This window comes from Legionella gratiana (assembly GCF_001467695.1).
Taxonomy (GTDB): Bacteria; Pseudomonadota; Gammaproteobacteria; order Legionellales; family Legionellaceae; genus Legionella; species Legionella gratiana.
Genome location: NZ_LNYE01000022.1, coordinates 115,344 through 173,014 on the forward strand (window position 1 = coordinate 115,344; position 57,671 = coordinate 173,014).

Below are 57,671 nucleotides of genomic sequence, written 5' to 3' on the forward strand. Positions count from 1 at the left end.
TGATCCCGAAAATTTCACTTTCTTGGATAAATAAATTAATGTCACGCAGGACAGGTTTACCAGAAAAGGATTTGGATAATCCAATTAATTCAATCATTATTATAACCTGAGCTTGTGCGTGCGGACGTAAGTAATAGATCACCCCCCAAACTCGAAACGGCCTTATTTGGCGCAAACATGAGCTTTGGGATCCTGAGCTATTACGGACGGAAGACTAGAGGAATGAAATTATATCCGCTTTAGCCGTATTTTCAAAAAAGAAAATCTTTTTTTGAGCGTCCGCAAGCTGAATTTCAAATCGACGCTAATGCAATATTATACACATATTGTTTATATAAACAAAGTAATCCTTTTAAATTTAGCATAGTTTGTTAGTGCTCCTATACGTATATGAATTAGTGTTGCAATTCCTCACGATCTTTAAAATAATCCAGGGCTTGTGGATTTGCTAAAGATTGCAAGTTATTTACTGGTAAACCATGGACTACTTGTCTGACTGCTACTTCTACAATTTTGCCGCTAATCGTGCGTGGAATATCAGCAACTTGCAGGATTTTTGCAGGCACATGTCTTGGAGAGGCATTCTGACGAATGGTTAAACGTATTTTGTTGCTTATTTCTTCAGTAAGTTTCATGTTATCGCGTAATTTGACAAACAAAATGATACGAACGTCATCTTGCCAATCTTGGCCAATCACAATGCTATCCACTACTTCATCAATTTTTTCTACTTGTCTATAAATTTCAGCAGTACCAATGCGTACTCCTCCTGGATTTAATACAGCATCGGATCGACCATAGATAATCAATCCATGATGTTTTGTGATTTCAGCAAAATCACCATGTGCCCATACTCCGGAAAAACGTTCAAAATAAGCATGTTGATATGCTTTTCTCTCTGGATCATTCCAAAAGCCAACAGGCATGGAAGGGAAGGGGGATGTACACACTAACTCTCCTCGCTCACCTCGAATGGGTTCGCCTTGCTCATCAAAAACATCTACTGCCATACCTAAACCAAAACATTGTAATTCACCTCTGTAGATTGGAAGTATTGGGTTACCTAATGCAAAACACGAAATGATATCAGTACCACCTGATATGGAGCAAAGTTGTATGTCATTTTTGATTTGTTCATAAACGTAATCATAGTTTTTGGGCAATAGTGGGGAACCTGTAGAAAGGATACATCGTAAATGCGTTAAATTATATTCAGTTTTAGGGAGCACTCCTGCTTTTTCAACAGAAGAAATGAATTTTGCACTGGTTCCAAAGACCGTTACTTGCTCTTCTTCAATTAATTTGAATAAACGACCGTTTTCTGGATAAGTAGGGGAGCCCTCATATAAAGTAAGCGTTACTCCTAAAGCCAAAGCAGAAACAGTCCAGTTCCACATCATCCAACCACAAGTAGTATAAAAACATAGGTTATCAGTGGCGTGTAGATCAGTATGTAATCCTAATTCTTTAAGATGCTGGAGTAAGGTACCACCAGCACCATGAACAATACATTTAGGTTTTCCTGTCGTTCCTGATGAAAACATAATATAAACGGGATGTTCAAAAGGTAAGGAAACGAATTCACACTGGGTTGCAGGACTAAGAAAATCATTCCAATACTGTGCTTTGGGCAGTAAAGAAATATCTACGGATTCGTTGATATTTGGACAAACTACAATTTTTATGAGTGAAGAAATAGCATCATTAAGTTGTTTGATTTTTTCTCCGCCACTGTGTTTCTTGCCCTGATATTGATGACCATCACATATGAATAAGACTTTAGGCGCGATTTGCCCTAATCGATCAATCGCAGCTTGGGCACCAAAGTCAGGAGAGCATGAAGACCAGATTGCTCCTAACGAGGTTGTCGCTAGCATTGCAATTATTGTATAAGATGTATTGGGCATCAAAGCGGCTACTCGGTCGCCTACAGTGACTCCAATCGCTTTTAGGCCAGCAGCACATTGGGCAACTTGCCTATACAGTTGCTCATAGCTCATCGTTTGTCGGTGATTATCTTCATCAAGGCTAATTAATGCGAGATGTTGATCTCTACGCGATAAAAGTTTTTCGGCAAAATTAAATTGGGCACCTGTAAACCAACGTGCCTCGATCATCTCTTTATAATAGTTAAGAATTTGGTGGGGTGGTTTATCAAATTTTAAATGAAAAAATTCACAAAGTGTTGACCAAAATGCATCCGGATGTTTGATAGACCAAGTATGCATATCTTGATAATTTTCAAAGATCTGGCAGTGTTTTTGAGCAGCAAACTCCATAAATTGCCACATTCTACTTTTTTGTGGATTTTGAGGTTTCCATACAATGTCACTCATAAATTAGTTCTCTCTGTAATTATTAGGGTCTGTTTACAATTCTACTTTCTTGGTCAAAATGCCTTAATTTTCTGCGCTATGAGGCTCACATACTTTGTGTATGCTGCGCTTCGTTGCTCGAAAATCTAGGCATTTTGACTCAAGCTAGCGAATTGTAAACAGACCCTACTAAATTTCCGTTTGAGGAAATTAGGATCTATTTACAATTCTACTATTTTAGTGTGTGCTAGTGAATTGTAAATGGATTCTAGTTGCAGGGAGTAGGAAGCATTGCATTTGCAACTTTTGATTGATTCTTACGCCCTAAAATCTTACAAATCATGTCACCAGCTGCTACCACTTTAAAAATATCTACGCCTGTTTCTATTCCTAAACCGTGCATTAAGTATAGAACGTCTTCAGTAGCAACATTACCGCTAGCCCCAAGAGCATAAGGACATCCCCCAAGACCGGCTACTGAGCTATCAAAACGATGCACTCCATGTTGTAGCGATGCATAAATATTCGCTATCGCTTGACCATAAGTATCATGAAAATGCATCGCTAATTGATTTAGAGGTAATAGTTTAAGCACTTGATCTAATACTAAACCTGTTTGACGCGGTGTTCCAACACCTATAGTATCGCCTAATGATATTTCATCGATACCTAAATCCAATAGTTTTTGTGTTACAAGAGCTACTTGTTCAGGTGAAATGCTTCCTTGATAAGGACAACCAAGGACACAGGAAACGTAGCCTCGAACCCTAATATTATTTTCTTTCGCGAGGTTAAGGACGGGTTTAAAACGTGCGATACTTTCATCAATAGAACAATTAATATTTCTTTGGTTAAACTGTTCACTCGCAGCTGTAAACACCGCGATTTCCCGAACACCAGCTTCCAAAGCTTTAAGCATACCATGCTCATTAGGAACTAAGGCTGAATAATGTATGGAGGGTATTTTATCTATAGCTCGAAAGACTTCATTATGATCCGCGAGTTGTGGTATTGCTTTTGCAGAAACGAAACTGGTTACTTCAATATAGTGTAAGCCGGATTGACTGAGTAAATTAATTAATTCAATTTTGTGTTTACTTGACACAAAAGAAGTTTCATTTTGCAAGCCATCACGAGGACCTACTTCTATAATAGTTATATGTTGCGGATAGTCCATAATTATCTCTTTCTTATGTCTCAGGTAAAATTTGTGTCGATTAAGATTCAGTTTCACTTAATGTGAGTAATTCTTCTCCTTCATTAACCTGAGCGCCTACAGCATAAAAAACCTCCATCAAAATACCGTCATTAGGAGCATGAATAGTATGCTCCATTTTCATTGCTTCAAGAACAATTAAGCGTTCACCAGCTTTGACTTTTTCTCCAATGTTTTTTAGGATTGCCACAACGGTTGCTGGCATTGGAGCAGTTAGTTGTCCTTTATGAGATGTTGTTTGTGTCCCTAGTGTACTCCAATTAAACCGCTCAATGGTTATTGAACCTTGAGAAGTATATAAGGTCAAGGATTGGTTTTTATTCTCAACTGTAGCTTGATAATTTTGATTTTCTGTTTCAATATGAAGTTGATTGCCTATCAAATTCGCATGAATTAAAGATTCTTTTTGATTAAATCGCACTTTGAAATCATTTTTACTAATCGCCATAATTAATGTTTCAATCGATATATCTTTATCTTGATAACGCCAAATCCAATGACTTGATGCTTGAGATTGCCAAGCAAATGTGTCTGCAAGTAAAGGGTCTTGGATGGAATTAACACGGGTCAAATAATCAAAACTTACGGCCATAAGTAAAGCAGTTTCATAATCTGGGGTTGCTATTTTAATATCTTCTTTACTTAAAAAATCAGTACTTAGCGTTACATTTTTGAAGTTAGGATGTTGGCAAATGGCTTGTAAAAACGGAATATTTGTTTTTACTCCACCTATAAAATAACGTGACAGCGCTTGTTCTATTCTCGATAATGCTTCATCGCGATTGGTACCCCAAGCAATGAGCTTTGCAATCATGGGGTCATAGTACATGGTAATTTGAGATGCAAGCTGTACACCTGTATCAATACGAATGCCGTCACCTGACGGTTCTTGCAAAAAATGGATTTTACCAATCGATGGAATAAAATCTTGATGAGGATCTTCGGCATAAATACGACATTCTATGGCATGACCAGAGGATTGAATTTTATCTTGTGTTAATGGCAAAGGTTCATTAGCTGCAATTTTTAATTGCCATGCCACTAAATCAAGACCGGTAATTTGCTCAGTGACTGGATGCTCGACTTGTAAGCGGGTATTCATTTCCATAAAATAGAATTGTTCTTCCCCATCTACCAAGAATTCAACGGTACCTGCACCTCTGTATTTAATAGAACGAGCTACTTCACAAGCTGCCTCAGCAAGTCTATGTCGTAAAGAGGCAGATAAATTGGGAGCAGGTGCTTCTTCAATAATTTTTTGGTGTCGGCGTTGAATAGAACAATCGCGCTCAAATAAATGAACCACGTTACCATGATTGTCCGCCATTATTTGTAATTCGACATGACGGGGATGCAGTACTAGTTTTTCTATAATCATGGTGTCATCAGCAAAGCTGGCCATTGCTTCACGTTTAGCTCCAGCTAAGGATGCACTGAATTCTGATTCATGATAAACGGTGCGCATCCCTTTACCGCCGCCGCCGTTGGCGGCTTTGATTAAAACAGGGAATCCTATTTTTTGGGCTTGCGTGAGTAATTCTTCTTCTGCTTGCTCGCTACCGTGGTAGCCTGGCGTTAGAGGAACTTTCGTTTTTTCTAACAATTGTTTCGCTAATTGCTTCGACGCCATAGCTTCCATCGCTTCGATTGAAGGACCAATAAAAATAATATTGGCTTCATGACAAGCTCTGGCAAATTCAGGGTTTTCAGAGAGAAAACCATAACCCGGGTGTATGGCTTGCGCACCACAATTTTTTGCAATATGAATAATATTAGCAATGTTTAGATAACTGTCTTTAGCAGGGGCTTCGCCAACATAGTAGGCGCTGTCAGCGCTGCGTACATGTAAACTTTCTTTATCAACCGAGGAATAGATGGCTACTGTATGTATACCCATAGATCGCGCAGTTTTAATAATTCTGCACGCTATTTCACCGCGATTGGCAATAAGAATTTTATTAAACATGAGTGCCTCTTTAATTTTTACTCCAATTAGGTGTTTCTTTTTTTAAAAATGCATTAAGCCCTTGTTGTCCTTCAGCGGATACTCTTTTTTGGGCAATTAAGGAAGCAGTATAATAGACTAATTCTTCATCAATTTTTTTATTTGCTACATCAGTTACCAGCTGTTTTGATAGTCGTACTGCTTCGGGTGCATTGTTACAGATTTGTTGCGCATAATTAAGTGTGAATTCTAATAAATTTTCTTCAGGAACACAGTGTTGTACTAAATTTAACGATAACGCTTTAGTTGCATCAAAAATTTCTGCACTCATGAATAGGGCTTTAGCATTACGTTCACCTATGGCTTGAACAACATAAGGGCTAATCACCGCAGGTATCAAGCCTAATCTTACTTCAGAAAAACAAAATCGTGCCGATTGAGATGCTATAGTAAAATCACAAGCTGCAGCAAGCCCTACTCCTCCACCAAAAGCGGAACCATGTACCATAGCCACAGTAGGTTTGGGGCTTGTATGTAAAGTGTGCATTAGAGTACCGAGTACCATAGCGTCTTTTAAATTTTCTTCTTCACTAAAACGAACCATGTCTTGCATCCAATCCAAATCAGCGCCAGCAGAAAAATGTTTTCCATTGGCTTTAAGCACAATGACACGAACATTAGAATCAGCTATGGCAGAGTTGAGTTTATCGTGTAGTTCGGTTAAAAGATGATTATCAAAAGCATTATGTTTTTTTACTCGATTAAGAGTGAGGATGCATAAGTGCCCTTGAATTTCAGATAATAAGTCGCTCACGTGTACTCCTTCCTTACATGCGAAATACGCCAAAATGTGTTGAATCAATAGGGGTATTTAGTGCTGCTGATAAACCCAAACCTAATATTTTACGTGTATCTTGTGGTGCAATAACACCATCATCCCATAAACGAGCACTGGCATAGAATGGATGTCCTTGAGTTTCATATTGGGCTCGCAATCGAGCTTTAAAATGTTCTTCCTCTACTGCAGGCCATTCAGTTCCTTGCTTTGCGAGTTTATCTCGATTAATTTGAGCTAAAACATTGGCTGCCTGCTCACCTCCCATTACTGAAATTCGAGAGTTTGGCCAAGACCACAGGAACCGTGGGTTATAAGCCCGGCCGCACATTGCATAATTGCCTGCTCCAAAACTGCCGCCTACGATTACAGTAAATTTGGGTACACTGGCATTGGCTACAGCATTTACCATTTTAGCGCCATGCTTGGCAATACCTGAAGCTTCGTATTTTGACCCTACCATAAAACCAGTAATATTTTGTAGGAATATTAATGGAATTTTACGTTGACAACAAAGTTCTATAAAGTGCGTTCCTTTCAAGGCACTGTCACTAAAGAGAATGCCATTATTGGCGATAATGCCAACGGGATAGCCGTATAAATGTGCAAAGCCGCAAACTAAGGTGGTACCAAAGAGTGCTTTAAATTCATCAAATTCTGAACCGTCAACAATCCGTGCAATAATTTCACGTATATCAAAGGGTTTTCTTGGATCTGCAGGTACTATACCGTTAAGTTCCGTGCTGTCATAAAGTGGTTCTATGGTTTCTATTCGTTTTAGTTGTTGTGGTTTTTTGCGGTTTAAATTGCTGATAGCAATTCGTGCCAGATGAAGTGCATGGGCATCATTTTCAGCATAATAATCGGCTACCCCAGAATGTCGGCAATGGATCTCAGCACCACCTAACTCTTCAGCACTAATGATTTCACCTGTTGCTGCTTTAACAAGGGGGGGGCCGCCAAGGAAAATTGTGGCTTGATTTTTCACCATAATCGATTCATCTGCTATAGCTGGAACATAAGCGCCTCCGGCAGTACAAGAACCCATCACAACTGCAATTTGCGGAATATTTTGTGCCGACAATCGAGCTTGATTATAGAAAACGCGACCAAAATCATCATGATCAGGAAATACTTCATCCTGAAGAGGCAAATAAGCTCCTCCTGAGTCGACTAAATAGATGCAGGGTAAATGATTCATCAGCGCAATTTCTTGCGCTCTTAAGTGCTTTTTGACAGTTAAAGGATAGTAGGTGCCTCCTTTTACAGTGGCATCGTTGACAACGATGACACATTCGATGCCACAAACCCAACCAACCCCAGTAATAATTCCCGCAGCAGGAACTACATCGTCATAGACTTGATAAGCTGCAAGCTGAGAGAGTTCAAGAAAAGGACTACCAGGATCTAATAATTGTTGGAGTCGCTCTCTTGGTAATAGTTTGCCATGTTTCAGATGGCGAGTACGTGCTTTTTCATCACCACCTAAGGCAATACGTTGAATTTGGTTTTTTAATTCATCTACTAAGGCGAGCATTGTTGCTTGATTCGCCTTGAATTCCTGGCTCCCGATATTGATTTGACTAGTTAATTGTGCCATGTCTTAATCCTTAGCGAACCAAAATGTCACTTAAAACAATGATTATCCAAATAATCCAGGTGATTGCAATAAAGTGAGGCATATCACCGCCTTTAAAAATTCTATATACAAGAGCGGGAACAGCAGTAATCGCTACTGGTAATAGGACAAGAACAAGTATTTTACGAACCACAAGTCCCCAGCCGGTTTGGCTGAAAATGGGTGTTAATTTTAGATTAACGTAGGTAAAAAACAGATCGATATAAACAATGACTAACTGAGCATATTTTGCGAATATTACCACTAAGATGCTAAGTAATAAGTAGATAAGACTGTGTCGTAGCATGAATGTCCTTTTTATGGATACAGCCTTTCTCCACATGCTATAAGAAGAGTCATTCATCAAAGAACTATCTTATTACGCTTCAGAGAGAGCAACAAAGTTCTAAAATTTTGTTGCTCTCTCTGAGTATGCTTATTAGGGCAGAGATGTTGAGTTAATGACAGCAACCCTAAGCCTCTTCTCAAGAGAAAGGACGTTTATTTTAAATTAATTCAATAGCCATAGCAGTCGCTTCACCACCACCAATACATAACGAAGCAACACCACGTTTTTTTCCTTGATGTTTTAAAGCGTGTATTAAGGTAACTAAAATACGCGCACCTGAAGCACCAATGGGGTGGCCTAATGCGCACGCACCGCCATGAATGTTAACGTGTTCTGGATTTAATTCAAGCTCTTTTATAGCAGCCATAGTAACTACGGCAAATGCTTCATTGATTTCATAAAGATCGACATGGTTTTGTTTCCATGAGGCTTTATTCATAACTTTGCGCATCGCTTCGACTGGAGCCGTGGTAAACCATTCTGGTGCTTGTGAGTGGCTTGCATGAGCAATAATGCGTGCTATAGGTCTAATGCCTCGTTTTTCTGCTTGCCCTGCGCTCATTAGGATCACACTTGCTGCACCATCAGAGATAGAGCTTGAATTAGCAGCGGTAACTGTTCCGTCAGCTTTAAAAGCGGGTTTTAACTGAGGAATTTTAGCAAGTTTTGCTGCATCAGGGCCTTCATCAATACTTACAGTAATATCTCCTTTGCGTGTATTTATTGTTATTGGAGCAATCTCATCTTTGAATGCTCCATTTTCTATAGCTTTTAGCGCTCGGTTCATAGAATGAGTAGCGAACTCATCCTGTTGTGCTCTACTAAAATGAAAATGGCTGGCTGTAGCTTCTGCAAAAACACCCATTAATTTTCCTCTATCGTAGGCATCTTCTAAGCCATCAAGGAACATATGATCTTTTAATTCACCATGTCCAAGACGGTATCCAGAACGTGCCTTACTCAATAGATAAGGCGCATTACTCATGCTTTCCATACCGCTGGCAAGAATAATATTTGCCGTACCTGCGCGAATTAAATCATGGGCTAACATAATTGCTTTCATTCCGGAACCACACATTTTATTTACTGTAGTGGCTCCTGCGGCATTGGGTATTCCTGCTTTAATTGCTGCTTGCCGAGCTGGAGCTTGACCAATTCCGGCTTGTAACACACAACCACTAATTACTTCATCTATTTCTGTAGGATTAATCCCTGCTTGAGATAGTGCAGCCTGATGCGCGATTGCGCCTAGTTCTGGAGCTGAAAGTGTTGATAGGTTCCCTAGCATTGCTCCCATAGGAGTCCTTTTTGCTGCAACGATTACAATGTCATTCTGTTCCATTTTTACCCTTCCTTATGCTGTTTCTCTAAAAAGTTCTCGTCCAATAAGCATTCTTCTGATTTCGGAGGTACCAGCCCCTATTTCGTATAATTTTGCATCACGTAGTAAACGACCTGTTGGATATTCATTAATGTATCCATTTCCACCAAGAATTTGAATTGCTTGTAATGCCATTTGTGTTGCTCTTTCAGCTGTATATAAAATTACACTTGCGGCATCTTTGCGACTAACCCTACCTTGATCACACGCTTTAGCAATAGCATATAAGTACGCTCTTGATGCACTTAAATCAGTATACATATCGGCCAATTTACCTTGGATGAATTGAAACTCGCCTATAGGGTGTTCAAACTGTTTTCGCTCATGAACATAGGGTAAAACAACATCCATACACGCTTGCATTATGCCTACTGGTCCTGCTGCAAGAATGGTACGTTCATAATCAAGACCGCTCATTAATACTTTAACGCCTTGATTGACTTCACCTAAAATCTGTTCTTCTGATACTTCACATTGTTCAAAAACAAGCTCACAAGTATTCGAACCTCGCATTCCCAGTTTGTCTAATTTTTGGGCTGTTTTAAAACCAGGCATTCCTTTTTCGATGAGAAAAGCGGTGATTCCTTTACTTGCAGCTTGTTTGTCTGTCTTGGCATAAACTACTAAGACATCCGCATCAGGTCCATTAGTTATCCACATTTTTGTGCCGTTGAGAATATATTTGCTACCTGCTGGACGAGCATGTAATTGCATACTGACTACGTCTGATCCTGAATTGGATTCACTCATAGCCAAAGCACCAATGTATTCCCCACTTATAAGTTTAGACAAATATTTTTGTTTTTGAGAATGATTTCCATTTAAATAAATTTGATTGACACATAAATTCGAATGAGCACCATAACTTAAGCCTACAGAAGCAGATGCACGGGAAATTTCCTCCATAGCAATAACATGGGCGAGATACCCCATATTGGCACCGCCATATTCTTCGCTAACCGTAATTCCTAACAAACCCATTTCACCCAATTTTCGCCATAAGTGATGAGGAAAGGTATTTGTTTCGTCAATTTGAGCAGCAAGTGGTGCAATTTCAGCACGGGCAAATTGATAGACGCTATCGCGTAACATATCGTAAGTGTCACCGAGTTGATAGTTCGGTCCTGTATACATGATAGATGGCTTCCTGTTGTTTTTAACAAATTTGTTAGACTATACCCAATCGAATTGAAGTTGCAAATAAAATTTCAATATCAAGAAGAAAGATTTGAGAATCTCCTTTACCTGATTTAAAAAATCGCCTAATCTTAAGCCGAAAGTGACAGCGTGTTCCTTTCAATGTAGGCTGCGTAGAAGCAATTAGAGTTAATTTTGTAAGAGTTCAGGTTTATCTATTTAGGAGAGTCGTTCATGCGCAAGTTAGTACTCTGGGGGCATAATGTTGATGAGTATCGCGAGATGTTTGATTTGTCTCAAGAGGACATGAATTCCCGGATTTTAGAATATGGATGTGGCCCAAGTGCCGTAAACGCACAGCAATTTCAGGAATCGCATCAAGCAGTTAGTTGTGATCCTTTATTTGTGTTAGATAAAGATACTTTATCTTCTAAAGCAATAATGATTTTTGCCCAAATGGCTGATGAAGTGCGTAAAGAACAAGAGCGATTTGATTTTAGCCGTAATGGTAGTTTAGAGCAATTGCTTGAATATCGACAAGCAGGAATGAAAACATTCTTTGCAGATTATGAAAAAGGTAAGGTAGACGGGCGTTATTTTGGAGCAGCCGATTATCATTTGCCCTATTCTGATTTTTCTTTTGACTTTGCTTTAAGCGCACATTATTTATTTGCAGATTTAGAGGATCAAACGGTTGATTTTCATTTAAATGTAATTCGTGAATTAGCAAGAGTCGCTAAAGAAGTCCGAATTTTTCCTTTAAATGATATGGAAGGAAAGACTTCTGAATTTTTAGGTCCTGTGCTATTGCAACTGCAAAAACAGGGGTATGGCGTGGAAATTAGGGAAGTGGATTACCATTTACACAAATCAGAAAATGCGATGCTTCGAGTTTGGGCCCAGAAATGTGATATTTAATTAACGTGAGTTCGATACAAAAGGCATGGAAATATCCTTTGATATCGCTAAACGAACATAATCCAGTTTAATAAAATCAGTTCGACCTAAAAAATAAATGTTTATTTTTATGTCGAACCCCCCAGGCTACAGGATTTTCTATGTATTCAATTTTACGTCCTTTACTTTTTAGTATGGATGCAGAAAAAGTTCATGCTTTGAGTTTGTCCGCTTTACACTACCTACCTAAATTTTGTTTTAAGCAAGCAGGGCATCATCCTGTACGGGCTTTAGGGCTTCAGTTTCCTAATATTGTCGGTTTAGCTGCAGGACTGGATAAGAATGGCGAGCATTTAGATGCATTAGCTAAGCTTGGTTTTGCCTTTATTGAACTAGGAACCGTAACACCAAAACCACAAGTAGGTAATCCTAAACCACGTCTATTTCGTTTACCAGAAGCTCAAGCAATTATTAATCGTATGGGCTTTAACAATCAAGGAGTTGATGCTTTAGTTGCTCATGTAAAAAAAGCACGTTATAAAGGAATCTTAGGTATTAATATTGGCAAGAATAAAGATACATCATTGGACTGTGCTGCGGATGATTACATTTATTGTTTTAATAAAGTTTATGAACATGCTTCCTATGTAACTATTAACATTTCCTCCCCGAATACCCCAGATTTACGCCAATTGCAGCAAAAGGAATATTTTGCTCATTTATTGTCAAAAATTCGAACTGAACAAATTAAGTTAGCTGATCAATTTCAACGCCATGTTCCTCTTGTTGTTAAAATATCACCAGACGAAAATGCAGAAACGCTAAAACAAATGACTGAAGTGATTTTGAATTTTGGTATAGAAGGGATTATTGCGACAAATACAACATGTTCGCGTAAGGGTGTTGAGCATTTGCTTTTAGCAAAGGAGTCAGGAGGGCTAAGCGGCAAACCTCTTTGGAATTTATCAACTCAGTGTCTGCAGTTGCTGAAACAATATGTAGGTGATGATGTGACTTTGATTGGAGTAGGGGGCATCGATAGTTGTGCTAGCGCTCGATCAAAATTGAATGCAGGGGCTTCATTAATACAAGTATATAGCGGTCTGATTTATAAAGGACCAAGGTTAGTCCATGAGTTAGCAAACGGATTATCTACAAAGGATGAACTGTAAAGCATGACAGAATCCGAATTTATTTTGAATTTCAAGTTCCTATGTTTACTCAGGTCACAGGGGCGCGGCTAATGAAATGTATTACTAAAAATCTGGCGGCACAAATGGAGTCTTGTATCAAGCAAACTCACATTGAGGTTACTAAGCAGTATCCACAAGGAAAAATATTGGAAATTAACGGAGGTGCTGCTTGTTTTTCTGGCTTTGATTCTTATTTATCACAAGTAGTTGGATGGGGCTTTAATACTTCATTAAAACAATTTAAAACTGAAATTGAATGCATTGAGCATTTTTATAGAAACCTAAATCATTCACGGGTAGATATTGAGTTATGCCCTTTTGTAGGAAATGAACTTGCTGTTTTTTTAAGTCAACGTGGTTATTGTATTAGTGAATTAAATAATGTGTCTGCCTTGGATTTAAAAACATATCAACCTGCCGATTTTGATAAAAACGCATTGATGATCAAGGAGATAGAATCGGATGAAATCAGTGAATGGGCTGCTCAAGTAGCATTAGGTTTTGGTGCTCCTGAAGCTCAAGATCAATTTATTCATTATGCTCAATCTACAGGAGTCAGCGTTTTTGCGGCTTATGATAATGAAGTAATTGTAGCCGGAGCTACAATTGCTATACATGGTGATTTTTGTGATTTAGGAGTTACAAGTACTTTACCTGGATATCGGGGTAAAGGACTACAAAAAAAATTATTGCTGGCGCGTTTAAATTTTGCGAAACAACATCATTTAGCTTGGGCCACAGTAACTACTGAGCCAGGAAGTATTTCTGATGAGAATGTGCAAAAAATAGGTTTTCATTGTGCTTACACACGAATTAAGATGACTTTAGAATAGGCTTCGTTCCAAACTCTACTGCAGTGGAGAATCGCTTTGTCGATACGGTGCTCGAATCTTGTACTGGCTTGTGTACACTCCGGTTCTGTGCTCTGTTTCTCCTCGTACTTGCCTCACTACAGCGAGTTTGAAAAGAAGTCTAATGAACCAAGCATTAGCACTTCGAAGTAATAACAGTTACAATAGTTCCATTTTTCGGTTGAACTATAATTCATGAAAAAGAAACCCACTGTTAAAACCAGTATTTTATACAAACGTCTACTCACTTATGTAAAACCGTTTTGGCCAATACTGGCATTAGGTGTTTTCGCCAATATGTTGTACTCCCTGATTGATGCTGGGTTTACTTACATGATGCGTCCCTTTTTTGACAAGAGTTTTATTAATGTCGATATGGATTTCATTAAGAAAATCCCTTATATCGTATTGATAGGGATTACTTTGAGAGGTCTAGTTAGCTCTTTAGGTAGTTATTGTATGACCTGGGTTGCTCGATCAGTGGTTAAGGTATTAAGAGAAAAAGTATTTAATCATATTCTTCGTTTACCTGCTGATTTTTATGACCAAGCGACTTCAGGGCAAATGCTTTCCAAAATCCTTTATGATGTGGAACAAGTTGCTCAAGTGAGTGCAGATGCTTTAACCGATATTGTCCAAAATATCTGTTTAATTGTTGGTTTTCTTACCGTAATGTTTGTTATTTGCTGGCAATTATCACTCATGTTTCTCTTAACCATTCCTTTTGTGGGCTTCATTGTTAATTTCACGAATAAACGAGTAAGACGAATTAGTCATAAAGTACAAAAAACAATGGGTGAAGTTACTGAGATTGCTAGTGAAGCTATTGAAGGATATAAAGTGGTGCGAATTTTTGGTGGTATTGCTTATGAATCAGAAAAATTTAGTAGAGCTATAGAACACTCGCGCCAAAATGATATGAAGGTGGCAGCAAGCAAGGCACTTAATGTTTCGGGGGTACAAATTGTCATTGCTATTGGTATTGCTGCAATCATTGCAGCGGCAATTCAATTATCTACGGTAGTTGTTGTTTCCGCAGGTTCTTTTTTAGCAATTATTGCTGCGATGATACAATTGATAAAACCTATGAAAACATTAACAACGCTCAATGCGGTGATCCAAAAAGGTTTGGCAGGCGCCGAAAGTGTTTTCAATATGCTCGATGTATCAATCGAGCAGGAACAAGGCATTATTTTGCCACAACGAGTGCGTGGTGAGTTGGCGTTTCAGCAAGTATCTTATGCATACAGACAAGGTGAGAATGTATTGCACGATGTGAGCTTTAGCGTTGAAGCAGGAAAAACTGTTGCTTTAGTAGGTCATTCTGGAAGTGGTAAGACCACTATAGCCAGTTTAATCCCTCGTTTTTATGAAGTAACCGAAGGTCTAATTACTTTAGATAACATCCCCATCAATCAAATCAGTTTGTCGAGTTTGCGAGAGCAAATGGCCTTGGTGAGTCAAAATGTGACTCTTTTTAATGATACTTTAGCTAATAATATCGCTTATGGTCGTTCAGATATAAGCCGTCAACAAATTATGCATGCTGCTAAGCTCGCTTTTGCCGATGAGTTCATTAACCGATTGCCTGAAGGTTATGATACTCGTGTGGGTGAAAATGGTGTGTTGCTTTCTGGGGGGCAGCGACAAAGAATTGCGATTGCGCGTGCTATTTTGAAGAATGCACCCATTTTAATTCTTGATGAAGCAACATCAGCTTTGGACAGTGAGTCAGAACGATACATACAAATTGCTTTAGAAGAGGTCATGAAAAACCGAACTACTCTCGTTATTGCTCACCGTTTATCGACAATAAAACATGCAGATAAAATCATCGTGATGCAACATGGATGTATTGTAGAGCAAGGAACTCATCAAGAATTGCTTGATAAGCAAGGGCATTACGCTCAGCTTCAGGGAATGCAACATACGAGTCTTGTTCAAGAGGAAGTTATAGCTTGATGCGTTCATTTTTAGATAAGTTATGGTATGGAGAACATCCCTTACGATGGTTATTACGCCCATTGGCTTGGGGGTATCAAGTTGCAGTTTCAGTCAGACGTTATTTTTTGCAGCGTTTTTTTCAAATCAATTATCCCGTTCCTCTTATTATTGTGGGGAATATTACCGTTGGTGGGGTAGGTAAAACTCCTTTAGTGATTGAATTGGCTAAGAGAATACAACAGAAAGGATTAAGGGTTGGTATTGTGAGTCGTGGGTATGGTGCGGCAGTAAAGCAATTTCCTTATGAAGTCCAACTTAATGACTCTCCTTTCAAAGTTGGTGATGAGCCCTTATTATTGGCACAAAAAGCTAAGTGTCCTGTAGTGATTGCGCCAAAACGAACGCAAGCAGTACGTTATCTCTTGAAAAAGTATCAGAGTGACATCATTATTAGTGATGATGGATTACAGCATTATCATATGGGGAGATCTATTGAAATTGCTGTGATTGATGGTACACGCGGCTTGGGAAACGGGCTTTGTTTGCCAGCCGGACCGTTAAGAGAAACAGCCTCCCGTTTAAAGCAAGTTGATTTTATTGTGGTGAATGAAGGTACTTGGGAAAACGCGTATTCTATGACCCTAAAACCTGGGAAAATTAAAAATTTAAATACTGAAGAAGAGATTATCCCCGATACTGTAAATGGAACTTGGGCGGCAGTTGCTGGAATTGGTAATCCGCAACGTTTTTATTCCACTTTGCGGCAATTGGGGATAAAATTCAATACCTGTTCTTATCCTGATCATTATCAGTTTAAGCCAGAAGATTTGGATTATGTAGAATCACTTATTATTATGACGGAAAAAGATGCAGTAAAATGTCGATTATTTAGTTCAGACAGAATGCATTATTTACCGGTAGATGCTGTATTGGATGATGCATTTTGGGACGCATTGTGGTTACATCAACAGTTAAAAGGTTATTGCTGATTATGTTTGCTTGGATTCGCTGTTTTCTATTTTTAATCATATTCCACACTAGTACTGGATTGTTTGCGACTGAAACCGAAAAAACGTTGCAACCACAACAACAATCTATTGATCCCATGATAGGCAGTTGGACTTTTTCCGGAATGGTAAAAAATGAAAGCGGGGATAAATACGGTTATTTTTTTGAAATGCAGCGTCAAGGTATCGATTTTTATGCTAAAGCTGCTTTGATTGATGGACAAACAAATGAGCTTGTATTTTTTTATGAAAGAAAAGAAAAAATAGAGCAACCAACATCTTTGGATTGGCATGTAGGCGATTCGTTTATGCGTTACAATCCTATTAATGACAGTTGGATTTTTGGAGTTATGGAAACAGACAAGAAAGGCTTTAATTTTAAAGTGGATATGTTGAAGCAAGCAAACCATAATGAAACTTTAGCTTTGCGTCCTGGAATTCAATTACAAGCAGTGCAAACGAGTCAACTCAATGGACATTTACGTATCGATGATAAAGAGCAATTTGTTACAGGGAATAAGACTTGGTTTGGCAAATTAATATTAAGCAATGATCAAAAAGACTCACATAAAATAAACACTACATTTTGTCATTTAAATGATGATAATGGTTTTTATTCAGCAAATCTCAAAGAAAAAGATGCAACAAGTGCTGCTGTTGCTGGATGGCTTGATCCTTTGGGTAATAAAGTAAAAATGTCGCAATTTATTTCAATAAAATCATTAGATCATGATCAGTGCATGCTTAGAGTTAATTATCCTAAGTTAAATTTAAAATTAACAAACACCTTGAAAGATAAGAATCAATTAAATTCTATTGCAGGTTTTTCTAAAGAAAGTAAAGGTGCCTTTTGTGTTGTTATGCAACAATCATTCAGTCAAAATAAAAGGGTAGCGCAGAATATTTTAGAGGTTAAGCTCAATGCGTAGTCATTAAGTCACTAATATAAGCACCACCCACTAAGTTTTATACTGCGTTGCAAACTCACTCGGCTTCAGTCATTTATTTTATGTAAACTCCTCCACCTCGTTCATTTGCGCCTTATCTAGAACCTAGTGGGTGGTGCTATGGCTGCTTATCTGGAAGAAATTGTGACAATACGCTCGCCAAAATTAATGCTGCGGGAATAATTAAAAGAGTAAGTTGATAATCATTTAGAGTATGAAGATGGGTGTTTTTCTTGAACTGATCCAACAAATAACCGACCAATGGTTGTAACAAAGGAGCGCTCAACATTGCTAGAGTATTGGTAAAGCCTGTGCATGCTGAGAGTGATTCCGGGGGGGCTAATTCATTTGCAATCGTAAACGCAAGCATATAAGCGCCACAGCAAAGCCCAATAAGAAAGAGTAAGATACCCATTATGACTGCATTGTGTATGGGCAAATACAGCATAAGAAGAAATAAAATAGCGGTTGATAAACATGAAATATGGATTAATGGCTTGCGCTTAGGTAAATACATAGAGAGCCAACCATAAATCGGGCAACTTAAGCCCGCACCAAACAAAACTATAGAAGTCAGAATACTTGCTGTTTCTAGAGTACATTCTAATTTCAATTGCAGAAAAGGAACAGCCCACATCGCAGCAAAAACAGTAATAACCGAAAACTCTAAACCAACGAATAATCCATTCATCCAGACGAGTTTATTTTTTAGCATCAATAAAAGATGTACTTTGTATTGAGCATGATTATTGATAATGGGTTTATTACTAGGAATATAATTCCAGCATAGGGCTGAGATCAACAGTCCTATAACTCCTGCACCAGCAATAAAGTTTTGCCAGCTAATGTGGTTAATGAGGGATCCCATTCCAATCATACCGAATACAGTAACGGTAAAACCTAAAGTTTCAGACAATCCAATCATAAAAGCGTATTGTCTTAATGGATAATGTTGTCGTAAAACGCGGGTTACGCCAACAAATGCAAATGCAGAACCTCCACCAATGATTAAGCGGCCTAAAAATAATGTAATTAAGCTATGCCCTGTAGAGAATAGAAAACATCCTACAGCACAGAGTAGAGCATTTAGTGATAATAGAATACGCGTATTATAACGGTCAAAAAGAAGACCAACAGGGATTTGCATGGTAGTGTATACATAATAAAAAGCACTGCTCAAAAGACCGGCAGTCAATGCTGTGAGTTTTTGCTCATGCATTATTGCGCCAATAACGATTCCTGAAGATAATTGCAAAAAGAATTGGAATAATAAAAAAAATACACCGATCAACCAAATAATGGTTCTGGAGGTACTCGAAGTGGGTGTTGTTAAAGGCAATGAATTCATTGATTTTATTTTATCAGAAATGATGGAAAATATACAGTAAGAAGAGAAAAAGTTAAATGAGTGGCATGGATCTTTGATGCAGCGCAAATCAACAAATCGCTAAATCTCGTGATCATTTCTCCGGAGCATAAAACCATAACTTAATGAGATCCAATGGAAATGAATGATACACGCACCAACGCTGGATGATGCTTTGATCCAGATCTTTGGGTATTTCATGTACGCCATTGACCAGTTTCTCATGAAGCAACATTAATGACGCCAGGTTATGGATATAAAATTCGGGATCTATATATTTCATCGGAGTGGGATCTTCGAGAACAAAATTCACTGGCATTTTATGATTTAATACTTCATCCTCACTAAAATGAGGACCAAATTCGTCATAGACTCCTAAATTGGCTAGGATTTTGCCGCTAAACCACGAATGAGGATAATCATTCAAAATCGCTTTTTTACCTGTTGCAGTAATCACAATATTGGCGTCAATTAATGCACGTTCAAGCTCGTTACCATTTTTAGGGTTGATGGCTTTTATACCCAGATTTTGGGCTAAAACTCTTTGTTTTTCACATACATCTACAACAACAACTGGAATTTTATTTTGGCTGCAAAAATAAGCTACTCCGCGACCAATTTTACCAAAACCAAAAATAATCCATGAGGTTTCACTAGGGATAATTCCTGTCAGTTTCATGAGTGCCATATGACTACTTTCAGCACAACCGAAAACGGTTTCCAGTTGTTTTGTTAAAGTACGATCAATGCTAATAACGGGAAAATCAAGATTTTGGTTTCGGTAGAAGTGATCCCCTGAGCCTGTTAATTCAATCGCCCCTATCTTTGGAGATCCTAAAAACTGATAGAGTTGGGCACCGCAATCGAAATACAGATCAAATTTCTCGCCAATGAGCGAGAGAGGTCTTTCAACATAAGAAATATTGGCTTCTTTTAAAGAAGAGACCGCTTTTGGGTGAGCTTGGCAGAAATCACTGGGATTTGTAACTAGGATATCAGCTCCTGCTTCAAGCAAACAAGCAATTTTTAACAAAGTATTGGGTACGACAGGGACATGATGAAGTATTCGTAATCCTAATAGAGGACGTGTGGCACGCCAGTCGGCAAGTTGCTGATGCATAAAAGGAGCTTCATTTTTGGAATAAGTTTGAAAGAATTTTATTAGGGCATTTTGCATCGTATTCATTAGGAAATGAAAAATTTAATTTTAGCATAACTTACTCATATAAGACTTGGATGATTAATGCTAAAATAAAAAAATTATGTATATTGTGACTTGTTTGAAATTGATCATACTTTTGAAACTAATATTATGAATACTAATGAATTAAAATCATTTTTAATGGTTTATGAATACCGCTCTTACTCTCTGGCAGCAAAACGTTTGTATGTTACTCAATCTGCTATAAGCAAGCGCATTAATAATTTGGAGAATGAATTTAAAACCAAATTATTTGAAATGAGAGGGAACATGATTTTCCCTACTATGGAGGGGCAGCTACTTATTCCATATGCTCGATTACTTTTACATACACTAAGTGATGCTGCTGCTAATTTAAAAAATCCTGAACTTACAGAAATACCCATTATTCTAGGGACATCAACTCTTCCATGTTTTCAGTTTTTACCCTTATTCATCGATTATTTAAATGAAAATTACGGCAGTTTGCCTAATTTTCAGATTAAACAGATGACGAAAAAAGACCTTGTTCCTGCATTACAAAATGGATTGATTGATCTGGCATTAACAACTAAAGATCTAGTGAGTAATAATTCAATTACATGTAATCAACTTTATGAAGAAGAGCTTTACATTGTTGTATCGCCCAAACATGAATTAGCAAATGAAAAAGATATTGATTTAAATAAGCTTGCGCAGTATACCTGTATTTTAACCGAACCAGGCTTTTCTATTCGAGATAATTTAGATCAACTTTTTTCCAAAAAACGGTTACCACTTTTGGTGAAGCATGAGCTGTTTTCTTTGCTTGCAATAAAAAAATTAGTGAAGAGAGGATTAGGCTGGAGTGCATTGCCTAAACAATATTATGATCAGGAACTAATAAAGTTAGAAGTAAACGATTTTTCTGAAAAAATAGTCTTATGTTGGTACTGTCATCAGAATCGTACTGATTCAAGAATATTGCAGTATATAGGACAATTACTGAAAGAGGCGCAGCCTTATATTAATCAGCACGTGGATAATGATCAGTAACAGATGCTTCCAATTCGAGTAGTTAAATGTCCTCATGAAATCTATTAAAGGCGTTTCATGATAACGTAGTGTTTTAATCGACTGAAAATCTGAGATCATCCTCTTTGTTCTCTTCTTTATTATCGGCTTTAATGTTTTTTAATTTCTCTTTACATTGCTCGCATTTATCAATAGCAGTGTGATGTACAGGTTTAAAGAATCCACTTCTAACAAATAGATTATTATGTACTTTTATCTCGATTTTTTTTGTGTCACTATTTAGCTCTTCGATTCTATCTGTATTCAACTGTATTTCTTTTTGTCTTAATTCCACACCTTCCTTTTTATGGTTTATGATGATATCAAGGGTATCGACTTTATACTGCAAGGCATTTTCTGTGCTTTTATATCCCTTTGCTCCTTTCTTTTCTAAGAGGAGAGAGGCTAATGGATTTTGATCTTCTAGAGATTGAAGTCTTCGTTCAATTTTACCATCTAATAGGGCTCTCTCTAGGAGTTTATTATTTACTACACTCTCAATAACGGCTGTTAAATTATTTATACCCATACCGAGAATAGAATTATTTTCCTCAGAGTCAGCGCACTCCTTCAAGAGTTTTAATAGATTTTCATTGAGGTCTTTATTTTTCGTTAACTCATTTATTGAGTTGATTTGACGAACACATTCCTGGGCAAGCAAAATTGCTTTATCGTAGAGATCTTTTGCTTGTGAGTAATTTGCAAGAGCCTGAGCATCAAGATTCTTAACTTCATTCAATTTCTTATTGAAATACTCATAAAGAGTGAATGTTATAATTGCAAGTACAAGCCACTTAGCTAAATTTAGGACGGATTTTGCTTTTTCATCAGGTATTCCATCTTTATCAGCAAATGCGCAATAAAAACCTTCAAATAAATGGGATGAGGATTTTTTCAAAGTCCCTTCAAATACGTTGAATAGAAACAATAATGGCCGATGGTTCTGGATTTGTTCTTTGGATTTCTTGAATACTTCATCTTGCAGCCCCTTTGCTGAAGTAAATCTTCTAGCAGGAGCCTGATCAGTTTTTTGGTTTGTATCACTTACAGGATCTACTTTCACTTCATGGGTTTTCTGATCTAGGCTAAGTGGGGCTGAGTTATTAGCGCTGTACTGCTTCCCCTCTGTTAGCATATCTTCTTTAAATTTCTCAAAATCTCTTTGAAAAGTTCTTTTGCTTTCCTCTCTTTCAATTTCTTTTCTTATATTTGACAATGGAGCTATATCGGATATATCTACAGGTATAAAATTTGGATTCATTTTATCTTGATTTGGTATAAGAATTGGATTCACTGGAGGTATAGACTGCTGTGTCGAATTCTTTATAGGAGCTTCTCTAATCACTTGTGTTTCAGCAATTTGTCCAGCAAGCCGTATAGCAATCTGTAGTATTTTACTTCTCATGGTAACACCTTATGTAATATGTTAACTAATTGTTCGTATTGTTTATTTAAACACATGAAAATTAAAGCCAGGTTATATAAGAATGAGGGTTAAGAATGCCGAATTCCAAAAAGGAAGATTCATGAGCTCAATTGATTAGGATGTGTTTCTTATGAGAAAGATAAAATTTTTCTTTATTCAGAGGAATTTATTGACTAAACCCTCTGAATGTTTTGGCTCTTATTGAGGTCCTTTTGATTTATCAGAGAATGGTAACTGTTCTGTATATTTTTCTAGTTCATTTATATTGGTATCATTTGGATTTTTTAGTGCTTTATCTAAGAGTTGGTTAAAAAAGGTGAGGTTGTTTTCGAGGAATTTCATCTTTTGAATACAGTCATGATAGCGATCTTCTTCCTTTTTATTTTCATCTTGAGTAGAATAAACTTCAGTAGTTTTTTTCATAATTCCTCCAATAGGTTCTACTATTAAACTTATTAAGTTTACCAGTTAATTGGCGAAATAAATTTACATAATAAAAAATTAACATTAAAAAGAGTTAAATGCTCATGAAATAATGGAATGCTTCTTGATTATAATTCATGACGAAAATAAAGATTTTTGTTGTATTCGGAATGGAAATAAGCGGGAGAATGTCATCATGAAAAATAGCTTTTGCAATGATGGAGTTTTTTCATGATGACTTGGTTATTTTTCATCGATTTAAACCTTAAGAGAGTTATTAGGTTTTTCTTCCTGATCAGTTTTGTTTGCTTTTAGCATCTCTTTTATTTCGTTACATTGGGCTAGTATTTTTGGATCCAGGGATTTGGCTTCTTTAAATCCACATTGGATTAATAAGTTCTTCTTCATTTTTTCTTGCTCCTTTTCGGTCTCCGCTATTTTATTGGCTATTCTTGCAAGTTTATTATTAAATTGTTCCTCCAGTCCTTGTGCAATTTTTTCACTTTCTTTTATTTTTTGATCCATTTTTTCGATCTTATTTTCTAATTTAGTTTTTGTATTTTTAAATCCTCTTATTTCTACTATTTCTAATAACTTGGAGGCTAAAGGATTTCCCTGTTTTTCTAGATGTTGAAGTGTTTGTTGAATCTTATTATCCTGTCTAACTCGTTCTAAAGGTTTATTATTCAAAAAGCTTTGCGCCATATTTCTAAGCTCAGACCAAATAACATCGTTGTTCTCATCTTTAGCGCATTTATTTAATAAGGTTAATAATTGTTGACTGAACTCTTTATTTTTTTTAAATTCATTTTGCAATTCAAGTTGTCTAAAAATATCCTTGAGGAGTGGAAGAGCTTCATTATAAATAAATTGAGTTTCTAAAAAATTATTGTAAGCTATATTATCAGAGTCATTAATTTCTTTGGTTATGCTTTTGTAAGTTTCATAAAGAGTGAGTAATATCAATGCAGCGAACATCAAGCCGCAATTTCTTATAATGGGTGCCACTGCTGTTTCAGGAACCCCTTGAGGGCCGGCGCGTAAACTAAATGAGGTTTCAAACACAGACATTGAGCTCTTTCTTATAAAGGGCTCAGCTAAGAGAAAAGGTCTTAATAATTCCCTGGGTAATGTTTTTTTTATCTCTTCGAATACTTTATCCTGTAATGACTTTGGTGTGGCATACATTTTAGTATCGCCATTAAGAAGGTCTGGATACAGCGCCTTATACCTCTCTTCATATTCATTAGCATCTTCATTAGCATCTTTATTAGCATCGCTATTCTCTATAGAAAAATACATGGGGTTCTCTGTTTTTGCGATATCTATTGCCATTCCATTAAGAATATTATTTTTATATTTTTCTGCTATTTCTAAACCTTTATATTCTTTTATATTTTCTTGGTCTGCTTTCCAATTAAATGAAGAAGGAGTGGTTGTAACTTTTGAAGAATTTAAAGTGTCTCCCTGATCGATTAACTTTATATTAGTCTCTTTTAGAATCGCTCCTCTAATATAATTTACTGTAGCGCGCATTAGTTTGGCTCTCATGATAGTCTCCCATGAAGTGTGAAAATTATTGTCTATATGTTTATTAAACCACACGGTACTTAATGGTCAGTTATGTTGGAATGAATTTTAGGAAAGCTGAGTATCACTAGGAGTTATAAGTTCGATTGGTAAATTTGAACTTCTTATGCAATATAAAGATAAATAATTTGTTTGAATGCATCGTAGCGACATAAATGGCACAGAAATGCCTTTTATGTCGAACTCACATTAATTAGACTTTGGTGATTTGCAGAGTGGCAGATGTTCTACATAATTTTGCAGTTCTTTTAAATTTTCATCATTAGGATTTTTAATATTTTTTTCGATAAGGCTACTAAAAAATGTAAGGTTGTTTTTGAGGAGTTTCATATTCGTAATATAGTCTTCATAACGACCTTTTTCCTTTTTGTTTTCAGTATCTTGAGTACCATCAATTTCAGTCGTAATTTCAGTACTTTTAGGAGCAACAACTTTAGTTGGTTTGTTCATATTTTCCTCCATTATTAGAATGACTATTAAATTATGGTAAAAAATTAATATTAAGAAACTATTAAATCACCATGAAGTAATGGAATACCTTCGATTATAATTCAATTCATAGGATTTATAAATGTGGCAAAGTGATTAAAATTTTGTTTTCATACCCATATCTTCTTCCCTATTTTTCTCAGAAAAACTCGTATAACCAAACCAGCTCGCAATCCATTGCCAAAATCCAATGTGCTCTTGTTTTTTAGGTTGGAAAAAAGAGTGCTTTCCAGAAATTTGTTTAAGGGTATTTAATTTTTTTAAATAGGCTAATTCATCATGAAATAAGGTAATGGTAGCTGTTTGATCATTTGCATTAATTTTTTGATTCATGGATTCAATCACTTTATCCAATTGTTTTAATTCATACTTTGAATAAGACTTACGAATGGTGGCTTTGAGTGAAGCTTTTGCGGTGTGTTGATCTTCATAATTTAGCTTTGCAAGTAGGTCTTTTTTTAATTGTGTTCCATTATTATTGACGAAAATGGCGTATTCGATAAGCTGTAATTCTCGTTCGCTTTGCGCTGATTTAATTAAATTTTTGTAATGTTGTGCACGAGTTTTCCCACGATAATAATCAAAAAAGTAAGAAAAGTAACTTAACGTTTGATCACGATGTTTTAGATAATGATTTAAGGATTTAATGCATCTTGCTTTTTGAGTTTTTAAATAAGATGTTGTTGTAGTTTCTTGAGGTGCTGCAAGCCTCTCTTTTTCTTGGACTGGTTTTAGTGGTGTAATTTTGCTTTGATAAATTTTTAAATGTGCTTGGATTTCGGGAATTACAAAACTAATGGGCAATTTTTTCTGCATTAAACATTCATGAAGCGACTTAATTGCTGTATTGAATTCTTCCTGATATGTTTGACTTTGTTCTGAAAAAGATTTTTGAACGTTTTTGAGTACGAAGTAGAGTTTTAATTCTAATTGGCAAACCTCTTTAAATCTAGAATTTCCAATTAATTTCTCTAAGAGATCGGTATGTTCGTCACTCAAGTAGTCAGGTGTTATATCATGGCCTGCCATCATTGTCTTAAGGTGTACTAAAGCATTGACTATGTCTGGATTTTCAATGGGTTGTTCCAGATCGATCTGTTTCTCAATGAGGATTTTTTGGCATTCTTCAAAGACTATAGCTATTTGTTCCAGCGCCATTTTAAAGGGTAAATGGCTAAAAGTATAACGATAGATTTGATTGTTTAAATCAAGTTGATGATGGAGCATATTTAGTTCAATTCGTTCCAAAGTTTTTTGGATGATTTCCTGATAAGGAATTGCCAATCGCGCCAGAGCGTTAGTATTGCTGAAGAGTTTAAACAGTTGGGGGCGTACATCCATTTTATCATAATGAGCTTCGAGATTGTCCAGATAAGCATTTACAATTTCTTTTCCATGTTCTTGAATAAGTTGTTGTAGGCGGATATCCAAATCATCTAATTTTTGCTTTTCAATGAGATGAGCTACTACTGCCCATTCTTTGTGTTTTAATGCCTCGGCTACTAATTTTTCTAAGCCGTATTTTTTTGCAAATAGGGATAAGACACGTGGAAAAAGAAGAGGATCCCTCAAAAATATTAATACCCCATGATCGGGATCAGCAGGTAGTTCACTTTGGGTAAATAAGCTATTAAAAATGGGTTCATTTTTTTCTTTAATCGCACGTTTTAAAGGATTTAAATACAGTTCTGTTTGCTGAAATGCGGGATCTTGTTCTGGATTTTTAATGGAACTTAGCAATGAAGCTCTTGGATGTTGAATATTTGTTTTTAATAATAATTGATATAGTCTGCCATAGCCGTGGGCATAGACTCTTTCAAACAATTCAGAAGCAGGTTGTTCTCCAAATAATTGCTGAACTGCACGTTGTCGTTCAGGCTCAGTCAAGATCAGTTCTCGAGCAAGTAATTGGTTTGCTGTTTTTTCCTTTTTTTGAGTACAACTAAAAAGAAATAATTCTTTATAATCAAGTTCAAAATCAGACTTAGAGTGGATAAAAGGCTCTATAGCGTCGCTGTCTTTTTCTATAGCTTCTTGGAATAGTTTTGTTAGGGGTTGCTTTAGTTTTGTTGTTGGAGTTATCAGTCCTTTGGTCAAAAATTGGGTAACTAGATTTTTATGATTTTGCATTAAAGCAGCTGTGAAAATTTGTTCCATTAATTCAGGATCAATAATGTGGTCATGGGCGAGTAAAAAGGTCAAAGGGTTTAATAAATTATTTCGTACGAGTAAAATCGTAAGTTCTGGGGTTTCTTTTAACTGAGGGTAAATTTCTAGGAGTAAGATAATTCCATTTTCATTTTTATTATGAATGAGCTCATTCATGAATTCATCCAGTTCCTCTTTTTTCCATGCTATTTTTGTACCTAATTTTTTAGCTAAGTGAAATAGCTTTTTTTTGCACCATTCTTTGATTTGATTTTTTTGTGTTTGTTCGTCAAATTTTAATGAAAGTGTGTCAGGTGGAAGCCGGTCAATTGTTCGATTCAGCTTTGCGAGTTTTGCTGGGGTTTGTATTGATTCATTGAGGTACTCATTAAAAAGTTGTGGTTCTTTTTGTATGCATATATTGATAACTGGGGTAATGTGCCACATTAAACTGTATTCTAAAATGAGTTTTCTAATCTTAGGACTTGTTTGTTCAAAACAACGCTCAATAATTGAATAATCGTCATAATCATAGCAAAGCATCAATAAAGCACGAATATCCTGAGTCATACGTAAGACATTGAAATTTAATTGAGTGAGCGTGGATAAAATGGTTAAATTATCTTCTTCTAGCCCTTTTCGATAAAGAAATTCTAAAGTATCCATATCAAGTTGGGTGTTAAGCTTTTCTTGGAGAAATAAGCACATTTCTTGGTTGTCATTTAAAATGGCACTAGTTAATGCACTTTTTATTAGTTCTACTGGAATATCATTACGCCAAGCCTGTTTTATATGCTCGTTTTTACGCAGAAAAATTAGTGCATTAAGCAATGAAGCTGAGCCTAGTGGTGTTCTTAGATCTATTAAAGAGTATTCATGTTTGTCGATTTGCTTCCAAATTTCAGAGTGGTTTGTTTGCTTTGCCCATGCTCGTGCATAAGTCTCAAAAATAGATTTATCTTTGCGTTGCATGCATAAGAAGAGCAAATCGGGCTCTTTGGTATTGACCATAAAACCCATATCAAGAAGTTTTGATAAGGTTGTTGCATCAATCTCTTCAATAACCTTCTTGTTAAAAATAGAAGGAAATGATTTAGGATCAATCTGCGTATTTATTAATTGTGTGAATAATAAATTTAAAACATGATGTTGATTCGCAATAGCTGCATGTTGAATTTGCTTGATGATTTGCTCGGGAGAAAGTTTGTTTAAAAACAAATGAATTATTTTAGAATCTGCTTCTTGATGAATAAATGTTAAAAGCTGCAGATGATTGTAATTGGTTTGATATTCTCGATTTTGGGGTAGATTGAATGGGTCAATAAGTTTCAATAAATTGCTGTAGTTTGCTTTCTTTTTCATTAAAGTCAATAGTGGCTCACTAAGCTGTTTTTGTACTTCATCTTTTAGTTCATTCTGTTCTTCAAGGCTGGTATAGGTCTTGAGATAGTGATGAATTAGTTTTTCTGTTTCTTTGTGCGTTCCTGTAAGAAGAGTAGCGTTGATACCTCGTAGCACAGCATTTTTGATACCGGCAGATTTAGGTCGTTGCAGTAAGAGATCATTAAATTCTGGGCGAAGGTATTCTTTGGCCAACGAATCTAACTCGATTTTGTTTTCTTTAAATAAATAATTTAAAGTATTAATATCCCCAGCTAGGGTAGCAAATGCACTAGAATTGGTATTGATTTGATGAGCAAAGGCGATTTGATGAAGTTCATCATGGGTAGGATAAAATTCCTGAGCTTCATTGGGATGAGCAAATGCACGAATTGCTAAACCGAAAGCATGCTCTGTATATTCAAAACACTCCTTAATCTCTTTAATTAATTCATCGATTGAATCAAATTCTTTTATTTTTTTACTGTAATTGGGATCATAAACGGCATATTTTCCATTTTGGAAGGTTAACGCGATGGCATGATTTTTACTGGCAATAAAATAAGAGCGATTAGTACGACTGATTTTTTTTAATAGTTCTTTCCAGCATGATTCATCAGTAGTTAATCCTAAGTTAAATTCATTACTCAGTGGTTTATTGCGAACATCTAAGATTTTTTCGAGATCACCTTGCTGGACTTCATACCCGCAATATTCAGATGGACGAAATGCTTTTTCTATTTGAATAAGGAAATTGTCAAGAGCATGATTACTACCTAAACGATAATTGCTAGGCAGAGTAGCTAATTGGTCGAGTAAAGAGAAAAATTGCGTGGTTTTATGTTCTAAGGCATATTTAATATATAACGCAGCAAGTCCTGCACAAATCCCTTTGGGGTTCAGTTCAAAATCGATATTTGATTTTTGCTTGAGGCACAAATTTACCGCATTAATGATTTTGCTTTGGCTCGACATGATTTATTTCTATAGAGTGCAAATAATTGCGATTATAAATTCATTTTAATTTATTTCAATTCACTATGTTTTTTATTTGATCTAATGATAAACAATAATGCACGATCAATGTTGATTTACTATACAAGAGGTCATTAAATTATGCTTGCAATTTTATTGTCTCTCCAATAGTCTGTACTGGAAAATAATTATCACAAGGAATTGGTATGGCACGAGATAAAATAAATGTAGATGATGTAGGCAAGACAGTGACCTTAGCTGCTTTAATGAATACGGTTCTTGCTCCTCTTTATTGGGCTGATGCAAAAATAGGGTTATCTGCTGCATTGGTTGCTACGGGTGCTTTTTTATATGGTGCACATGAAATCGGTAAAAAAAGAAGACCTACTGCCAATGGAATAAATAGCTTGAATACTTTTTTTGGTAGTGCCACAGGCGATAAAAGTACAGAAGTTCAAAATGCTGCAGCAAATATTGCTGTTGGAGGAAAAGTTATATTTGATGAACTCTTTCCGCAAGGTCCTAGTAATCGCAGATAACTTAGTATTATCAAGACAAAAAAACGAATAATCATACTTGAAAGAAACAACCCTAGCTCTTGGGCTGGCGTAATTTATACTAACTACATAAATTTTAAATAATTTTTATGAGGGTCCAATACTGGAATGTCATCATGAAATCTAGAAAATCTTCCATGATGACATAGGTAAATTTTGTCAGCTTAAAGTCTGGGGGTTGTCGTCATGGTTTTCTTGTTTTTCTAATTCTTCACTACATTCTAAACATTGATCCTTCCCTAACTGAAATTGAGTTTTATAGAGTCCAAATTTAACTAATGGATTGCTCATTATTTTCGCATCACTTTTTTCTGTCTCTGATATGATTGCTTCAATTTGATCCTTATTGATACCTCATATAGACTTTATTAATATCTATTGATTTTTAATGCGATTTAGTATTTATTAATAGCCATTTATCAAAGGAATTGGTATGCCTCAAGATCAAATAAATCCTGAAAAAGTAGTGAAAACTGGTGCATTAATCAGTTTTGGAAATTTATTTATGTCGCCTTTTTATTCCAGATTAGGTCCATTCGCGTCACTGACTCTAACAGCTGCAGCATTATTTGGATTGCACGAAATAGGACGGCGCCAGCAATCAGGTAATGGTTTTTGGGGGTTCTTTTCCAAAAAACCTGATGCCAATATTTCAGATATGAATACTTCAATGCAACGTATTGTGGAAGGAGGGGCGACTGTGTTTGATCAAGTTTTTCCTCCTGGTAAACGATAAGTATCTTAGATCTTCCGCTCGCGGAAGACGGCGAGGAACTTTAGGATAATTTATGAATTTTAACCAACATACCGATTTGTGCATTGTCCAAATAATAAATCACATCCCCTTTTAAGCGTTGTTTTTGTGACACTGTGAATGATTCTTGCGGATTACTTGGAGGGGATACTTGGAGTTCTGCATCAAAAGAATAATAGTTACTTTGTCTTATATCTAGAGTTCCTTGCATTTGCCAACCATTATGCTCCACCAAGGGTAAGGTAACTTTGCTTTGATTATTTGCCGGTTGTCTCCATGAATAATGCCCGAGTACTTGATAATGGCCCTTGCGAGTTAATAGGTAATATTCATCGCGCAAACTCGAATAAGAGGCGGGTAACAAATGATACGGTTTCCCGGATTTTTCGGTATCTGGGCGTAACGATATTGAGTTTGAACTTGGTGGGAGGAGAGGAGCATCTATAGTTAGCCCACTGATTTGATTGGGATGTGTAAAAACAATTAAATCAATTTGATATGGAGGTTTAGCTAAAGCCGAACACGAATAGAGGATGCTTAAAATTATTATTATTAATCGTTCCATGGTTTATTTTATTTTTATATTGTTATGATCCCAGTTACTTCACTTAGACTCAATTTACGCTCCTATTATACCTTTGAAAGGATCTCACTCAACAACAATTTTAGGGAATTTATCGGCGTAATTAATTGGTTTTTTCGCTAATTCAACAGCACTTCTCATTGCGGTTTTTAAGAATGCATTCGTTAACTCATTTGGATCGTGAGTTGCAGTAGGGCATCCTTCATCGCAGTGTCTTCTGATACGTATGTCTAAAGGAAGTTGACCCAATAAGAGAGAATGATAGTTGGCACAAAGAGACTCTGCGCCACCTGTACCAAAAATTGCTTCCTGATGTCCGCATTGGCTGCAAATATGTGTTGACATATTTTCTACGATACCTAATACATTAATTCCTGTTTTGGAAAACATACTTATTGCTTTTTGCGCGTCTAGTGTTGCTACATTTTGTGGCGTAGTGACTACAATGGCTGTGGTTAGAGGAATTTTTTGTACCAACGTGAGTTGAATATCACCAGTTCCAGGTGGCAAATCAATGAATAAATAATCTAAATCATCCCAAAGCGTACTATCCAACATTTGGATAAGCGATTTAGCAAGCATAGGACCACGCCAAATTAATGCTTGATCATTATTCATTAAATAACCGATAGACATCGTTTGTATTCCATGAGCTATTACAGGAAGATAATGATCCTCTTTGACTTGTACGGGCTCTGTCTTACCAAGCATTAATGGCATACTTGGACCATAGATATCAGCATCTAAAATTCCAACTCGAGCTCCAAGACGAGCTAATGCAGTTGCAAGATTGACAGTTACCGTAGACTTTCCTACTCCTCCTTTTCCTGAGGCGATTGCAATCGTATTTTTCACCCCACGTAAGCTTTTGCCAATTAGTTGTGTTCTATGTGCTTTGATTCGGTGATCGATATGAACCTCAACCTGATGGCTTGGGAATTCTGCTTGTAGTGCTGCAAGCAATAAGGGTTTGTATTGCTTTTCCAACAAGCTAGAGGGAAAACCAGCAGTAAGATTCAGAAGTAATTGATTTTGAAGTGGTTCAATGCTGCACTGTAAATTCATGTCCTTACCTGTAAGGCCAAGAAATGGGTCTTTTAAGGTATTCATTAAGTGAATTACAGTATTTTCAGTGGTCATGGATCAGTCTCAGCGTTATTAAGTTAAGGGGCGCAGGGCTAAGGTTACAAAAGTGTAATAATAACGTAGGGAGGTATTATTGCATAGGATTAGATTTTACCTTTAACAAACATTTTTGCTGCGATGCAACCGCATTCTTTTAGATTTAAGGCATTTCATCATAAATGGGGTTATAGCGCCAATTCACCCAATGATTGCTTGCAAGATAATAAATACCGCAATAGATAGGAAGATGAGCGCGGTTCGATAAATAAAAGCCGTATTCATTGACTTGCTGTTGGTGTTTGAATAAGGAGCATTCATCTTCTTTCCCTGTTTTAAAATCGATGATCCAACATTTGTCTTGATCTTCGAAAGTGCGATCAATAATACGAGTAATAGCTCTGTTTTGTTGTTCTATTAGCAATTCGTATTCATTTCGCTCTTGATGATGTTTGGCAATAATCCATGAGCCCGTTGGATCTTGAAAGAGCTTGGTAATCTGTTCTTGTATTGTTTGTAATGCATCGTGTTGCATTTTTTCATCAAAGCCTAATTTCCTCAATTCATAATGAGGTAGACTCCAGGGAATTTCAGCGGTTGTTTTTGGATGATTATCACAGATCCAGTGTAATAACTGATGAGTGACTATACCGATTAACCGAGGAATACTGGTTGATAAAGAGGATGTTGATGTATTGGCATTAAAGAGGATATCGGATTTTTTAATTTGATAATAATTGAGTGGCAAACGTAGAAGTTTGGGTAACGATGGTTTTTCTTCTTCAGTGAAGTATGATGTTTCATCTTCAACAAATTCTTGCTGTTTGAGAAGACTACGGAATGAACTTTTAGACGATTTTTCAGAGCAATCCATTAAATATAAGCGAGATTTTGCTCGGGTTACCGCTACATATAATAATCGCTGTGCTTCATAACGACTTTTTACTTCATCTAAATGAGTGAGATAATCATATAAAGCACAATGTTCTTGGTGTGCTGCATGGATCGGGGACATCAATAATAAATTGCCTTGGTTTTGTGTGGGTAAATTAAGCCAGCGTAACATCGGTTTATCTTCATGGTTAGCTTGTGTTCCAAGACCAGGTAACAAAACGGTATCAAACTCCAAGCCTTTAGATTTATGGATCGTCATCACATGTAAACGTGAGGAGTTTGTTTGCTGTGAATAGAGTTTATTGAGTTCTACAAGAAACTCGTTCATATCGGGTAAACGGCCATCTTGTTCGTAACGATCGAGCAAGTTCCAGAATTGTTCGAGATCGTTGAGTTGGTTTTCATTCAAGAGGCTATCTATGTGTAATTTTTTTAAGGTATGAATTATCCATGAGGAAAGTTGGGTTGCATATCTTTGGGTTAGAGCTTGGTGCATCACATGAATCAAAAAACCAGCTCGAATGTTTCCTTCCTCACTGATACCTTGAACTTTATTAAGATTTAATAAAGCAAAATAAATCGACTTTTTTGTATTAAAGCGTGCTATGGCATGAACATCCGATAAAGATAAGCCACAATAAGGGCTACGGAGGACTGCAAGCCATGAAAGGCGGTTGGCTGGGGCTAATAAAGCTTGGGTTAATGACCAAACATCACGCAAATGGCTTAGATTGCTCAGCAACGTGATATCAGTACCTTGATAGGGAATTTGATGTTGGCGCAACAAGCGAATAATTGCACTCAATTGTGTTCTTGAGCGAACCAGAATGGCAAGGCTGTGATTAGGGTAGGTTTGCAATTCATGTTGAATGAATTGAATAAGCTTTTGTGCTTCTTGCTCACGATTTTTAAATTTCATAGCATAAATAGCGCTATTTTCTTTATCCTTACTGACATTGACGCTGGGATGAAATGGAACTGATCCGGATTCTATATCAATTTGTTTCGGGAATATGTAATTAAATTGTTTATTGACCCAATCGACAATAGTGGGTGTGGATCGAAAATTACAACTTAATTCGAGCGGGTGAAGTTTGACTGAGCCTATGCCTTGTTCTTTAGCTCGAAAAAATAACCCTACTTCTGCTTGTCTAAAGCGATAAATAGATTGCATGGGATCACCAACAATAAAAAGAGTTTTGCCATCACCTTCCTGCCAGCCCTGTACTAATTTAGTTAACAATTCAAATTGAGTAATGGAGGTATCTTGAAATTCATCGACTAAAATGTGATGAAGTGCATTATCCAAATACAAGGCTAAATCAGTAGGATGATCTGCATCACCTAATGCCGCTAAAGCATGCTGGGATATAGTGGTAAAATCAACCTCATTCTTTTCACTAAATAATACGTGCAAATGACCTACAAGAAGGGGAAGTAATAGAAATAAAGATTGTAACACTTCCCATTGTTCAAGATCGTATTGGGGATTGGGTAAATTACTTACTTGGATTAATGCTTCGAGAAAGTCCGGGTATTCATTGAGTTCACTGAGTAACTCTTTGCTTGCATTTTTGAGTTTTTTGTATTCATCCGGTGAGCAAGAGCTACTCAGTAGACCCACATGATGATCGAAACTTTTGCGAAAATGTGCATCATTTGTAAGAAGCAATTTACTTAAGGCTGTTGCCATCTCTTGATTTGTTTGTTCAAAATCATGCCAGTCTCTAAGTAGATAACGAGGAGAATTGGGATTATTTTCTATGACTGCTAATTGACGAGCCTGTTGCGTTAATTCGCTCGCTACATGTTGAGGTAGACTTTTTTTGAAACGATTTAATTCATGTTGTTCTATAATCCGCAGTGCATGCTCGAAAGTTGTTTTTTCCTGGGCACGTGCTTGAAATAGAGGTATCAGCCATTGATCCCTTTGAGATAATAGTTCACGAAACAACTCAAGTAATCGATCTTGGCGATTATCAACATGCAACAGTAGCGTTTTTATTGCTTTTTGGTATTGCGGTGTTGCTAGTGCATACTGGATACAACGTCGACCGGCATTTAAATAATGGCTGCTCGCTTTATCAGTAATTTGCGCGTAGGCAATCTGCTTTTCTAATAAAGGAATTGCCTGATTAATACTCTGACATAAAGAATCAATGGTAATCACGCGTAATCGATTGGGTTGCTGTAATAAGTTCCATTGATAATTGGTATCACGATGAAGTGCCTTGTGAGCGAAGTCAAGCGTCATTTGCTGATGTAAGCTGTTGGCTGTTTGCTGAGTTGCTGCCTGTTGTAGTGCGAATAGAATACGCGCTCTCATTTCACTCGCGGCTTTGCGAGTAAAGGTTAATGCGATAATTTGTTCGGGAGCTTTTACAGTGCTTAATAGCCGTAAATAGCGTTGAGTAAGTATTTCAGTTTTTCCCGATCCTGCTGGTGCTTGAACGATAAAGGATAAAGAGGGATCGGTGGCTTGGTTTCGTTGAGCACTATCGACTAACATAGCATTTCCCAAAAATGTAGTTTGAGAAGTAGCGAGCGAACCCAGTATCTACATTAAGATCTGGGTTCCGCTCGTGTTCCTTATTCTAAAACAAGTTCCTGTGCGGGAGGGCGTAAGTTGTAATGTGAGCTCATGCAACGTCCATAGGCTCCGGTATTGGCAATTAATAATACATCACCTTCTTCTGTAACGGGTAATAAACGGTCATAACCTAGGGTATCGCCTGATTCACAGATAGGTCCTACAATATGAGAAAATCCAGCTTTTTCTTCATATAATCGACTTAAGTTCACTATTTCATGATAAGCACCATATAAAGAAGGTCGGATTAAAGAATTCATTCCTGTTTCGATACCAATAAATTTAACTTTGCCTTTTTCTTTACACTGCGTGACCTTAGCTAAAATGACGCCGCTTTCTGCAACAAAAAAACGACCGGGTTCAAGCCAGATTTTAATTTGCGGATAACGTGATTTTACGGCCATTAATAAGGCATCTAAATTGTCAAAGTCTAAAGGTTGTTGTCCAGGTTTTTCTACTACACCTAAACCGCCTCCTAAGTTGATGGATTTTACTTGTGGAAATTGCTCGGTTAGGGATGCAAGCATTGATGCAGTTTGTTGCCAGAGTTCTGGAGTGAGAATGCCGCTACCCGAATGTGCATGTAAACCAACTACTTGAATATTATGTTTTTGGGTCAATGCTACAACTTGCTCGATGTCATTTTGTGTGATACCAAATTTTGATTCATTTCCACCCGTTGAGACATGTTTATGATGGCCTGCTCCGGTACCGGGATCAATACGGATAATGACTTCTCGATTTTTAAATAATTCAGGCCAATGTTCCAGAGGGTATAAACTATCTATAGTAATGTAACAACCTATATTCAATGCATATTCATACTCTGTTTTCGGAGCAAAATTAGGTGTAAATAAAATACGTTTTTTATCTATATTGGGGAATAGTTCTAATACTCTATCTAATTCTTGAATCGAAACGCATTCAAAGCCCATTCCTTCCTTTTCCATAGTTTTTAAAATAGCTGGATGGGGATTCGCTTTAATGGCGTAAAACAATGCGTCAATCGATTTTAAGGCCAATAGCTGTTTCGCTTTAGCAGCTTGAGTTGGGTTATGATAGACATAACAAGGCGAATTTGAGGTGGCAACGGTGAGTAAACGATCACGCTCCTTTTCCCACCAGGGGATATTTCGAGCAGTAGGTTTACCAAATTCTTCATGCCAACTTTTGGAGTAATAGAAAATTTGTGGATTATTTTCTATAAGTAAATGATGTAATTTTTGACATAACTGATTCGCTTGAGATTCGTCAACAACAAACGTTAAGTTTAAGTCATTCGATGCAAGCGACATCAAATAAACTTGTTTTGCTTCAAAAACTTCTAAAGCTGGGCCGAGTTGAGGTAATACTGTTCTAATATGATGACCAACAAGGCTTACTGCACTGCATGGCTCAATGAGTTTTGCACGTCCAAACTGATTTAACTCTGCTAATAACGCATTAATAGCGGGGCGATCATGTATCTTACTGTTAATATCCAAGGATAATGTGACGTTAAATTCAGAAGATGAAAGTAGATCTACTGAGAAGCCATGATGTTTAAAAGCCGTAAATACATCCGATAAAAATCCAACTTGTTGCCACATGTGTAACGTGTCTATAGAAATCAATAAGATACTGTTTTTAATCTGGATAGATTTGATCAAGGGGGCGGTTTCATCAATATCTTTAGTGATGAGTGTTCCAGAGTGCCCTGGCAATTGTGTAAATTTTACTGACATCGGAATATTAGCGCGGCGAACAGGGGGAATGCAATTGGGGTGTAGTACTTTAGCTCCCATCGTAGCAATTTCTTGTGCCTCATCATAATTTAATTTTTTTAATAACCGTGCTTGGGGCAGTTGATGAGGATTGGCAGTATAAATTCCAGGAACATCAGTCCATATTTCACAAGACGCTGCTTGCAATTTAGCAGCGATTAATGCTGCTGAAGTATCAGAGCCTCCTCGCCCTAATAATACAGTTTCTCCTTGAGGATTTGCAGCAAAAAAGCCCTGAGTGATAATTGCTTGAGCACCACTGGAGATAAAGGCTTCTACCAGTTTCGAATCATATTCGCTTTCGCAACGTGCAGCCAGGTAATTTGCAGTGTCCCCATCAGGAAATGGCGTACTGGTTAAGAGCTCGCGTGCATCATACCATTGGCAACGAATTCCTTGTTTTTCTAAAAATGCATGTCCAAGACGAGTCATCATAAGTTCACCCATGCTTAAAATTTGTGCGTGGGTTTTGGCAGGAGCTTGTTTCAATAAGGCGATGCCGGTAAGCCATTGTTCCAGTTGATATAGGTCTTGAGTGATTAATTCAGAATCGACTTCCAGCTGCGAGGCAAGATCAAGATGCCCTTTACGAATGTCGGTTAAAATGCTTTGATGTTCATTGATTAATGCAGCATCAATCGCTTTTTCAAGTTTATTTGAAATTTGTGTTAATGCAGAGCATACAATAACGGGTTGTGCTCCAGAGCTCAGATGTTTTTGAGTGATTGACGCAATATTATTCCAAGTGTTGCGAGTTGAAACACTTGTTCCTCCAAATTTAGTTACTATTTGTCGCATCGTATTTTCCGCACAAAATTAATACACATTAGCATGGACATAAGTATCACACAAGTAGTACACACTATAATTTGGATACTCTAGGTAACTTAATTCACTAACAATCCATTGTGAGCTTAATTAATTCATTCTGAGCCAATATTGGTTTCCTATTGAATATAATAAGAAAAAAGTATTTTTAATGGTATGAAAACAGGGTACACTCGATTTCCAGCGGACTTAATTTATTCAATTTTGAGGCATGATATTTAAGGAGTTAAGGAGTGAAGAATATGCATAAACCTTTCAGGACACTAGTTAGTTCGGCTGTGATTAGTGTTCTAGCTACCAGTGCGGCGCATGCAGCTGGATTTTCGTTGTATGGAGAAAGTGCCGGGTATACTACTGGTAACTATGCAGCTGGTTCTGCAGCAGAAGCAGCAGACGCATCAACAGGGTGGTATAACCCTGCAGGTTTAGCATTACTTCGCGAACAACAAGTAGTTTTTGGTGGTGTAGGCATATTTCCAACTTTGCAACTTGATGGTACAAGTACGTTTACTACTGCTACTGGCTTACCCGCACCTTTTCCACCTGCCATTGAATATGTACAAGATTTTGAAGGAGTGAATGGCAGTTATAATGCTTTTGTTCCTTCATTTCACTATGCTCTTCCTTTAGGCGAGCGTACTACTTTTGGCTTTAGTGTTACCGCTCCATTTGGTTTAGCAACTGATTGGTCACCTTATTCTCCTGTTCGTTATTCGGCCACTTATACTGAAGTCTTAACGAGTAATTTCTCACCTGAGTTAGGTACCCGACTCACAGAGCATTTTGCCCTTGGTGCAGGCCTTGACATACAATGGTCGCGCGTTAAATTCAATCAAATGGTTGGTGCACCGACTTTTTTTGTGGCACTCGATGAAAATCCTTATACCGTTGATTCTTTAAGTTATAACAAAGGCTCCTCTTGGGGTGTTGGCTTCCATGTTGGTGTCATGGGGATATTTAATGACAACCATACACGGATCGGTATTAATTATCAATCCAGAGTAAGACATGTTTTCTACGGACATAGCCGTTTATCGGGAATATTAGCTAATGATGATTTCTCCTTAGCTCAGCCTGTGTTACCTTCTTCTACCTCGCGTCAAAATGATGATTTATTCAGTGATCCTCAAGAATTTCCAGATGTACTTACTATAAGTGGTTATCAAGATATCAATGAGCGATTGGCTTTATTAGGATCGGTTGTCTATACTGGCTGGCACGTTTTTAACCTAATTCAATTGAATAATGTAGCTGCTCCGAATATTGGAGGAGCTATTCCTCATTTTCCGGACACCCTTCCTTTTGAAGTGAGCCAAGCAAATGTGAATATTGCCGTTCCACAAAACTTTCATGATGCATGGCGCGTAGCAATTGGTGCAAATTATCATATTAACCCAAAGCTGATGTTGCGTGTTGGTGGTGGGTATGACCAAACTCCTACAAACAATACAGATAGAAACATCCGGTTACCTGACGTGGATCGTTGGGCTATTGCTGTAGGTGCTCGTTATCAATGGCGACCCGATATTGGTGTTGATATCGGATATACTCATTTATTTGCAGGCAGTAACCCAAGCATTGATTCAACGCAAGTGTTGTCACCCACTTCTACGTATAATGTAAATGCTCAGGGGGGTAGCTTTAGTGCAGATCTAGTAGGCGCTCAATTAACATGGATTATTGATAAAGCTCCTGCAGCACCAACAAAATAAACTATCTTAATGAAATTTTAAGTAATAAAAAGCCACTTATCGTGGCTTTTTATTATGCAAGTGTCAAGATATATGCACCAACTATCTTTTTTCGATTGTTGCTTCACCAGGACCATTGATAGTAAAGATATAATTATAATCCTTTTGTTTATCTATAGTGATTGTTCCGGAGTTAAGATCTAAGGTCACATCAGCTATATCTATGGGATTGGGAGTATTAGTAGCCATTTTAATGGATGCGGAACATTTTCCATTAGTGGTATGTCCGTAACAGGCCAATTTTACAAGATTCCAGAAAACTTTTTTTGTAGTGTTCGCCGGTGTTGGATATAGAGAAGGGGCGCCTGCTATATAAGCGTTTGATTCTTCAGAAGTGTTATTATGAGTTATTAAATGTTCGGGAGCGGCAAAAGTGGTTGCAGCACTTAGACTGAAAAGGGCTGCTGAAAAACTTTTAAAAATTAAATTCATTATATCTTTTTCTCCATTAAATAATTGGTCGAAAGCTATCAACACCCTAAAAATCAATAACTTTTAACCGGTTTGTCTTCCTACATTGTTGTCTAAAAAAGGCAGTTATATCTACTTACGAGGCGTATTGAATTTCAAACAGCCATTTTTATTGTGATTTAACTGCATTCCTAGGGTAGGGTGCTCCATGAGTATATCGTAAAATAATTTAGTGTCTATCTATAGAGCCCTTATTGAGTAACTGTGCTATGTCTTTGGCAAAATAAGAAATAATAAAATCTGCTCCAGCACGTTTTATAGCAATCAGACTTTCCACCATTGCTTGTTCTTCATTGATGAGTTTGTTTTGAGCTGCAATTTTAATCATCGAGTATTCACCACTTACTTGATAAGCGCATAAGGGTACTTCTGGGAAGTTCTGCTTCATTTTAGCGATGATATCCAGATAAAAACCAGCAGGTTTAACCATAATCATATCTGCTCCCTCATCAAGATCTAAAGCGGTTTCTCTAATGGCCTCAGTACTATTAGCAGGATCCATTTGATATGCTTTACGATCGCCAAATTGTGGTGCTCCTTGAGCAGCTTCTCTAAAAGGTCCATAAAAACATGAGCAATATTTAGCGCTATAACTTAAAATGGGAATTTGTTGATATCCTTGAGCATCTAGTGCTTGACGAATTGCTTGGACCATTCCATCAGTCATTCCGCTTGGCGCTACCCAATCTGCTCCAGCTTTGACATGACTTATAGCTTGTTTTGCTAGAAAATCTAAGGTCTTATCCGTATCAATACACTCTCCATTAAGAACCCCACAGTGGCCATGATCGGTATACTCACAAAAGCAGAGGTCGGTAATAATTAATAGGTCTTTATTAACAGTACGAATTTTTCTTATCGCTTGTTGAATAATTCCTTCATCATTAAAAGATTCACTGCCAAAAGCATCTTTGCGTTTGGGAATACCAAACAGTAATACGGCAGGAATGCCTAATTTGCTAATTGTTTCAATTTCATGTGGAATGCAATTGAGGCTTAATTGAAATTGGCCAGGCATAGCACTAATTGCTTGAGGTTCACTAAGTTTCTCACTGATGAATAAAGGAGCAATAAATTGTTGGGTATGTAATCGTGTTTCTTTGATCAAAGCACGAGACATGGGGCTACTTCTTAAGCGAGTTAATCTCAGTGGTATAGTGTAATCGGTCATGAAAATGAATTCTCCTGATTTATTTTGTTTAAGAAGGACGCTTTTTTTTCTTAGTACTATTTCCTTTCCTGGATGTATATAAAACGTCAATGGCACTACTGGTATCACTGTTACTTATTTGGATACTAAAAAATTTGTTAAGCAGGTATCTAAGTGTCAATATATTTGTATCTGTTTGCGAAAGACCAATATTATAACTTAAATACAGCCGTTTCGAGAGAGACTTTCCTACCATAAACGAAGTACTGTCGCTTGCAGTATTGTTTAATTGATTATAATTTGTATTCGTTTGCACATTAAAATCAATGCCCGCACTCTCTTTTAGTTGTTCCAAAAGTCGGAAGCTGTTTGTAGTACCACTTAGGCTCATTGAAGTTATCGCTGTTAAAAGTAATTGCGCCCCAGCTTTGTTGGCTTGATTCGCTGGGCGGCCAAGAATAAGCATAGACAGAATATCCGCTTGTGAAAGAACAGCAGGCTCAGAGAATAATTGAATTTTGGGCTGGGTTAGGCGCCCAGTTACTTCTACACCTAGAGTCATTGTTTCACCATAATTGATATTTTGCAGATTGGTGCTATTAAAATCTAAAAGTTGGCTTGAACTGGAAAAAGTGGTGGGTGTTCTGTTGATTTTTTTTGCAGCTCGTACATTAATTCCTGGGTTATTGATGAGGCCACCGGTAAAAATTAATTGTCCTTGTTTTATTGCTAACTCTTGACCGTACGCTTTATACGTACCGTCTCTAATCGACAATTCACCATATGCATTAATTGATCCCTCCTGTAGTTGTTTTGTATGGAGTGTTCCATCTAAAAAGCCTTTTAATCCTTTAGCATTGACGGCAACTTCTTTACCCATTTCAATAGCAATGTCCATACTACTCAGAAAAGTCATAGGAGGAGTAGAGTTTTCTTTGCGTTTATAAACTACATCTTCGGGTAATGAAATACTGTTGTGAAAAGTTCGAGGTTTAATTTCAGCATAAGGGACAAAAACAGTACCAGAAAGTGCACGTATAGTAGGGGTTAGATGAAGATTAAGTTTTGGGGAAATATGGATTTGATACTCACTGGTATTGATGAATGGAAAATCATTACCCTCGAGGGTGAGGTCTCCTGTAAATTGACGGCTTAGTGTTCCTTTTCCTGAAAGTGATAGATGATGGCCGGCAGAGATAACTGAACCGCTGGCTTCCCAAAATTTATCTTTACCAAGAACATTAAGTTCTAAGGTATCCAAATTGATTCCGAGCTCAGGTAAAGAAAAACTGGCTTTGCTGAGTATTAATTGGCTTTCGATTTTCCTTTTCTTCACCGTACCGGTCATGTTTAATGAGATAGTCAATTGTCCTTTGAGTGTCTTTAGTTCCGGACTTATGGTGTGTAAGAAGTCTAATGAGTTTATATTTAATGATAATTTGCTATTTATAAGTTGGTTATCGGAAAAGCCGCTATTAAGAGCAAATTTAGGTAATTGAAAATGCATGTTTAAATTTTTATGTTCATCAACAACTAAAATACCTGAACCTTCAAGTTTTTCAGGAGCAAGTGTTACTTTTACTGTTCCTCCTTTAAAATGCAGTATAGGAATAGTATTATCAGGTTCATGATAAAAACCAGGACCTATGGTGAGGAATAAATTTCCTTTATTCTTCGCTTTAATTTCCCCTTTAGCTGATAAGTTAGTATATAAAAGAGTATCTTGGGTAGATGAAGACTGAGGTTGCGTTAGATTAGCATCAAAAGTCCATAGCCAGGGCATGGTTCCGCTAATTTTGGCGTCCATAGTCCAATGATTTTTCAACGCAGTTGTGACTTTAGTATTCAAATTGATTTGTAAGTTAGGTAAGATACCTGTCGCGATTACGGTTCCTTTTTTGCTTTCTATTATTTTATCTGCTGCATTCTTCCATTTTAGATCATGCCATTGAGCGGTCAGTCGTTGATTTTCTCGCAAAGAATGAGGATGCCATTGCACATTTAATTGTTTTATTTTTACTTTAAGCGACTTATTTTGATATTCGAGCGTTCCTATCGTAAAATTATTGATGAGGCTGCCTTCAATATGTTGGATTTTGAGTGTGCCTGGAACGTAAAATCGACATAATTCAATCACACAGAGTAAACCTGGTGTAGTAGCAAATAAAAAAACAACAATTAAACCCAGTATGATGAGTAGTGAAAGAGTAAAATTAACTGTTTTTACGAGTACTCGGATCATAAATCGGGTCCCATACTAATTACTAATCGAGGGCTGTTACTATCACGTTGCCATCGATTATTAATCGCTTGCGCTAATCCCACTTTAATTGGACCTATGGGAGAAACCCACATTAAACCACCACCTGCATCATAATAACTTTTCATTGGATTCGGATTATAAATGGCACCAGCATCATAAAATGCAACAAGATACCAATTTTTTATGGTTTCCTTTTGAACTTCAAAACCTGCGTAGCTAATTATTCTACTTGGTCCTATTGAGTTAAAGCTAAATGCCTTTAAATTATCTGTTCCTCCTAAAAGTAATGCAAGTGATAAGGGTTGTTGCTCGATATTATTGATTGCAATAAATCCTTGAAGGGCATGTCCATAAAGTCGTAAACGCAAAGGTTCTATTCTTATTGCTGCTTTTGCATCCAATGAGGTTTGTGCGTAATTAATTGTTGATAAAGCAATTTGATTCGCAGCAAGGCCATTAATGGTGAGGTTATAACCTGTAGGTGAAAAGAGTAAGTCTTTTGTTTTGCTAAAAGAGAACGTTGCTTTAGGATAAAGTAGAAATTGCTTTGTATCGTGTTGTAATGCGTAATGAAATCCTTCGTATAGGGTGTTGAGCGATAAAGTACGTTGATAATTTTTTACATGATGTTGTTGAGCAAGCGATACAAGAAATGAGTTACTATAACCCGCACTGTAGTTTAAATTAGAAAAGTTACCTGTAAGTGTGTATTGATCAGTTACGGGATTTTGGCCAGGAATAACATATTGAGCCTGCAATGCATTTTGTACAAAAGATCCTTGTGCCAACAGATTAAATTTATGTCCTTGACGGTTCACTGGAACTACATGTAAAGCAGCTCGACCACGTACACCCGTATCAGTTCCATAACCTGCACCTAAGGTATAAGAATATTTAGATACTGGCTCAGTATGGATCTGAATAGGCACTGTTGAATCTTCTGAAATCTGCGGTTTTACAAGTACAGAGCTAAAATAGCCGCTATTGGATAATTCATTATTTAATTGAAGTATTTTGTCAGCTGAATAAACCTGGCCAGGATGAAAAGGTACAAAGCGATGTAATAATTTAGGGTGGATATAGGTGGGATCAAATTGAACTTGTCCAAAGTAATAAAGCTGGCCTGTATCAAGAATAAGAGTAATTTCTGCTGTGTAATTTTCTTCATCAATTAAAATTTCATTTTTCTGAAAACGAGCATGTAAGTAACCTTGATTTTCTGCTGTATCGATGAGCTTTAATTTAGTTTGTTCATATTGCTCCGTGAAAAGCGGAGTACCTTGCATTAAGGGAACTTTTTTTATGACTTCGCGCAGAGCAGGATTTTGTGTTCCTTCACCAATTAGTTCGATCCGAATCTTTGAAATTATGATTTGTGGACCAGGATGGATGATAATAATCAAGTTTTGCATTGTTGGTCTTTGGATAACAACGTCCGCTTTAAAATAACCAAAAGGTTGAATCGCTTGTAGAACTTGCTCTCGTAAATCATCTAAGCTGAATTGAGCAAGGGGCTTTAATTTCTGTAATTCATGCAAACGTTTTTCAACATTAGCCTCTACTTTTCCAGAAACTCCATGAAGCGTCATCAATATTGGAACACTATTATCTTTAGCAAAAAGTGCAAAACAAATCATGAGGAGTATCAGATAGATGAGTTTTTTCACGATAGTTTAGGTACCTGCTTACAAAAAAGGTCTCTTATCTGCATCAGACAAGCTTAAGAATATACAGCTATATATCAATTGTTTCCATGTTTTTAAATCGATAAATTAAATCAAGTGCTTCTCGAGCGGTCAGTCGATCCGGATCAAGCTTTGCGAGTTCTTGTAAAATAGGTGAGCGTGGATGCACTTGAGCTTTGGATTGTGCTTGAGTATTAGGGAGAGCAGTTTGCATATTCTTTAGGTGTGCATGAGCAATTTTTAAAACTTCAGCGGGTATGCCTGCAAGCTCTGCTACCTCTAAGCCATAACTTCGATTTGCATAACCCGATTCAACACGATATAAAAAAACAATACGTCCAGTATCTAATGATGCTTGTAAGTGGACATTACGGATGCAAGGCCACTGTTGTGGAAGATTGGTTAACTCAAAGTAATGGGTAGAGAATAAAGTATATGCTTTAATGGTTGTTGCAAGATAAGTACAGCTGGCATAGGCTAGAGCCATACCATCATAAGTACTAGTACCCCGGCCAATTTCATCAATTAACACTAAGCTTTCATGTGTAGCTTGTCTCAAAATTTGTGCTGTTTCTGTCATTTCCACCATAAAAGTAGAGCGCCCTGATGCTAAATCGTCACTTGCACCTATACGCGTAAAAATTCTGTCTATTGGGCCTAAAGTTGCAGATGCAGCGGGTACGAAACTACCTATATGTGCTAAAAGAACAATTAGGGCAGTTTGACGCATATAAGTTGATTTACCACCCATATTAGGGCCTGTAATCAGTAAAATGTTTTGTGATGGATCCAGATGTAAGTCATTAGCAATAAAACGCTCTTGCAATAAATGTTCGATCACAGGATGGCGGGCTGCTTTAATAGAAATTTGTGATTCAGAGACCAGTTTTGGGCAAGACCAATTGAGGCTTTGTGCTCGTTCAGCAAGCGTTGTTAATACATCCAGTTGAGCCAACGTTTTTGCTAATTGACTTAACTCATTGATATTTTTTTGAATTTCGATGAGTAAATGTTCATAAAGCCATTTTTCGCGTGCCAAAGCTTTGACTTGTGCTGATAATACTTTCTCTTCGAATTGTTTCAATTCTGGAGTAATATAACGCTCCACATTTTTTAACGTTTGTTTTCTATGGTAATGGGAGGGTACTTTTTCAGATTGAGCTTTAGACAATTCAATGTAATAACCCTGGACATTATTAAAACCAAATTTCAGGGTGGACAAGCCAGTATGTTGTTTTTCCTGTTGTTCTAAATGAATTAATTTTTCATTAGCACGCGTACTCAGCATTTTTAATTCATCAAGTTCTTCATCAAAACCAGGGGCGATTACCCCACCATCACGAATGAGCATGGGTGGATTTTCAACGATGGCTGATGTGAGTAATTCGTGCAACTCTGGTAATGGTTTTAAATATTTTTTTAAGAGTACTGTAAGTGTGCTCTGATTGTTAGCAAGCGTAGCACCGAGCTCGGGAAGCAAAGCTAAAGTATGATTTAAGACTAATAAATCACGAGGACGTGCTGATTTTAAAGCGATACGGGAGACAATTCGTTCTACATCACAAATTTGCTTGAGTAAATGATGGAGCGTAGTGGCTTGTTGTAACTGAATCATTTCTTCAATAGCCTGTTGGCGTTCTTGGATAAGATGATGTTGTTTTAGTGGCCTCCCTAGCCAGCGTTTTAGTAAACGACTACCCATGCAGGAGGCCGTTTTATCTAAGATAGAAATTAAACTGTTTTCTTGAGTACCGCTGATATTTTCAAATAATTCTAAATGCTTTTGTGTTGCGGCATCGAGTTGTAAATAATCATGGGTATTTTCAAGAGTGATCGTTGTTAAATGAGGTAAGGCTTGTTTTTGTGTGGTGTGCAAATAAGACAATAAGGATCCAGCTGCTACTAAAGCGGTAGGGTAATCGCGTTCGCCAAAAGCAGAGAGATCATTTACTGAAAATTGCTCGCACAAAAGTTTTTTGGCTCTATCAAAATGAAACTCCCACCCAGGCCTTAATTTAACTGGAAAATTAGAACAATATTCTTCTAATGCAGAACCTTCTTGTAAAAGCAATTCTGCAGGTTGTAGCCTGGTGAGCTCTGCACTAAGCTGATTATTTTGAGAAAGTTCTAATAAATGAAAACGACCGCTACTTAGGTCTACCCAAGCTAAGCCAATTTTTTGCTTTTGTTGGTGAACTGCTAATAGGATGTTATCTTTCTTCGCATCTAAAAGGGCTTCATCAATGACTGTTCCAGGAGTAATAATACGAGTAACTTGTCGCTCAACAGGTCCTTTACTTGTTGCAGGATCACCTATTTGTTCGCAAATAGCTACTGATTCACCTTTTTTTATAAGTCTGGCTAAATAATTTTCCACAGCATGATAAGGAACACCAGCCATAGGAATAGGTTTATCTGCAGATTGACCACGATGAGTCAAAGTAAGATCTAATAATTGGGAAGCACGTTTCGCATCATCAAAAAAGAGTTCGTAAAAATCCCCCATACGATAAAGTAAAAGCATATCGGGATATTCTGATTTGATGCGTAAATACTGCTGCATCATGGGAGTATGAGGAGTTGTCATAAAACGTTTTGCTTGAATTAAATTTCGATGATTTTAACAAAATCAGGTGAGATAGAGTAGGGTGTTTTATAGTGTAGAAATGATTTACATCTACAACATAGAAAAGGAGCGGAAATATGATATTCTTAGTCGGTTAAAACGATGAGTGGGATAATGAAGCGGTTAAAAGAGAGTTTATCTATTATTTATCAATATTTATCAAAGCAGACGGAAGATGCCAGTCATCAGATTACATTATTTGGCATTGTGATGATGATCAACTATCCGTTATTTGGTGTTTTTTGGAAGTTTGAACGTTTTCAACTGAGCGAAGAGTTTTGCTTGCGTCTTATTGCTACTTTTCTTTGTGCTTGTTTGGCTTTAAATCGATTTTGGCCTCATTCATTATTGAAGTGGCTACCTCTTTTTTGGTATCTCGTTTTATTATTTTGTTTGCCTTATTTCTTTTGCTATTTAACGCTAATCAATCATTGTTCCACGTTGTGGTTAATGAATTGTGTTTCTGCTATTTTTTTTCTTTTATTAGTTACTAGTGCCTTAGGATCTCTTATCCTTATTTTTGGAGGATGTGGGCTTGCATTTTTTTCTTATTTTATATCCCATCGGGTGATGGAATATATACCAGGTACTATTTCATTATTTAGTTTATCGATGACTTGCATTGCTGCAGTTGTTATTGGTGTTTTGTTTGCGCGGGATAGAGAAATTATTATTGCTGGCCGTCTTTCGGGGATGCGTATGTTGGCGAGTAGTATTGCGCATGATCTGCGTACACCATTAGCTAGTATTTATTTGCAAGCTGAATTACAGGCAATTATTTTGAATAAAATTAAAAATTCAGAGATAAGAAATGATTTACAAGAAAGTTTAAATAAGATTACTCGAGGAATAGAAACAAGTAATCGTATTATTAGTATGCAGTTAAGTAATATACGCCATAATAAGTTCAATACAAGTAATTTCAGTATTTATCCAATACATAACTTAATTGAAAGGGCTGTCGATGATTATCCATTAAAAGAAACTCAAAAGTCGCTTATCCATGTTAGTTATGAGAACAATTTTCCCATTTGGTTAGAAGAGTTAGCATTTAAGAATCTCCTATGGAATTTATTAAAAAATAGTCTTGAATACATTGAAGAAACAGGCAAAGGAATTATTTCTATTTGGTTAGAAATTGGTGCAGGAAAAGATAATTTCAATTACCTTCACGTTAAGGATACAGCTCGGGGCATATACTCTAAAAATTTCGAAAAAATATTTGAGCGTTTTTATTCCGAACGCCAAAATGGCACAGGTTTAGGATTGGCCTATTGCAAGTTGCTGATGCAAGAAGCCGGTGGTGATATTTTTTGTAAGGGAAAACTAAACGAATTTGCCCATTTCACTGTAAAATTTCCTAAAATTGATTAGGGTCAGTTGACAATTCTACTATTCTGGCAGTCTAGCGAATTGTCAACTGACCCTAACTTAAATTGCTTCTAACGGAGCTAAAGCGAACATATAATTGGATAAATTATTCCACATCTGTTGTTGGTGTTTGTAGATGAAGTCAAATGATTTGATTATTTTATTGGGTGTTTTTTCCCAAATAGGTAGAATTAAACTAAGCGTTGAGTCAAAGTGCGTTACATGAGTGTGGACTCTAAAAAAAGTTTTTGCATGCTGACTTAACTGAATGGAGTCAGCCATGTTCACCAAATAAGGATAGTCTAAATTATCAAGACGTTCGTAGGCGGCAAAAGCAGAAATCCTTTCGTCTTCTTCATGTGCAGATAGCCATTGTAAATGGGATTTATTAAAATTTTTCGCGAAAGGTAAGTAGTGAGTTTCATTAACTATCTCATCATGAATATCCACACCACATTCCTTAGCAAAACGTTCATAAAGCATCTCATGTGAAAAACAATTCCCCATTCCTAATTCTTCATGAAGATTTTCTAGAATGATTTTTTTAGTGAGTTCGTTGTTAGAAAAATTAGCAATATACCAAAGAAAATTAATAAAGTGTCCTCTTAAATGATAAAAAACAGACGCAAAAATTTTCTTTTGCTCTTTGTCCCATGTGCACGTTTCTTGGGGATTAAATAAAGGAATAGAAGCAATAGATTGTCGATACTCCAAATCTACTTGATGAAGAAAATGATACAGGGATTCGGGTACATCAGCAATTATATGATTTGACATAATTTTATTTTTTGTTAGTGATTGCGTTATGAGTAGTTAGAATGAGGGAATCATACCGTATGTGCAATACTTACGCAATTAGTTGAGTGCCTTAAAATTTCCAAAAGTTAAAAAAAATAAGCCTGGATTCAATAACATAATCTAGGCTATTATCAATTAATTAACGTTAATTATAATACATGCAAAGGATATGCCATGTTAACTCCCAGGGATATTAAAACCGTTGATGCAGCAAAACAAATAGTTAAGGAGCGCAATCTTTCTCATGTCAAAGTAGGCTTATTTGACATGGATGGAGTGATGCTCGGCAAGTATATGAGTAGAAATAAATTCTTTTCTGCGCTTGATAATGGTTTTTCTTTTTGTAATGTAATTTTAGGTTGGGATTCCAAAAATAAACTTTATGATAATGGAACTTATACAGGTTGGCATACAGGTTATCCGGATACTTTAGTACGTATCTTGCCAGAAACTTGCCGGGATCTTGTTTTTGAGGAGAATCAACTTTTATTCATGGCTGAATTTTCTGGGGATGCAGAGGCCATATGTCCGCGAGCTTTGCTTCGACGCGTGCTTCAGAAGGCTGATGCTATGGGGTTCGAAGCGTATGCAGCATTAGAATATGAATTTTTTATGTTCGATGAAACGCCAGAGAGTATCCGTGCTAAAGGTTTTCGTGATTTAAAACCTATGACTCCTGATTTTTTTGGGTATTCCATGATTCGTAACACCGTTTATGCCGATTTATATCACCAAATTCTTGAGATGGGTGAGGTTATGGATTTCCCTATTGAAAGTCTCCATGCAGAATCAGGCCCTGGAGTAATAGAGGCGGCTATTGCTGTAGATAAGATTGATGTAGCTGGAGATAAGGCTGCATTGTTTAAAACTTTTATGAAAGTTTTGGCACAGCGTAACCATAAAATGGCAACTTTTATGGCTAAGTGGTCTCCTAATTATCCTGGACAGAGTGGGCACATACATCTTTCTTTGCGACATAAAGAAGGGGGAAATGCTTTTTATGATTCTTCGATGCAATATAATATGAGCAAACTTCAACGACATTTTATTGCAGGACAGCAAATGCTGATGCCTGAGTTACTAGCAATGGTTGCTCCTACAGTAAACAGTTTTACCCGACTTATTCCTGGATTTTGGGCTCCAACCAATGCTACTTGGGGCATAGAAAATAGAACTACAGCACTGCGCGTTATCCCAGGAAATGATAAATCGCAGCGCATCGAGTATCGTTTAGGTTCAGCAGACTCAAATCCTTATTTGGCTTTGGCGGCAGCCTTAGGTTCGGGCTTGTATGGTATGGAACAAGAGTTAGAACTTCATTCAGAAATTAAAGGCAATTCTTACGTACAAAGTCACCAAGAAGAACTTACTTTACCACGAACACTTGGGGAAGCTTCTACCCGTCTTAAAGGATCAAAAGTCGCCCGTTCATTATTTGGTGATCCCTTTGTGGATCATTTTACTGCTACTCGAGAATGGGAAGAGCGGGAATTTTGTCGCCATATTACTGACTGGGAATTAGATCGCTATTTTGAAATTATTTAACGTGAGTTTGATATAAAGTATTTTTTTATATCAAACTCACATTATTTAAAGGATCGATCATGATGGATACATTGAAAACCTTTTCTCCCGTGGATAATTCTCTTTATGTAGAACGTACTTTTGCAAGCGACAATGAGATTCAATATGTTCTTGATAAGGCGTTAACTATAAAAAAATGGTGGGCAGCCACAACCGTTGCTGAACGTGAAAAGTATTGTAATGCTGCGGTTGATTTCTTAGTTGCAAATAAAAAAGAGATTGCTAAAGAAATTTGTTGGCAAATGGGTAGACCAATCCGCTATGCCGAAGGAGAGATTAATGGTTTAGAGGAGCGAGCCCGCTATATGATTACAGCGGCAAATACTGCACTTGCTCCAATTAAATTACCTGAAAAGTCAGGATTTATTCGTTATATTAAACGCGAACCACTGGGAATTTCCTTGGTCATTGCGCCTTGGAACTATCCTTACCTTACTGCGGTGAATGCAATTATCCCAGCTCTCATGGCGGGCAATGTAGTATTACTCAAACATTCTGCGCAAACACCACTAGTAGCTGAACGATTTGCTCACGCTTTTGAAGCATCAGGTCTTCCTGAGGGGGTTTTTCAATATATACATGTGACACACTCAGATACTGAAAAAATAATACGCAATCCAATTATAGATCACGTTGCTTTCACAGGTTCTGTTGCCGGGGGTGAGATGGTAGAGCGTGTAACGGCTGGACGCTTTATTCAAGTAGGTCTGGAACTGGGAGGAAAAGATCCTGCCTATGTGCGCTTTGATGCAGATATTGATAATGCCGTAGAGGTACTTATGGATGGAGCATTTTTTAATTCTGGCCAATCATGCTGTGGTATTGAGCGTATTTATGTCCATAAAGATGTTTATCACCATTTTGTCAATAAAGCCGTAGTGCTTGTTAACCGATATAAGCTTGGACGCCCGGATGATCCGGAAACAACCCTAGGACCACTCGTTCGTCCCTCTGCTGCTGAGTTTGTTCGCACACAAATTCAAGAGGCACTTGCACAAGGTGCTGTAGCACATATTGACAGTCGAAATTTTGCGATGGATAAACCGGGATCTGCTTATATGGCTCCTCAAATCTTAACTGAAGTAAACCATAAAATGCGTGTCATGACCGAAGAGACATTTGGACCCGTTGTTGGAATTATGTCTGTTGATAGTGATGAGGAAGCTATAGCATTAATGAATGATAGTATTTATGGATTAACAGCGACAGTGTGTACCAAAGATATTGATCAGGGGATTGCTCTTGGTGAACAACTGCATACAGGAACTTTTTTTATAAATCGTTGTGATTATTTGGATCCTGCTTTGGCCTGGACTGGAGTCAAGAATTCTGGGCGTGGATGTACATTATCTTCAATTGGATATGATTTACTTACCAGGCCCAAATCATTCCATATAAAGGCAATTGCTTAGAAAGGAATCAAAAAATGAGTTTATCATTGACTGCTAATTGGAATTATCCTACTTTAATACGTGTAGGGAAAGGACGTATACGCGAGCTTTCTGAGGCTTGTTATTCATTAGGTATTCAATCTCCTCTGTTAGTCACAGATAGTCATCTTGCTCAACTATCAATGGTTAAATCAGCATTAGCGCATTGCAGTGATGCTGGTTTGCAGGTTTCTTTATTTTCAGACGTAAAAGCGAACCCTACAGGTGACAATGTCATGACCGGTGTTTCAGTTTATATGAAAGGACAACATGATGGAGTGATCGCTTTGGGGGGCGGATCTGCTTTAGATACCGGTAAAGCTATTGCCTTGATGGTAGGGCAAAATCGCCCTTTATGGGATTTTGAAGATATAGGGGATAATTGGAAACAAGTAAACAGTGGCAGAGTGGCACCTATTATCGCAGTGCCGAGTACCGCAGGAACAGGATCAGAAGTGGGACGTGCTTCTGTGATTGTTGATACTCAGCAACAACGAAAAAAGATTATTTTTCATCCTAAGATGTTGCCTAGTATAGTAATTATTGATCCTGAACTTACAATGACGCTACCTCCAAATATTACTGCAGCGACAGGTATGGACGCATTATCACATTGTTTGGAAGCTTATTCTGCCCCCACTTATCATCCAATGGCGGAAGGAATAGCACTTGAAGGTATACGGCTAATAAAGGAGCATTTACCGCGAGTGATCAAAGAGGGTAACGATGTAAATTCGAGGACACATATGCTTGTTGCTTCTTTGATGGGAGCGACAGCTTTTCAACGTGGGTTAGGAGCAATGCATGCACTTGCTCATCCTTTAGGTGCAATTTACGATGCACATCATGGCCGGTTAAATGCTATTTTGATGCCTTATGTATTGCGAGCTAATCGCTCCTTAATTGAACAAAAAATTAATCGCTTGGCTACATATTTACATCTGGACAATGGGTTTAATGGATTTATCGATTGGGTGATGCAATTACGTAGAGAGCTGGGTATTGAACATTGCTTAGCTGATATTGGAATTGATTCACAACAGGTAACACGTATTGCAGCACTGGCAATAGAAGATCCTTCAGCCCAAAGCAACCCTATTACTTTTAGTGAGACGCAATATAGAAATATTCTTATGGCAGCAATACATGGGGATGAGTGTTATTTGGAGGGCATAGCTGCTGGATTGGCAGTAACCCCTTAAGTTGTTGCTAAAAATCTTGGGGAAAAGTCAGAATGAATATTGGTATACTAGAATGTGATCAGGTAGATACAGACTTGATTGCGGCGCATGGCACTTATTCCGAAATGTATAAGAAACTGCTGCATCAAGCTGCTCCTAATTTGAACTTTACAGTTTATGATGTCCGCAATGACGCGCTTCCGATAAGCATGGATGCAGCCGATGCCTACCTCATTACTGGGAGTCGCCATGGTGTCAATGATAATTTATCCTGGATTCATTCACTTGAAGAGTTTATTCGTTGTCTTCATGCTGCAAGAAAAAAAGTAATAGGAATTTGTTTTGGTCATCAACTTATTGCTAAAGCATTAGGGGGGAAAGTCGTAAAATCGACTAAAGGTTGGGGAATAGGAATGTCAATCAATAAAATAACCCAACATAAGCCTTGGATGTTTCCCCCTTTAGAAGAGTTTAATCTAATCATGAGTCATCAGGATCAGGTTATCGAGATTCCTTCAGAGGCTGAGGTATTGGCTACTAGTGAATTTTGTCCCTTTTATATGCTGCAAATTGGGGATAATTTTTTTACAGTACAAGGTCACCCTGAATTTAGTAAAATTTATTTTCAATCATTAATCGAGGCCCGAAAACAAAAATTTGATCAAAAATTATATGAGCAAGGGTTAAAGTCGCTCCAATTAAGGTGTGATGATGGTGTATTTGCTAGGTGGGTTGTTAATTTTTTGATCGAAAAACCCAAGGAAGACTCATAGTTTTTTACTATTTTTTTTTGAAATATCAATAGGTCATGGTTGAATTTAAATTTATTTGCTAAAATCAAAAGGGATTTAAAAAAAATATTAAACTTATAGGGAGAATGATATGAACCGTTTAGCTTTAATTGCTGCAACAGGTTTTTTAGCATTAGCATTAACTGCATGTGGTGGGCAAGATAAGCAGCCAACAGCAGGAGCGGACAATGCTACTACAACTACAACACCACCACCAGCACAAAATCAACCAGCTGGTAATACTCAAAATCAATAAAGTCTTTAACCTGGGTGAAGGCTTTAAGCCATAACCCAGGATTATTTTAGATATTTATGAGCTCTTTTGATAAATTAATCGAAGAAATTGCTTCTGTTTTAAAAAAAAATAATTGGCAATTAGTTACGGCAGAATCATGTACTGGCGGACTTATTGCGAGTTATCTCACTGAAATTTCTGGAAGCTCAGTTTGGTTTGAGCGAGGATTTGTCACGTACAGTAATTTAGCTAAAGAGGAACAGCTGTCCGTTCCCTCAGGATTGATTGAAAAATATGGTGCAGTAAGCGAACCTGTTGCTCAAGCTATGGCAGTTGGTGCGCTACGGCATAGTGCGGGGCAAGTTGCTGTGTCGGTTACAGGTATAGCTGGTCCTGATGGTGGCAGTATTGAGAAACCTGTAGGAACAGTATGTTTTGGTTGGGTGGCTGAGGATATGTTGCCTAAGACTTTAAAAAAGCATTATCCAGGTAACAGACAAGAAATACGTTTAGCTGCATGCCAAGAAGCGTTACTAGGTATTCTTTCCTATCTAAAAAATTAATGTTCCTGAATTTTTAGGAAAAAATGGGTATTTGGAGTTTCAAAAGAACCCATGATGCATTTTTTTGACTAAGAAAAACCTTTACTAACTTCATGAATCAATTTGCTGCTTATACCTATCTGTGTGATAATTTTAATCTTGCGTAACTACCTGGATAAGATGATGGAAGAAAACAAACAAAAAGCATTATCAGCTGCCCTTTCGCAAATTGAGCGTCAATTTGGTAAGGGATCAGTGATGCGTATGGGTGATAGCACTGTAGCTCGAGATATAGAAGCGATCTCAACAGGTTCATTAGGATTGGATATTGCATTAGGAATTGGTGGCTTACCTAAAGGACGTATTGTTGAAATTTATGGTCCTGAATCTTCGGGTAAAACTACTTTAACCTTACAGGTTATTGCTGAGTGTCAAAAACTTGGTGGTACTGCTGCATTTATTGACGCAGAGCATGCATTAGATCCAAGCTACGCTCAAAAACTAGGTGTTAATGTTGATGAATTGTTGGTTTCGCAACCTGATACAGGAGAGCAAGCCCTGGAAATTACTGATATGTTGGTACGTTCCGGAGCTGTAGATGTGATTATTGTTGACTCTGTTGCTGCATTAACGCCAAAAGCAGAAATTGAAGGGGAAATGGGTGACTCACATGTTGGTTTACAAGCGCGATTAATGTCGCAAGCATTACGTAAATTAACTGCTAATATTAAACGCTCCAATACTTTGGTGATTTTTATTAATCAGATTCGTATGAAAATTGGTGTTATGTTTGGCAGCCCTGAAACAACGACTGGCGGTAATGCGTTGAAGTTCTATGCTTCTGTTCGTTTGGATATACGACGTATTGGTTCAATAAAGAAAGGCGAAGAGATTTTAGGAAGTGAAACACGAGTTAAAGTAGTTAAGAATAAAGTAGCTCCACCTTTTAAAGTGACCGAATTTGATATTTTATATAATGAAGGTATTTCTCGTGAGAGTGAAATTATCAATCTGGCTGTGCAACTCAATCTTATTGA

The 57,671-nt window shown here is 37.1% G+C and carries 44 protein-coding genes (2 of these 44 cut by a window edge); 18 read left to right on the forward strand and 26 right to left on the reverse strand.

Annotated features, from left to right (window positions below; translation table 11 throughout):
• From Lgra_RS08365 to Lgra_RS08405, 9 genes are all read right to left on the reverse strand, one after another.
• Nucleotides 1-97, reverse strand: the 5' end (the start) of a protein-coding gene (locus Lgra_RS08365; RefSeq protein ID WP_058498811.1) for a methionine ABC transporter ATP-binding protein. 929 nt of this gene lie to the left of the window's left edge; 97 of the gene's 1,026 nt are visible here — the first part of the coding sequence; it begins with the start codon at nt 95-97; its stop codon lies beyond the left edge, outside the window.
• A 298-nt stretch (nt 98-395) separates the two neighbouring features.
• Nucleotides 396-2,336, reverse strand: coding sequence for an acetoacetate--CoA ligase (locus tag Lgra_RS08370; RefSeq protein WP_058498812.1), 1,941 nt, complete (start codon nt 2,334-2,336; stop codon nt 396-398).
• A gap of 247 nt (nt 2,337-2,583) precedes the next feature.
• The gene (locus Lgra_RS08375; RefSeq protein ID WP_058498813.1) at nt 2,584-3,492 is read right to left on the reverse strand and encodes a hydroxymethylglutaryl-CoA lyase; all 909 of its coding nucleotides are present in this window, start codon (nt 3,490-3,492) and stop codon (nt 2,584-2,586) included.
• Between the two features lie 40 nt (nt 3,493-3,532).
• Nucleotides 3,533-5,497, reverse strand: coding sequence for an acetyl/propionyl/methylcrotonyl-CoA carboxylase subunit alpha (locus Lgra_RS08380; RefSeq protein WP_058498814.1), 1,965 nt, complete (start codon nt 5,495-5,497; stop codon nt 3,533-3,535).
• A 10-nt stretch (nt 5,498-5,507) separates the two neighbouring features.
• Nucleotides 5,508-6,290, reverse strand: coding sequence for an enoyl-CoA hydratase-related protein (locus tag Lgra_RS08385; RefSeq protein ID WP_058498815.1), 783 nt, complete (start codon nt 6,288-6,290; stop codon nt 5,508-5,510).
• A gap of 13 nt (nt 6,291-6,303) precedes the next feature.
• Nucleotides 6,304-7,911, reverse strand: a complete 1,608-nt coding sequence (locus tag Lgra_RS08390) for a carboxyl transferase domain-containing protein (protein WP_058498816.1) — start codon at nt 7,909-7,911, stop codon at nt 6,304-6,306.
• 10 nt (nt 7,912-7,921) lie between these two features.
• Complete coding sequence (locus tag Lgra_RS08395; protein ID WP_058498817.1) at nt 7,922-8,236, reverse strand: hypothetical protein; 315 nt, start codon at nt 8,234-8,236, stop codon at nt 7,922-7,924.
• Nucleotides 8,237-8,435: 199 nt separating this feature from the next.
• Nucleotides 8,436-9,620 (reverse strand): acetyl-CoA C-acyltransferase, encoded by a 1,185-nt coding sequence (locus Lgra_RS08400; RefSeq protein WP_058498818.1) that lies wholly within the window; start codon nt 9,618-9,620, stop codon nt 8,436-8,438.
• Between the two features lie 12 nt (nt 9,621-9,632).
• Nucleotides 9,633-10,793 (reverse strand): isovaleryl-CoA dehydrogenase, encoded by a 1,161-nt coding sequence (locus Lgra_RS08405; protein ID WP_058498819.1) that lies wholly within the window; start codon nt 10,791-10,793, stop codon nt 9,633-9,635.
• 237 nt (nt 10,794-11,030) lie between these two features.
• Here Lgra_RS08405 and Lgra_RS08410 point away from each other — a divergent pair, with 237 nt between their 5' ends.
• The 6 genes from Lgra_RS08410 to Lgra_RS08435 all read left to right on the forward strand — a co-directional run bounded on the left by Lgra_RS08410 (nt 11,031) and on the right by Lgra_RS08435 (nt 17,617).
• On the forward strand, nt 11,031-11,714 hold the full coding sequence (locus tag Lgra_RS08410; protein ID WP_058498820.1) for a hypothetical protein: 684 nt from the start codon (nt 11,031-11,033) through the stop codon (nt 11,712-11,714).
• A 140-nt stretch (nt 11,715-11,854) separates the two neighbouring features.
• On the forward strand, nt 11,855-12,865 hold the full coding sequence (locus Lgra_RS08415; RefSeq protein ID WP_058498821.1) for a quinone-dependent dihydroorotate dehydrogenase: 1,011 nt from the start codon (nt 11,855-11,857) through the stop codon (nt 12,863-12,865).
• Between the two features lie 71 nt (nt 12,866-12,936).
• Entirely contained in the window at nt 12,937-13,719 is a 783-nt protein-coding gene (locus tag Lgra_RS08420; protein WP_058498822.1) for a GNAT family N-acetyltransferase, read from the forward strand.
• Between the two features lie 213 nt (nt 13,720-13,932).
• Complete coding sequence (gene msbA, locus Lgra_RS08425; RefSeq protein ID WP_058498823.1) at nt 13,933-15,699, forward strand: lipid A export permease/ATP-binding protein MsbA; 1,767 nt, start codon at nt 13,933-13,935, stop codon at nt 15,697-15,699.
• Complete coding sequence (lpxK, locus tag Lgra_RS08430) at nt 15,699-16,670, forward strand: tetraacyldisaccharide 4'-kinase (RefSeq protein WP_058498824.1); 972 nt, start codon at nt 15,699-15,701, stop codon at nt 16,668-16,670. Before msbA ends, lpxK begins: the two co-directional genes overlap by 1 nt.
• A gap of 2 nt (nt 16,671-16,672) precedes the next feature.
• Nucleotides 16,673-17,617, forward strand: coding sequence for a hypothetical protein (locus tag Lgra_RS08435; protein WP_058498825.1), 945 nt, complete (start codon nt 16,673-16,675; stop codon nt 17,615-17,617).
• Nucleotides 17,618-17,753: 136 nt separating this feature from the next.
• Here the strand turns inward: Lgra_RS08435 and Lgra_RS08440 are convergent, their stop codons facing one another.
• Both Lgra_RS08440 and Lgra_RS08445 read right to left on the reverse strand, forming a co-directional pair.
• Nucleotides 17,754-18,983, reverse strand: coding sequence for an MFS transporter (locus tag Lgra_RS08440; RefSeq protein ID WP_083502882.1), 1,230 nt, complete (start codon nt 18,981-18,983; stop codon nt 17,754-17,756).
• A 112-nt stretch (nt 18,984-19,095) separates the two neighbouring features.
• Nucleotides 19,096-20,178 carry a Rossmann-fold NAD(P)-binding domain-containing protein gene (locus Lgra_RS08445; protein ID WP_058498826.1) on the reverse strand — a complete coding sequence of 361 codons (1,083 nt, stop codon included), beginning with the start codon at nt 20,176-20,178 and terminating at the stop codon, nt 19,096-19,098.
• Between the two features lie 135 nt (nt 20,179-20,313).
• On the opposite strand from Lgra_RS08445, the gene Lgra_RS08450 reads away from it, so the two are divergent.
• On the forward strand, nt 20,314-21,216 hold the full coding sequence (locus tag Lgra_RS08450; RefSeq protein WP_058498827.1) for a LysR family transcriptional regulator: 903 nt from the start codon (nt 20,314-20,316) through the stop codon (nt 21,214-21,216).
• 73 nt (nt 21,217-21,289) lie between these two features.
• On the opposite strand, the gene Lgra_RS08455 is transcribed toward Lgra_RS08450, so the two are convergent.
• From Lgra_RS08455 to Lgra_RS08475, 5 genes are all read right to left on the reverse strand, one after another.
• Complete coding sequence (locus tag Lgra_RS08455; protein ID WP_058498828.1) at nt 21,290-22,639, reverse strand: hypothetical protein; 1,350 nt, start codon at nt 22,637-22,639, stop codon at nt 21,290-21,292.
• A 219-nt stretch (nt 22,640-22,858) separates the two neighbouring features.
• Nucleotides 22,859-23,083 carry a hypothetical protein gene (locus Lgra_RS08460; protein WP_058498829.1) on the reverse strand — a complete coding sequence of 75 codons (225 nt, stop codon included), beginning with the start codon at nt 23,081-23,083 and terminating at the stop codon, nt 22,859-22,861.
• Nucleotides 23,084-23,341: 258 nt separating this feature from the next.
• A complete protein-coding gene (locus Lgra_RS08465; protein ID WP_058498830.1) occupies nt 23,342-24,634 on the reverse strand; it encodes a hypothetical protein in 1,293 nt (430 codons plus the stop codon).
• 228 nt (nt 24,635-24,862) lie between these two features.
• Nucleotides 24,863-25,123, reverse strand: a complete 261-nt coding sequence (locus Lgra_RS08470; protein WP_058498831.1) for a hypothetical protein — start codon at nt 25,121-25,123, stop codon at nt 24,863-24,865.
• Nucleotides 25,124-25,258: 135 nt separating this feature from the next.
• Nucleotides 25,259-29,665 carry a hypothetical protein gene (locus tag Lgra_RS08475; RefSeq protein WP_058498832.1) on the reverse strand — a complete coding sequence of 1,469 codons (4,407 nt, stop codon included), beginning with the start codon at nt 29,663-29,665 and terminating at the stop codon, nt 25,259-25,261.
• Nucleotides 29,666-29,871: 206 nt separating this feature from the next.
• On the opposite strand from Lgra_RS08475, the gene Lgra_RS08480 reads away from it, so the two are divergent.
• Together Lgra_RS08480 and Lgra_RS08485 are read left to right on the forward strand one after the other, a co-directional pair.
• Nucleotides 29,872-30,204, forward strand: a complete 333-nt coding sequence (locus Lgra_RS08480; RefSeq protein ID WP_058498833.1) for a hypothetical protein — start codon at nt 29,872-29,874, stop codon at nt 30,202-30,204.
• 451 nt (nt 30,205-30,655) lie between these two features.
• Nucleotides 30,656-30,958 carry a hypothetical protein gene (locus Lgra_RS08485; RefSeq protein WP_058498834.1) on the forward strand — a complete coding sequence of 101 codons (303 nt, stop codon included), beginning with the start codon at nt 30,656-30,658 and terminating at the stop codon, nt 30,956-30,958.
• 40 nt (nt 30,959-30,998) lie between these two features.
• Here the strand turns inward: Lgra_RS08485 and Lgra_RS08490 are convergent, their stop codons facing one another.
• The 4 genes from Lgra_RS08490 to Lgra_RS08505 all read right to left on the reverse strand — a co-directional run bounded on the left by Lgra_RS08490 (nt 30,999) and on the right by Lgra_RS08505 (nt 38,726).
• Nucleotides 30,999-31,541, reverse strand: a complete 543-nt coding sequence (locus Lgra_RS08490) for a CsiV family protein (RefSeq protein WP_058498835.1) — start codon at nt 31,539-31,541, stop codon at nt 30,999-31,001.
• 84 nt (nt 31,542-31,625) lie between these two features.
• Nucleotides 31,626-32,699, reverse strand: a complete 1,074-nt coding sequence (gene apbC / locus Lgra_RS08495; RefSeq protein ID WP_058498836.1) for an iron-sulfur cluster carrier protein ApbC — start codon at nt 32,697-32,699, stop codon at nt 31,626-31,628.
• 145 nt (nt 32,700-32,844) lie between these two features.
• Nucleotides 32,845-36,084, reverse strand: a complete 3,240-nt coding sequence (locus Lgra_RS08500) for a UvrD-helicase domain-containing protein (RefSeq protein ID WP_058498837.1) — start codon at nt 36,082-36,084, stop codon at nt 32,845-32,847.
• Between the two features lie 80 nt (nt 36,085-36,164).
• The gene (locus tag Lgra_RS08505) at nt 36,165-38,726 is read right to left on the reverse strand and encodes a bifunctional aspartate kinase/diaminopimelate decarboxylase (RefSeq protein ID WP_058498838.1); all 2,562 of its coding nucleotides are present in this window, start codon (nt 38,724-38,726) and stop codon (nt 36,165-36,167) included.
• 272 nt (nt 38,727-38,998) lie between these two features.
• Between Lgra_RS08505 and Lgra_RS08510 the strand changes: the two genes are divergently transcribed.
• Nucleotides 38,999-40,468 carry an OmpP1/FadL family transporter gene (locus Lgra_RS08510; RefSeq protein ID WP_238584404.1) on the forward strand — a complete coding sequence of 490 codons (1,470 nt, stop codon included), beginning with the start codon at nt 38,999-39,001 and terminating at the stop codon, nt 40,466-40,468.
• Nucleotides 40,469-40,549: 81 nt separating this feature from the next.
• On the opposite strand, the gene Lgra_RS08515 is transcribed toward Lgra_RS08510, so the two are convergent.
• From Lgra_RS08515 to mutS, 5 genes are all read right to left on the reverse strand, one after another.
• Entirely contained in the window at nt 40,550-40,939 is a 390-nt protein-coding gene (locus tag Lgra_RS08515; RefSeq protein WP_058498840.1) for a hypothetical protein, read from the reverse strand.
• Nucleotides 40,940-41,147: 208 nt separating this feature from the next.
• Nucleotides 41,148-42,149, reverse strand: a complete 1,002-nt coding sequence (hemB, locus tag Lgra_RS08520) for a porphobilinogen synthase (protein ID WP_058498841.1) — start codon at nt 42,147-42,149, stop codon at nt 41,148-41,150.
• A gap of 28 nt (nt 42,150-42,177) precedes the next feature.
• Nucleotides 42,178-44,370, reverse strand: a complete 2,193-nt coding sequence (locus Lgra_RS08525) for a translocation/assembly module TamB domain-containing protein (protein ID WP_058498842.1) — start codon at nt 44,368-44,370, stop codon at nt 42,178-42,180.
• Nucleotides 44,367-46,058, reverse strand: a complete 1,692-nt coding sequence (locus tag Lgra_RS08530; protein ID WP_058498843.1) for an autotransporter assembly complex protein TamA — start codon at nt 46,056-46,058, stop codon at nt 44,367-44,369. Before Lgra_RS08530 ends, Lgra_RS08525 begins: the two co-directional genes overlap by 4 nt.
• A 67-nt stretch (nt 46,059-46,125) precedes the next feature.
• On the reverse strand, nt 46,126-48,663 hold the full coding sequence (mutS, locus tag Lgra_RS08535; RefSeq protein ID WP_058498844.1) for a DNA mismatch repair protein MutS: 2,538 nt from the start codon (nt 48,661-48,663) through the stop codon (nt 46,126-46,128).
• Nucleotides 48,664-48,816: 153 nt separating this feature from the next.
• Here mutS and Lgra_RS08540 point away from each other — a divergent pair, with 153 nt between their 5' ends.
• Nucleotides 48,817-50,076 carry a sensor histidine kinase gene (locus Lgra_RS08540; RefSeq protein ID WP_058499272.1) on the forward strand — a complete coding sequence of 420 codons (1,260 nt, stop codon included), beginning with the start codon at nt 48,817-48,819 and terminating at the stop codon, nt 50,074-50,076.
• Nucleotides 50,077-50,133: 57 nt separating this feature from the next.
• Here Lgra_RS08540 and Lgra_RS08545 read toward each other — a convergent pair whose 3' ends face one another.
• Nucleotides 50,134-50,850 carry an iron-containing redox enzyme family protein gene (locus Lgra_RS08545; RefSeq protein ID WP_058498845.1) on the reverse strand — a complete coding sequence of 239 codons (717 nt, stop codon included), beginning with the start codon at nt 50,848-50,850 and terminating at the stop codon, nt 50,134-50,136.
• Between the two features lie 195 nt (nt 50,851-51,045).
• On the opposite strand from Lgra_RS08545, the gene Lgra_RS08550 reads away from it, so the two are divergent.
• From Lgra_RS08550 to recA, 7 genes are all read left to right on the forward strand, one after another.
• Complete coding sequence (locus Lgra_RS08550) at nt 51,046-52,416, forward strand: glutamine synthetase family protein (RefSeq protein WP_058498846.1); 1,371 nt, start codon at nt 51,046-51,048, stop codon at nt 52,414-52,416.
• Nucleotides 52,417-52,475: 59 nt separating this feature from the next.
• Nucleotides 52,476-53,867: an aldehyde dehydrogenase family protein gene (locus tag Lgra_RS08555; RefSeq protein WP_058498847.1), complete on the forward strand. Its 1,392-nt coding sequence runs from the start codon at nt 52,476-52,478 to the stop codon at nt 53,865-53,867.
• Nucleotides 53,868-53,881: 14 nt separating this feature from the next.
• On the forward strand, nt 53,882-55,087 hold the full coding sequence (locus Lgra_RS08560) for an iron-containing alcohol dehydrogenase (RefSeq protein ID WP_058498848.1): 1,206 nt from the start codon (nt 53,882-53,884) through the stop codon (nt 55,085-55,087).
• Nucleotides 55,088-55,119: 32 nt separating this feature from the next.
• Complete coding sequence (locus tag Lgra_RS08565) at nt 55,120-55,839, forward strand: glutamine amidotransferase-related protein (RefSeq protein WP_058498849.1); 720 nt, start codon at nt 55,120-55,122, stop codon at nt 55,837-55,839.
• Between the two features lie 109 nt (nt 55,840-55,948).
• Entirely contained in the window at nt 55,949-56,113 is a 165-nt protein-coding gene (locus tag Lgra_RS17990) for a hypothetical protein (protein ID WP_165482855.1), read from the forward strand.
• Nucleotides 56,114-56,169: 56 nt separating this feature from the next.
• Nucleotides 56,170-56,655 (forward strand): CinA family protein, encoded by a 486-nt coding sequence (locus Lgra_RS08570; protein WP_058498850.1) that lies wholly within the window; start codon nt 56,170-56,172, stop codon nt 56,653-56,655.
• A gap of 162 nt (nt 56,656-56,817) precedes the next feature.
• On the forward strand, nt 56,818-57,671 hold the 5' portion of the coding sequence (recA, locus tag Lgra_RS08575) for a recombinase RecA (protein ID WP_058498851.1). 190 nt of this gene lie beyond the right edge of the window; 854 of the gene's 1,044 nt are visible here — the first part of the coding sequence; it begins with the start codon at nt 56,818-56,820; its stop codon lies off the right edge, out of view.

Bases quoted from the DNA above. Each gene is read 5' to 3' on its own strand.
- Lgra_RS08460 (WP_058498829.1), bottom strand. From the start codon at position 23,083: ATGAAAAAAACTACTGAAGTTTATTCTACTCAAGATGAAAATAAAAAG.
- Lgra_RS08440 (WP_083502882.1), bottom strand. From the start codon at position 18,983: ATGAATTCATTGCCTTTAACAACACCCACTTCGAGTACCTCCAGAACC.
- Lgra_RS08490 (WP_058498835.1), bottom strand. From the start codon at position 31,541: ATGGAACGATTAATAATAATAATTTTAAGCATCCTCTATTCGTGTTCG.
- Lgra_RS08420 (WP_058498822.1), top strand. From the start codon at position 12,937: ATGAAATGTATTACTAAAAATCTGGCGGCACAAATGGAGTCTTGTATC.
- Lgra_RS08370 (WP_058498812.1), bottom strand. From the start codon at position 2,336: ATGAGTGACATTGTATGGAAACCTCAAAATCCACAAAAAAGTAGAATG.
- Lgra_RS08450 (WP_058498827.1), top strand. From the start codon at position 20,314: ATGAATACTAATGAATTAAAATCATTTTTAATGGTTTATGAATACCGC.
- Lgra_RS08500 (WP_058498837.1), bottom strand. From the start codon at position 36,084: ATGTTAGTCGATAGTGCTCAACGAAACCAAGCCACCGATCCCTCTTTA.
- Lgra_RS08560 (WP_058498848.1), top strand. From the start codon at position 53,882: ATGAGTTTATCATTGACTGCTAATTGGAATTATCCTACTTTAATACGT.
- Lgra_RS08455 (WP_058498828.1), bottom strand. From the start codon at position 22,639: ATGAGAAGTAAAATACTACAGATTGCTATACGGCTTGCTGGACAAATT.
- Lgra_RS08510 (WP_238584404.1), top strand. From the start codon at position 38,999: ATGCATAAACCTTTCAGGACACTAGTTAGTTCGGCTGTGATTAGTGTT.
- Lgra_RS08475 (WP_058498832.1), bottom strand. From the start codon at position 29,665: ATGTCGAGCCAAAGCAAAATCATTAATGCGGTAAATTTGTGCCTCAAG.
- Lgra_RS08485 (WP_058498834.1), top strand. From the start codon at position 30,656: ATGCCTCAAGATCAAATAAATCCTGAAAAAGTAGTGAAAACTGGTGCA.
- Lgra_RS08545 (WP_058498845.1), bottom strand. From the start codon at position 50,850: ATGTCAAATCATATAATTGCTGATGTACCCGAATCCCTGTATCATTTT.
- Lgra_RS08415 (WP_058498821.1), top strand. From the start codon at position 11,855: ATGTATTCAATTTTACGTCCTTTACTTTTTAGTATGGATGCAGAAAAA.
- Lgra_RS08525 (WP_058498842.1), bottom strand. From the start codon at position 44,370: ATGATCCGAGTACTCGTAAAAACAGTTAATTTTACTCTTTCACTACTC.
- Lgra_RS08470 (WP_058498831.1), bottom strand. From the start codon at position 25,123: ATGAACAAACCAACTAAAGTTGTTGCTCCTAAAAGTACTGAAATTACG.
- Lgra_RS08445 (WP_058498826.1), bottom strand. From the start codon at position 20,178: ATGCAAAATGCCCTAATAAAATTCTTTCAAACTTATTCCAAAAATGAA.
- Lgra_RS08555 (WP_058498847.1), top strand. From the start codon at position 52,476: ATGATGGATACATTGAAAACCTTTTCTCCCGTGGATAATTCTCTTTAT.
- mutS (WP_058498844.1), bottom strand. From the start codon at position 48,663: ATGACAACTCCTCATACTCCCATGATGCAGCAGTATTTACGCATCAAA.
- Lgra_RS08375 (WP_058498813.1), bottom strand. From the start codon at position 3,492: ATGGACTATCCGCAACATATAACTATTATAGAAGTAGGTCCTCGTGAT.
- Lgra_RS17990 (WP_165482855.1), top strand. From the start codon at position 55,949: ATGAACCGTTTAGCTTTAATTGCTGCAACAGGTTTTTTAGCATTAGCA.
- Lgra_RS08480 (WP_058498833.1), top strand. From the start codon at position 29,872: ATGGCACGAGATAAAATAAATGTAGATGATGTAGGCAAGACAGTGACC.
- Lgra_RS08570 (WP_058498850.1), top strand. From the start codon at position 56,170: ATGAGCTCTTTTGATAAATTAATCGAAGAAATTGCTTCTGTTTTAAAA.
- Lgra_RS08515 (WP_058498840.1), bottom strand. From the start codon at position 40,939: ATGAATTTAATTTTTAAAAGTTTTTCAGCAGCCCTTTTCAGTCTAAGT.
- hemB (WP_058498841.1), bottom strand. From the start codon at position 42,149: ATGACCGATTACACTATACCACTGAGATTAACTCGCTTAAGAAGTAGC.
- Lgra_RS08395 (WP_058498817.1), bottom strand. From the start codon at position 8,236: ATGCTACGACACAGTCTTATCTACTTATTACTTAGCATCTTAGTGGTA.
- Lgra_RS08390 (WP_058498816.1), bottom strand. From the start codon at position 7,911: ATGGCACAATTAACTAGTCAAATCAATATCGGGAGCCAGGAATTCAAG.
- Lgra_RS08465 (WP_058498830.1), bottom strand. From the start codon at position 24,634: ATGAGAGCCAAACTAATGCGCGCTACAGTAAATTATATTAGAGGAGCG.
- Lgra_RS08405 (WP_058498819.1), bottom strand. From the start codon at position 10,793: ATGTATACAGGACCGAACTATCAACTCGGTGACACTTACGATATGTTA.
- Lgra_RS08400 (WP_058498818.1), bottom strand. From the start codon at position 9,620: ATGGAACAGAATGACATTGTAATCGTTGCAGCAAAAAGGACTCCTATG.
- Lgra_RS08565 (WP_058498849.1), top strand. From the start codon at position 55,120: ATGAATATTGGTATACTAGAATGTGATCAGGTAGATACAGACTTGATT.
- Lgra_RS08435 (WP_058498825.1), top strand. From the start codon at position 16,673: ATGTTTGCTTGGATTCGCTGTTTTCTATTTTTAATCATATTCCACACT.
- lpxK (WP_058498824.1), top strand. From the start codon at position 15,699: ATGCGTTCATTTTTAGATAAGTTATGGTATGGAGAACATCCCTTACGA.
- Lgra_RS08540 (WP_058499272.1), top strand. From the start codon at position 48,817: ATGAAGCGGTTAAAAGAGAGTTTATCTATTATTTATCAATATTTATCA.
- Lgra_RS08380 (WP_058498814.1), bottom strand. From the start codon at position 5,497: ATGTTTAATAAAATTCTTATTGCCAATCGCGGTGAAATAGCGTGCAGA.
- msbA (WP_058498823.1), top strand. From the start codon at position 13,933: ATGAAAAAGAAACCCACTGTTAAAACCAGTATTTTATACAAACGTCTA.
- apbC (WP_058498836.1), bottom strand. From the start codon at position 32,699: ATGACCACTGAAAATACTGTAATTCACTTAATGAATACCTTAAAAGAC.
- Lgra_RS08505 (WP_058498838.1), bottom strand. From the start codon at position 38,726: ATGCGACAAATAGTAACTAAATTTGGAGGAACAAGTGTTTCAACTCGC.
- Lgra_RS08410 (WP_058498820.1), top strand. From the start codon at position 11,031: ATGCGCAAGTTAGTACTCTGGGGGCATAATGTTGATGAGTATCGCGAG.
- Lgra_RS08550 (WP_058498846.1), top strand. From the start codon at position 51,046: ATGTTAACTCCCAGGGATATTAAAACCGTTGATGCAGCAAAACAAATA.